Raw genomic sequence first — 54,074 nt, 5'->3', positions numbered from 1 at the left:
TCGTGGCTTTTGGATTGGGTATCCCGCCGGGGCGAGCAATCAGCTGGCTGCGCGAGTTCGATCCTTCCCTGACCCGGGTCGCTCTTCGGCAGATGGAGACCCAGGCCAAGGTCTCACCGCTCCGTCCGGTCTTCGTGCGGCGGGACCATCACGAAGCGATGTGGCCGCGGGTTCGACGCTGGCTGACCTCCGTTCGCAAACTGTCGGGCGAACTGGTGGACCGGCTTCGTGCCAGCGATCGGATCGCCGCTGACGAGCGAGGCAACTTCCTCGCCCGGATGTTCGACACGGAGGGACGGGAAGTCGGTGCCGAGGTGAAAGGAACCGATCCCCACCATCGGTTCACTGGACTGCAGCTTGGGACGTCACGGCTCGGTGCCTTCACGATCGAAACCCAGCCTGGCCGAACCTATGCGAAGGGGCTGCGCTACAAACAGATCGCAATCGTCGAGAGCGCGGCCGATGCCATCGCTTATCTTGAAACCCATCCCGAGGTTCTGGAGCAACCGTGCTTGATCGTCTCGACCGCCGGGACACGAGCATCGCTGGACGATCATCTCGTGGATGCGTTGGCCCGCCAGCGGACAAGCCTCACGCAGAAACCTTCGCTGTTCCGGATCGCGTTCGATGCCGATCCGGCGGGTGACACGGCGGCCGAGAAGCTGAAGCAATGGCTTCTGGCCCCGCCGCGCGAGGTCTGGGGGTCGGTGGTTCGGGACTGGCCCGGGGACGCGAAGGACTGGAATGACATTCTGATCGCGGGACCGCGGCCGTCCCCGGACAGATCAAACGAAACTGACGAACTGGACGACCCGGATAATGGTCCAGACAACTCGCCAAGCTTCTGACGGAAAGCAGGACCACCTTCTATGACAGACAATCGTGCCGATCGTTCTCCCGAAGCTGTCACGAAACGGCGAAAGGCCTCCGGCATGGCTCGCGCCGCAAATAGACGAGCGGGTTACGTCCACGATCCCATTCATGAGGCCTTGGTGGAGCGCTACGTTGAAGGTGAAATCACCAGCGAAGAGGCGATCGCGATGACTGTCGCTCGGTTCAAGAAGAAAGAGATCGAAAGCGGTTGAAGCATCGATCTCGCGAGAGGGAACGCTTGTCCTCTGGCGCTGAGGAGGTGCTCAAGAGGCCTGATCCGACGGATTTATCCCCGCTCCTCGTTGCGCCATAGCCTCGTTCGTGTCACTGTAACTACATGTAGTTACGAGCGGGAAAGCGTATGAAAACGGTTCAAGTCCGAGAAGCCAAGGCGGGACTGTCGGCCTTGATCGAGGCGGCCGAGCGGGGCGAGGCGACGACGATCACCCGGCACGGCAAGGCCGCTGCCGTCCTGGTGCCGATCGAGGTCGCGCGCCAGTTCTATCCAGCCGAAGACCAGTCGGAGAATTTCGCCGACTTCCTTATGTCGTTTCCAGGCGGTGTCGAGTTCGATCGGGACGAAACGCCTATGCGGTCCATTGACCTGTGAACGGCTACGTCCTTGACACGTCAGCCTTGTCGCGCTTCGCACCCGGCAAGCCGCCCATTCCGTCCGAAGTGGCCGAGAAGCTGCGCAGACAACACGCGGCCTTGTTCGTCCCCACGATCGCCATTGCGGAAGTCCGCGCCGGCATCTGTAAGGCGCAAAGGGCAGGCGCGACGACGAAGGCGGCAGAGCTTGGCAAGTGGTTCTTAGGGTTTCGGTTCCGGTTCGCCGCGCAGGTCCTGGACTTTGATCAGGATGCGGCCGATCGCGCCGGGGAGATCGGAGACGCCGCCATGGGAATTGGACGGCATCCCGGATTTGCCGACGTGGCGATCGCCGGCATCGCGCGAGCTCGCGGGATGGCGGTTCTCACCGAGAACGTGCGACATTTCCAGCCACTAGGCATTCCGGTTCACACGTTCGAAACGATGCCCTGAACCGCAGAAGTGCTGTTCGAATGAACGCCGTTGTGCGTTCATTCGTATCTCGATCATGCCGCTATCATTTCTGCTGCATAGGCATCGCCTCTACTCCCAACTTGCCCGTCGCTCCTGAATGGTGCGCTCGCCCTGGCTGAGACCTCCGCGTCGGCGCGGGTTGCCGCAGCAATTAGGAACGCTGCAAACCTGGGGCTGCTCTTTGAAGCGCGCCATTGCCTTGCCGTCCGTCCAGCACGGACAGTCGAGATCGTCGTAGTGCTGATTGCGGTCTTCTTTCAGACGCCGCCACATATGGCGGTCGATCTTGTGCCACCGGAATGCTTCCCCGCGCATTCTGGTGCCCCCCGATGCCGGTCGATTTGCGGCGCTCGGCCTTGCGGTGCGCCTTCCAAAACTGGCGTTTGACGATGCGGCGCAAGTGCTTCCACCATTCCGGCAATGGCTTCAGATGGCCCTTTTTACGTGTGCCATGCGATACACCCCCGATGCTTTCCGCCAAACATACATGAAGCGACGCGCTGGTAGATAACGACACCGTACAGCGAACCGTGAATCAGCCCTATGGAGCGTGACGATGCCCCATGACGTCGAACGAAACCCGATCCTCATTGCGGACGCGGCGGCGCTTTCGGCTATGGCGGAAGCCCTGTCCTTGGATCGTCTGCGAGGCAGGGGACTGATCCTGACGGACGTGTTGGCCATCGGGACCGACAGCAGCATGGCGCTGGCTTGGTTCCACCAAGCAGGCGGAACCATCACTTGGACGATTGAAGAAAAGATACTCGACTTATATCGGCGCGGACAAATGCCGCCGGAGCTTCAAGCTCGCCACGAGCGGTATCACACCCCACTTCCATCCCGTCGAGCCGTGCGCGAATATATGGAGTCACTCGAACCGGCAAATGTCGATGCCGTGACAATCGCCTATGCCGATCGGGCCATTCTCGTCATGCTGCGATCAGCGGACGTGCCAATACAGTCCCTTACAGTCGAGGAATTTATCAACTCAACGCTACCGGAAACTTCGGTGTGCGACCCTAGGTGGGCAAAGGCATAGAGCTTCCGAGACTTCTTCTGGATGCCGACCGATCCGCCCTTCCCCGCCTCGCAGTCTTCGCCGCGTCTTTACGGTCCTGCTCCATCTTAGCGCCGATCGCAGGAGGGAACCGGATGTCGAGCGAGGTGGTGATCGGGGTTCTTGCCTACGTCGTTGCGATCAACGTCCTCGCCTTTGCGGCAATGGTGATCGACAAGCGCAAGGCCGAGCACTGCCTGCGCCGGATCCCGGAGGCGACGCTTCTCCAGCTCGCCCTTCTAGGCGGCAGCGTCGGCACGGTGCTCGCCGGGCGAACGGTGCGCCACAAGACACGCAAGGAGCCGTTCCGCTCGCGGCTTGCGGCCATCATCGTGCTTCAGGTTGTGGCGCTGACCGCCCTCGCGGTGGCGACGGTCGTTGCCGGATCGCCCAAAGCGCTTTGGCAGCTTCTTACATCCTGAGCCGCGCGAGCGCGTCCCGATAGGCCCCGACGAGCTATCGGCCGCCGCCGTTCCATAACCGCGTCCTATGCCGCAAGGCAGCTCGCCTGTTGCAGCATCGATCTCCATAATGTCCTGAAACTGTATTATACTGTCGGTGAGGAAGCAGACTGTGGAAGAAGAAGTCGTCTCAAGCGGGTTGGGCAGTCGGATATCCTGTAGGCATCGAATAAGATCGGTCCAGCTCGCGCTGCACAATTGCGGATCGTCCGAAAGACGGTTTCCAGGCTCCGAAAAGGTGTCCCATCCTACTTGAGTTGCTGCGCCCGGTACAATGCCCAGCCTTCCTCGACGATGACGCCCTGCGTCACGCCACGCCGTGTCGCTTCGGCAGCGATCTCGTCGACGACATGCGGCAGCACCTTGGCGTGGACCTGCCCGGTGCGCTCGCTTTTGGGCCGCCCTCGCCTCGCCTTCACGCTCCTGTCAACGAAGCCTCGCTTCTCGCCGGCGGCGTCTGCCTTGGCGATGACTGCCTCGCTCGAAGGCTTTTCGCGGCGTTTTAGGGTTGAAAGATCGACCGAAAAATCGCTCATTTCATCGTCTCCGCCAACTGTTGGTAGACTGCTCGGGCAAAGCTGGACGCATTCTCGACAGCCCCCTCCATGTTGCCTTGCGACGGGATCGAGCGGAGATCACCGCCGAACTCGAAGAGCGCCGAGAAGGCAGCGCGCTCCATCAAGGGTGGCTCCACTATCCGGATACCCTGCTCGCGCAGCGACGTCTCAATACCGTTCTGCTGCTTGGATCGGATCGCGCGAGTCATCGTGAAAACGACCGCGTGCGCGATCTCACGGCCAAGCGACTCTTCTTCCTCAGCGATCAACGCGAGGGATCGCGCCCCGATCGTGGCATCGAGGATTGTGGCGCGCATCGGGATCAGCACCAAATCGGCTTGCGAGATGGCCCGCGAGACCATGCGGGATGCAACACCCTCAAGATCGACAATGACGATCCGGCCATCATCGTCATGCTGCTTGATGATCTTCACCACGCTCGACTCGGTCACGTCGGAAACGGTCTCGATGTTTTTTGGGAGCTTGTTCTTGGATGCCCAAAGGCTGAGCGAATGGTTGGGGTCGCAGTCGAGCATCGTCACCGTCGCGCCGGCATGAGCGAGTTCGGTGCCGAGCAGAACGGCGGTGGTGGATTTTCCGGCGCCTCCCTTGGAGGACGCGATCACGATCACAGGCATGATTTTCAATTACCGGATAATACTAAATACCCGGTTAACGGAATTATCTCCTCTGCACCAGTCCCTACTGAGTGCCATGTTTCCCGGATAAACACATTATCAGGTAATATTAATAACCTGATATCTTCGATAATCCGGTAATCTCGATTATCTGACAGGTTCTCGCTCTTACCCTGTAACCGATCATACCAGATAATTTATCGCACCGGATAAATCGGTCCTTTGTCGCTAGCCTGATTAACCCGGTGAATGAGATTACCGGAAAATCCAGCGTTGCTCGCGCGTTTCGATGGGAATGGCGGCCTACTTGTCGGTTTCGTTGGTCCAAGAGGGCATAAACATCTCAAACCTATTCATTCCGAAGCCATATTGCAGCGCATCAGCGCGGTCGGAGGTGGCCATGTATGAGTTCGGCCGAAACGATAAGGGAGAGTTGATCTCTGACGCTTCTGCCGTTCCTACCCCATATCGGGAATGTCGGCTGACCCTCCTCTTTTCCCCAGCCAGGGTCTCTAAAGAGTCTCTAAAGAGTCTCTTAAGTCTCTAGAGGGTCGTAACCGTCTGACGGACCAAAAGAAAATCACGCTTCGGTAGGCTGCGATTCCCAAAAGGTAGGCCGGTTTTCCCAAAAGGTAGGCCGCTTCTCCACTAAGGTAGGCCGGCTTTCCAGCTATGCGCGAGCGCCGTTTCCCCGCCCGTTTCCCCCGCTTTTCAGCGAAGGTAGGCTACCATTCCGATTTTTGTGGCGCGAAGTTCGGGTGTTGGGTAGGCTGCGATTCCCGAAGGTAGGCTACCATTCCGGAAAGGCGGTTTCCTGCGGGTTTGGTGCGGATTCTCAGGAGGCTAGCCCCCTCATATCAGGTGCTGAAGCATGCGTAAGGTAGGCCGGCTTTCCAACCGTCCTCCAGCTATAACAATGGGTTGGCTTTGAGCGGAACGAAAGATCAGCGTCCTTTGACGGAAGTCGAGCGCAAGCGGCTCGAGCGCTTCAAGAAGCGCTTCGAGAACCAGCGCGGACGCCGTCAGCCTGCGAAAATTCCGGCCCGGCTTGCCCGCACCTCGGCTTTCGCACCGAAACGCACCAGCCTGAACACCGACAGCAAGTTCGAGCGGCTCTACGTGGTGCCCGGTCATTCGATCATCCGGGTATCCGGCCGCGAGCTCGGCACCCAGCACCGCGACGCGATCTATGCCGTTTTCCGATTGCCGCATACCGTCGAGCGGCGGCCGCGTCCGGCAGGGGCGAGGGGCGGCTTGCCGTTCGAGAAAGTTTATACGACCCGCACCACGTGGCGCGGCCTGCTTCAGGCGATGCAGCGCACGCAGCACGTCAACAATCTCGGCACCCTGATCGAGACGTTCAAGGACATCCAGAAGGTCGTCTTCACGATCTTCGAGGGCGATCATTCCGAAGTGCTCAAAGCCTTGGAGAGCGGCAATCTGGGGGCTCTGGGCGCCAATGGGCGAGGGGGCATGGGCTCGCTGATCGAGTCGGTCGAATGGGATGGCCTCTTGCTCGATAGCGAGCTCGTCATTCGCTATGGCGACTGGTCGGCACTGATGATCGAGGCGGCGAAGCTTGTCAGCCTGAACGCCGATGTCCAGTTCCGCCTCAAGTCTGACCACGCCAAAACTTTTTGGCCGTATATCGACTCGATGAACAACCATAACTGGGTCGATGAGGAGGTGCTGGCGGCGCTCGCCGGTCGTAAACTATGGGACGAGACGGCGACGAAAGTGACGCGTGGCCAATTCCGGAAGGATTGCAAGCAGGCCTTCGAGGACATGATCCAGGCGGAAGGGATCATCAGCTACGATGTCGAGCTGCGCGGCGTCGGACGCCACAAATCCCGCCGCTACCACTATGTCCGCTCCCAGATGTCGGAAGGGGAAGTCGCGCTGCAGAAAGCCCGGCAGGAATGCCAGCCCGCCGTGATCGAAGCCAAGGTCGTGACTGAACGCGCTGAAGGCCAACTCCGGCTGGAACTTTGAGCGATAGAAATATGATTATCTGGTAATCATAATTATCTGGTAATCCTAATGTCGGTCGTTTGGTAGCATGGGGCAGCGAAATTGTTTCGCTCGACCAATGCTTGCGCCGTGTAGCGAACGGCCTTCGGCGGGTTCTTCGCGTTGACGCTTATTGTCCCCCTGGACCTCACTCGTGAGCGTGGCATTCATGCGCTGGTCCCGAATTATGCGAGACATCCCCTTTGCCCTTCTGCGTCGCCGCGCGTTCCGGCGACGATGACATCGACGAAGTCTGCCGTTTCCGTCGCGAGATCCTTGCCTGACAGGCCGACGAAGCGCTCTTCCAAGGAAATCGCGACGATGCCGTGGATGGCGCCGAAGAGAGTGCGGGCGCGAAGTTGCAGAAAGTCCTCACTCCAGTCGGGGCGAAGGCGGCGCAGCGGCTCGACGATGTGGACGAGAAGAACGGCCTGCTCGGCCAGATGCCAGTCGGGGATTCCGCGGTTCGCACCATAGCGATAATCGAAAAGCGCAGACCAGAGCGCGCGGTTGCCTTCGGCGAAGCCGAGATAGGCGAGCGCTAGCGCACGTAGCGCCGCGCCGGGGTCGGCCGCGCCTCCAGACGCCGCCGCCAGCGTTTCGCCGAGGCGGGCGAGCGTGCGCGAATTGACGTGGAGAACGACGTCGTCGAGATCGGCGAAGACGTTGTAAAGGCCGCCCAGCGCCGCCCCCGCATCCGCCATGATCTCGCGCGCGCGAAGGTTGGCGATGCCCCCCGCCACGATACGGGCTTCGGCCGCTTCCAGAATGCGCCCGCGCAGCGTTTCGCGCCGTTCCGCCTGCTTGTCAGTCATGGTCGCTCCTCAAGAAATGAACATTGTTCAAATTAGAGCTTGAACGATGTTCAAGACTGTGGTCCATTGCCTATGAACAATGTTCATACCGAGGATCGTCGCATGTGGAAACAGTTTGTGGCCCTGGCACGCGGGCGAAACCATGAAGCGGCGGAGGCCGTGATCGACGCCAACGCGCTCATCGTCCTGCGTCAGCAGATCCGCGACGGCGCGGCGACGTTGGAAAGGGCCCGGCTCGGCCTCGCCCTCGGCATGGCGCGCGAACGGGAGGAAACACGGCGGGGCGAGGCTCTGGCGCTTCGCATCGCCGACCTGGAAGAGCGGACCGTCGCCGCGCTCGACACCGACAGAAACGGGCTCGCGCGGGAAGCCGCCGAGACGATCGCGCGGTTGGAAGCCGATCTCGGCAGCTCGCGCCGGGCGGCCGAAAGCTTCGCGGCCGAGATCGAGCGGCTGCGCGCCTTGGTAGCGGATGCCGAAACGCGGCTTCGCGATCTGACGCGCGGCCAGCGCCTCGCCGAAACCGCCGACCGGGTTCAGCGTCTGCGCGGTGCCGAACCGGGCGAGTCCAGTCTTCGAGACGCGGAAGCGACGCTGAAGCGCCTTCGCGAGCGGCAAGGCGAAGCGGATGCCATGGCGCGGGCGCTGGACGAGATGGACCGCGCCGCCGATCCGGACGCGCTGATCGGCCGCCTCGCCGAAGCCGGCTGCGGCGCTCCGGTTCCCCATGGTGCCGAGGCCGTTCTCCAAAGGCTCCAGGCGCGCCGCCAGTCCTCCCGAACCTGATCCGACATTCCTCTTCACATTCCCTCAAGAGCCATTGGAAGAATGACCATGAACGAATCCTACGCACCCGCCCCGAAGCATACCGATGCCTGGAAGGGCTTCACCATCGCCAGTTTCCTCGTCGCGGCCGGAATGATGGCGATCGGCATCTGGTCCCTGGAAGCGAGCTTCGCGGCCAAGGGCTTCTATGCGATGGCCGCCGTGATGCTCGTCCACACCTCCGTCACCCTGACGAAGACCTTGCGCGACGCGCAGGAAGCCTCGCGCTTCCACAACCGCCTGGAAGAAGCGCGCACCGAAAAGCTCCTGATGGGCGCCGACCGCCGCGCCGACTGATCTCTCATCCCGCCGCCGGGCCGGCTCGCGAGCCCTGAAGCCCGGCGGCTTCCCGTCCCCGTTCGAACCGGAAAGATTTTCGCCATGAGCTCCCGTCTGATGCTGTCGCCGCGCTTCGCGCCGCTGTTCTTGACGCAGTTCCTCACCGCCTTCAACGACAACCTTCTAAAGAACGCGCTGGTCTTCCTGATCCTCATGCGCGTCTCAGTGGACGGCGCGGCTTCGCTGGTCGCTTTGTCCGGAGCGGTGTTCATTCTGCCCTTTCTTCTCCTGTCGGGGCTCGGCGGCGAGTTGGCGGACCGCTACGATAAGGCGCTCGTCGCGCGCCGCTTGAAACTCGCCGAGATCGCGGTGGCCGCGCTCGGGGGCCTCGGCCTCCTGTTCGGCTCGATCCCGGTGATGATGGTGGCGCTGGCCGGCTTCGGCACCGGCTCGGCGCTGTTCGGGCCGATCAAATACGGCATTCTGCCCGACCATCTGCCGGTCGCAGACCTGCCCGCTGCCAATGCCTGGGTGGAAGGGGCGACGTTCGCAGCGATCCTCGGCGGCACGCTTCTCGCGGGGCTTCTGGCCGGTGCGCCACCGATCGTGCCGGGCCTCGCGATGCTGGCGCTGGCGCTCGCCGGCTGGCTCGCGGCGCGGCGCATTCCGGCCGCCGGCCCCGCCGCGCGCGAGCTTCGCGTCGATCCGAACGTGTTCGCTTCCACCATCCGCCTCGTGTCGGCGCTGCGCGGCGAGAAGCGTATCTTCCGCGCGGGCCTGATGGTGTCCTGGTTCTGGCTGATGGGCGCGGTGATCCTGTCGCTCCTGCCGGTGATCGTCACGGGCACGCTCGGGGGAGGGCGCACCATGGTGTCGGGCGTCCTTGCCCTTTTCGCCGTCGCGGTCGCCGTCGGCTCCGCCGTTGCGGCCTGGCTTTGCCGAGGGCGGATCGTGCTTCTGCCAGCGCCCGTCGGCACGCTCGCCATGGCGATCTTCGCCTTCGACCTCGCCTTCGCCCTGTCGGGCACGCCGAACACGGCGCGCGCCTTGTTCGATCTCGGCGGCCTCGCGCTTTCCAGCGCCTTTCTCGTGGTGCCGACCTTCGCTGCAGTTCAGTCCTGGGCGCCCGCGCAAACGCGCGCCCGCACCATCGCCGGGGTCAACGCGCTCAGCGCCGGCTTCATGGCGGCGGGCGGCATCGCGCTGGCGATCGTTCAGGCGGCGGGGATCTCGCTCACCGCGATCCTCCTCGCGCTCGCGGCGCTGAATGTCGCGGCGGCGCTCCTGATGTTCGCCAAGCTCCCGACCAATCCCCTGCGCGATCTCGTGTCGATCGTCTTCCGCGTCTTTCACCGCATGGACGTCGAAGGGCTGGAGAACCTCGACAAGGCCGGGCCGAACCCGATCCTCGCCCTCAACCATGTCAGCTTTCTCGACGCGGCGCTGGCGCTGGCGATCAGCGACCGCGATCCGGTCTTCGCCATCGACCATACGATCGCGACGCGCCCCTGGGTGAAGCCGTTCCTGCGTTTCGTGCGCGTTCTGCCGCTCGATCCCTCGCGCCCGATCTCGACCCGCAGCCTCATCAAGGCGAGCGAAGCGGGAAACCCGGTGGCGATCTTTCCGGAAGGCCGCATCACCGTCACGGGCAGCCTGATGAAGGTCTATGACGGCGCGGGCATGGTCGCCGCGCGCACCGGCGCGCTCGTGGTGCCGATCCGCATCGACGGGCTGGAGCGCTCGCCGTTTTCGCGCCTCGGCGACCGGCAGGTCCGCCGCAGCCTGTTTCCGAAAGTGCGCGTGACCGTGCTGGAACCGGTCGCCATCCATGCGGCGGAGGGCGGCACGGCGCGGGAGCGGCGGGGGCAAGCCGGCGCCGCGCTCTACGGCGTGATGTCGGACCTCGTGTTCCGAACGGAGCGCACCGATACGACGCTGTTCGAGGCGATCGTCGCTAATGCCAAACTCGACGGCCTCGGGCGGCTCGCGGCCGAGGACCCGGTCACCAGCGCGATGAGCTTCAACAAGCTTCTGGCCGGCGCGCGGGTTCTGGCGGGCAAGTTCGCGGCGCGATTCTCGGGCGAGGCGCATCTAGGCCTGATGCTGCCAAACGCGAACGCGACGGTCGCGACCTTTCTCGGCCTCGTCTCCGCCGGCAAGGTGCCCGCGATGATCAACTTCACCGCCGGCGCGGCCAATATCCGCGCCGCGTGCCTGGCAGCCGACGCGCGCACCGTCCTGTCGTCGCGCGCCTTCGTGGCCAAGGCCAAGCTCCAGCCGCTGGTGGACGAACTGTCGCGCGATCTCGCCTTCGTGTGGCTGGAGGATATCCGCGAAAGCGTCGGCACGCTGGATAAGGTGAAGGGCTTCCTTTCGCGCACCCGCCCGCTCGTGGCGCGCCGGGCCGACGATCCGGCGGCGATCCTGTTCACGTCGGGCTCGGAAGGCACGCCGAAAGGCGTGGTGCTGAGCCACCGCAACATTCTCGTCAACATCGCGCAGATCGCGGCGCGCGTGGATTTCAACGGCCGCGACAAGGTCTTCAACGTCCTGCCGATGTTTCATTCCTTCGGTCTCAGCGCGGCGACGCTTCTGCCGCTCGTGTCGGGCGTGCCGGTGTATCTCTACCCTTCGCCGCTGCACTACCGCGTGGTGCCGGAGCTCGTTTACAGCTCGAACGCCACGATCCTGTTCGGCACCGACACCTTTCTCGCCGGCTATGCCCGTACGGCGCACGGCTACGACTTCCGCTCGCTGCGCTACGTCTTCGCGGGGGCCGAGCCGGTGAAGGCGACGACGCGGAAAGTATGGCAGGAGCGCTTCGGCCTGCGCTTGTTCGAGGGCTACGGCGTCACCGAAACCGCGCCGGTCTTGGCGCTGAACACGGCCATGTTCAACCGGCCCGGCACGGTCGGGCGGCTTCTGCCGGGCATCGCGCACCGCCTTGAAAAGGTCGAGGGCGTGGAAAAGGGCGGGCGCCTCCATGTGCGCGGCGGCAACGTGATGCTCGGCTATCTGAAAGGCGACCGGCCGGGCGTCGTCCAGCCCCCAGAGGGCGGCTGGCACGATACGGGCGACATCGTATCGGTGGACGCGGAAGGCTTCGTGACGATCGAAGGCCGCGCCAAGCGCTTCGCCAAGATCGGCGGCGAGATGATCTCGCTCGCCGCCGTGGAAGCACTGGCGGCGGCTTTATGGCCGAACGCCGCGTCGGCGGTGGTGGTGTCGCCCGACAAGCGCAAGGGCGAACGGCTCGTGCTTCTGACGGAGGAACGGAACGCCTCCCGCGCCACCTTTCTGCGCTTCGCGCGCGCGCGGGGCGCGAACGAACTCATGGTGCCCGCCGAGATCGCGACCGTCGCCTCCCTGCCGCTGCTCGGAACCGGCAAGCTGGACTACGCCGCTCTGCCCGCCCTCGTCGCGACCCTGCCCGATCACGCCGATGCGTGACGGGCGGATAGGGCATGGCTATGGTCGAGGCCGCCTATCCTCGCCAATCTTTGCAGTTCTATCCTACGCGCGCTTCTCGCAGTCGCTTCTGTTGCAGAGCGCCAGTGTCCTGTTCTGCCCGTCCACCTCTCCAATTTCTCAAATCGCGGGCCGCGTAAGACACGGTACTTGTGCAGCCGTTCGGCTTGTTCGGGAATTCTTTTCACTAGAGCGTCGTCCGATATCCCGGACGATGCTCTAATTCGCCTGTTGCAAAAAGGGTCGTTGTTGCGACGAAATTGGCATGGCAACTAAGGGTGGAAACCGGATTGTCCGGTTTTGGTGGCGACATCACGGAAGTGGACCCTACGCTTGGCGGTGTGGGGACTCTAACCAAGCAGTTGCTTCAGCCTCTGGCGTATGGGGGCGGGCTCGGCGTGCCAGTACGTCCGCTGCAGCAGTGGGACCCATCGAGCCAAGCGATCCGGGTGGGCTGTGACATAGTCCAGAAGCTCGTCGCTGATCAGGTCTTCGACGGGACCCGCCGCCAGACATCCGTAAGCGAAGTCTGAAAGGTCCCGCCCTGCCAGGACGGCCTCGACCATCGCGACTTTCTCGGTGAAGCTTACGGCCTCGCGGAAACTGCCGACGGCCCAGTCGTCGCTCTTGTCGCCGCCATCGTAGTAGTCCCAGTAGCCGCGACGCAGATCGTCGCCGGTGGCGGCCAGAAAGCTGGAGACGGTCGGCTGCCACGTCCCTTCGATCAGTAACGCTTCGGGGCCCGGGCGAGATGCTTGGCTCGGCCAGGGCGTGTCCCACTCGACGATGAGAGCATGGGCCTCGCGAACGACGGCCTGCTGCGTGCTTCCACCCTTCGTGAAGCGAACCTCGGTCGTCATCGGCGAATGCACGCGCTCCACCCACGCGAACACGCCGAAAAGATCACTGCGGGGCGGCCGGGCGTTGGCGAAAGTCGTGTCGTAGGGGATGTGCGGATAGAACGATACGACGTCGGGAACGAGGACACCCTCGATCGCGGTGGACAGAACGAACAGCGTCCGGTCCTCAGCCTCCACGTGATGAAACGCATCGAGCCTGTGCTGGCCGTTCCGCTCGCCGCCGATCCAGATCAGCGTCGCGTTTGGCAGGTACGATTTCGCGAAGGCGAGCGCGTCGACCGATCCGTCCGTAGCCTCCATATGTCGCCTCGTCGTCCGATAGCCCCAACCTTAGCGGATGATAGTGTCCGGTTGTAGGTAGGCTCCCGAGGACGAAGAACGGCGTTGAAGGGTCGATAGCGGAGGAACTACGTCCTCGACAGGCTTCGCGCGGAATATCGCACTTACTTCATGTTGGCATCGAAGATCCGATCGAACTCGCCCGTCGACTTGGCCAGATGGAGCCACTGATCGACATAGGCCTTGAAGGCGACGTCGCCACGCGGCAGCAGAAAGCCCATTTCGCCGTACTGGAGCGGCTGGTCGGGGTTCACCGCGCACAGGCCCGGGTGCAGTTTCTCCTGAAGCTTCACCTCGACGGACTCGGCGACCATGACGTCCGCGCGGTTCTCTGCGATCTCCTGCCAGATGACGCGGTTGTCCGGGAAGAGCTGGATCTGAGCGTTGGCCAGGTTGGTGCGGGCAAACTTCTCGTTGGTGCCGCCAGGGTTCACGACGACGCGCGTCGCAGGTTGGTTGATGGCCTCGGTCGACTGGTATTTCGCGACATCGTCGCACCGGACGATGGGAGCCTTGCCGTTCACAAGGTATCCCTCGCTGAAGAAGGCCTCGCGCTGCCGTGGCAGGGTTACGGAGATACCGCTCATGGCGACGTCACACTTTGCCTTGAAGTCGGCAAGAAGGTCGGACCATTTGGTTTGAATGAAGACGGCCTCGCTATCGAGCGACTTGGCAAGCGAGCGCCCGAGATCGATGTCGATGCCCACGAAGTCGTTTGCACCGTCGGGACGATAAGAGAACGGTCGGTAGTCGCCTGTCGTGCAAATGTTCAGCACCTTGCGTTCGAGAACCTGGTCGAGCCGGGAGGTACTTTCCTGAGCAAACGCTTGCGTTGCGAGGAGCGCCACCGCCGTGCCAATCCCCAGAAGCGATGCTCGAGACCCCATGACCATCCAACTCGCTCCGATCGACGCGCTTCCGACGGAGTCAGCTTAACTGATAGCCAGAAGATGCGTCCAGTTCAGCAGACCCGTCCACCACGCCGCCCTTCTACGCGTCATTCCATGCCGCCTTCGCTCCATCGGCTTTGTTGCAGCAAGTCGGTTGAAGGCGAGTTTTACACTTTGACGGCTCTCGCTCAGGTCATGATGTCGAAGAGGTTGGCGACAAAGCGCACCTCTCCTGCAACGCCCGGCTTGCGCAGGATGCAACGGCCGCGACGGATCACAACCTCCCGATCACGCATCCGAAACGGCCCTGGCATCCCGCCTGATTCAACGCAGCTTGCCATCTCGCCCAAACTGGAATACCAGTACGCCAATCATCGGGTTGGGAGGCTTGATTGGTTGAAGCGGCATCCGCCACGAGCCGACGTTCGGTCAGACGAACCGTTCCCGCGCCGGACGCGGTACGGGGCGACATGCGGGCCCATTCCACCTCGGCCGCCGTTTATCGTCTTCTGAAGAACGAGATCGTCACCCTCGCCCGCCGTCCGGGCGAAGCGATCCTGGAGCGCTCGCTGGCCGAGGAATACGGCGTCAGCCGCACGCCGGTCCGCGAGGTGGTGCGCCAGCTTGCCGAGGAAGGGCTGGTGGAAGTCTATCCCAATGCTGGAACCTTCGTCGCCCGCATCCCGGCGGGCGATTTGGAAGAAGCCATCGTGATCCGCAACGCCCTGGAGGAAGCGAGCGCCAAGCTCGCCGCCGAGCGCGCGGACCGGAGCGCTCTTCTTCGCATCGAGGCCGCGCTCGCCGCCACCGCCGACGCGGTGACGAGCGCCGAGCGCGAGCGCTTCCACGTCGCCGACGAAAGCTTCCACGCCGAGATTTCCGCAGCCTCCGGCTTTCCCGGCCTTTGGCGCGTCGCCCAGCAGGTCAAGGTGCAGCTCGACCGCTACCGGCGGCTGACGCTGCCGGAGGAAGGCCGGATGCCGCGCATCGTCGACGAACACGCCGCGATCCTCGACGCCATCCGCCGGCAGGACGGCGCGGGCGCGGCGGGCGCCATGGCCGCCCATCTCGGCAAGCTTCTGGCCGATCTCGACGCGGTGATCACCCGCCAGCCCGACTTCTTTCTCGTATCCGGCGAGCGCCGAGCGCCGATCACCCCCAACATGCCCGGAGTGCCCCGTTCTTGATCGACATCCGCCAGGTTCCTCATCCCGATGCCGTCCGGCGCTTCGACACGGCGGAGCTGCGCCGTCATTTCCTGATCGAGCGCTTGTTCGTCGCGAACGAGGTGCGCCTGACCTACAGCCATATCGACCGGCTCGTGGTGGGCGGGGCGTGTCCCGGCTCAGAGCCGCTGGTTCTGCCGACGCCGAAAGCTGTCGGCACCGACGCTTTTCTGAAGCGCCGCGAACTCGGCATCCTGAATGTCGGCGGGGCCGGAACGGTGAACGTCGGAGGAACCCGCTACGACCTCGATCGCCGCGAATGTCTTTATGTCGGCATGGGCTCCGGCGAGGTGTCGTTCGAAAGCGCTTCGCCCGATGCGCCGGCAAAGTTCTATCTCGTCTCGACGCCCGCCCATCGCGCCTGCCCGACGCGCAAGATCGGCCAAGCCGATGCCAACCGGCTGGAGCTCGGCTCGCCCGAAACGGCGAATGTGCGCACCATCCGCCAGTACATCATTCCGGGCATCTGCGAGTCCTGCCAGCTCGTGCTGGGCTTCACCGAGCTGAAAAGCGGCTCGATCTGGAACACGATGCCGACCCACACGCATGACCGGCGCTCGGAGGTTTATCTCTATTTCGACCTGCCGGAGGATGCGCGCGTCGTCCACCTCATGGGCGAGCCGGCGGAAACGCGCCACATCGTGATGAGCAACGAGGAAGCCGTCCTGTCGCCCGGCTGGTCGATCCATTCGGGCGTCGGGACGAAGAGCTATTCCTTTGTCTGGGCCATGGGCGGCGACAACCAGGACTATACGGACATGGACGCGGTCGCGATGGGGGACCTTCGTTGACCTCCCCCTTCGACCTTTCGGGCAAACGCGCGCTCGTCACCGGCGCTAATACGGGGCTCGGCCAGGGCATCGCCGTGGCGCTGGCGGCGGCGGGGGCGGAAGTGATCGGCGTCGGGCGCTCGGCCATGGACGAGACCCGCGACAAGATCGAGGCTGCGGGCGGGCGCTTCCGCGCCTTATCGGCCGATCTTTCGACGCTCGAACCGGTGGAGCGCATCGTTTCGCAAGCGTCGGAGGACGGGCGCGTCGATATCCTCGTGAACAATGCCGGCATCATCCGCCGCGCCGACGCCATCGACTTCACCGAAGCCGACTGGGACGCGGTGATGGACGTGAACCTCAAGACCACGTTCTTCCTGACGCAGGGCTTCGCCCGTCGCATGCTGGAGGACGGCAAGGGCGGCAAGGTCATCAACATCGCCTCGCTCCTGTCATTCCAGGGCGGGATCCGGATACCGTCCTACACCGCCTCGAAAAGCGGGCTGGCCGGTCTCACGCGGCTTCTGGCCTGCGAATGGGCAAGCCGGGGCATCAACGTCAACGCCATCGCGCCGGGCTATTTCGTCACCAACAACACGGAGGCACTGCGCGAGGACGCCGCCCGCAACGAGGCGATCCTGGCGCGCATTCCAGCCGGCCATTGGGGCGCGCCGGAGGAACTCGGCGGCGCCGCCGTGTTCCTCGCCTCCCGTGCGGCGACTTACGTCCACGGCGTCGTGCTGCCGGTCGACGGCGGCTGGCTGGCCCGGTAGCGGAGGAGGCGGGATGCGCTACGAGTTCGACTTCTCGGCCCTTGTCGATTTCTGGCCGGCGCTTTTGCAAGGCGCGCTGACCACGCTGCAGATGACGGTGATCGCGGTGGCGGGCGGCCTTGCCATCGGCGTTCTTTGCGCGATCGCGCGGCGCGGATCGAACGCCCCGCTGCGGCTTCTGGCGGGCGCCTATATCGAGCTCGTCCGCAACACGCCTTACCTCATCCAGATCTTCTTTCTGTTCTTCGGCCTGTCGAGCGCCGGGTTGACGCTGCCGATCTTCGCGGCCGCCGTTCTGACCCTCGTGATCAATGTCGGGGCCTACACGGCCGAGATCGTGCGCGCCGGCATGGACACGGTGCCCGCCGGCGAGATCGAGGCGGCCGAGGCGCTCGGCCTGTCGCGGCCGCAGATCTACTGGGACGTGATCCTGCGCCCGGCGCTGGAGCGCGTTTATCCCGCGCTCACCAGCCAGTTCGTCCTGATGATGCTGTCCTCGTCGGTCACCTCGCAGATCTCGGCCGAGGAACTGACGGCAGTGGCCAACAACATCCAGTCCTTCACCTTCCGCGCCTTCGAGACCTATATCGTGGTGGCGCTTCTGTATCTCGCGCTCGCCACCCTCCTGAAATTCGCGCTGTTTCTGTTCGGCCAGTTCCTGTTTCCCCGGCGGCGACGCCTGGGCACGGCGATCTGACGGGGGCGGGACAGATGGGCGATTTCAACCTCTTCCACCTCCGCTACCTTCTGGACGGCCTTCTTTGGACGGTGATCCTGACGGCGCTGGCCTTCGTGTTCGGCGGGGCGGCGGGCTTCGGCGTGATGCTCGCGCGCACGTCGCGCCGGCGCTGGCTCCGGCGCGTGTCACTGGTTCTCGTCCAAGCCGTGCAGGGCACGCCGCTCCTGATCCTGATCTTCCTCGTTTATTTCGGGCTCGGCATCTTCGGCGTCGACGTGTCGCCCTTGTTCGCGGCGGGGCTGGCGCTGACGGTTTATTCGGCGGCATTCCTCGGCGAGATCTGGCGCGGCTGCGTGGAAGCGATCCCGAAGACGCAAGGCGAGGCCGCCGAGTGCCTGGCGCTGTCGCGCTGGCAGGCCCTCCGGGACGTCATCCTGCCCCAGGCGCTGAGGGTCGCGACCGCGCCCACCGTCGGCTTCATGGTGCAGGTTCTCAAAAGCACCTCGCTCGCGTCCGTGGTCGGCTTCGTGGAGCTGACGCGCGCGGCGCAGGTGATCAACAACTCGCTTTTCTCGCCCTTCTTCGTCTTCGGCGTGGCGGGCCTGTTCTACTTCGCGCTCTGCTACCCGCTTTCGCGCTGGAGCCGCGCGCTGGAAAGGAGGCTGAATGTCGGCCGTCGTCAGTCTGCGTGATGTCCGCAAGCGCTTCGGCGCGCTGGAGGTCCTGAAAGGCGTTTCCTTCGAGGTCGCGCGCGGCGAGGTCGTCGCCATTATCGGGCGCTCGGGCTCGGGCAAATCCACGGCGCTGCGCTGCATCAACCGACTGGAAACCATCCAGGGCGGCGCCATCGAGGTCTGCGGCCACCGCGTCGACGATCCGGCGCTCGACCCGCGAAAGCTTCGCCAGGATGTCGGCATCGTGTTCCAGAGCTACAACCTCTTTCCGCACCTGACGGTGGCCGAGAACATCGCGCTCGCGCCCCGCCGCGTGAAGCGCATGGGCAAGGTCGAGGCGCGCGCGCTTGCCGCCGAGGTGCTGGCGCAGGTCGGCCTGACCGAGAAGATCGACAGCTATCCCGAGCAGCTTTCGGGCGGCCAGCAGCAGCGCGTGGCGATCGCCCGCTCGCTCGCCATGCGCCCGCAGGTGATGCTGTTCGACGAGGTGACCTCGGCGCTCGATCCGCACCTGACGGGCGAAGTGCTGCGGGTGATGGAGGCGCTGGCGAAGGGCGGCATGACCATGGTGGTGGTGACGCACGAGATGGCCTTCGCCCGGCGCGTCGCCAACCGCGTGATCTTCATGCACGAGGGCCTCGTCCACGAAACCGGCTCGGGCGACATGCTCGCCGCGCCGCAAACCCCCGAACTCCAGGCCTTCGTCGCGAACGGCCTTTAGCCCCGATATGGGCCGTTCGCGGGAGGCGAGCGGCTCCAGTTACCCACGATTTCAACGGGAGGAACCAGTCCATGACATCGATCCGCGGAATAGCCCTCGGCCTTGCCGCCGCCATCATCGCGCTCGCGCCCGGCCTTTCGCAGGCGCGGAGCTTGGAAGAGATCAAGCAATCCGGCACGCTGCGCGTTGCCGTCGCCATGGGCGTGCCGCTCTTCGCCTTCGCGGACAAGACCATGCAGCCCACCGGCTCGGACGTCGAAACGGCGAAGAAGATCGCCGAAGATCTCGGTGTGAAGCTGCAACTCGTGGAGATCACCAACGCCGCGCGCGTGCCCACCATCCAGACCGGCAAGGCCGACATCCTCGTCGCCAATCTCGGCATCACCGACGAGCGCAAGAAGGCGGTGGACTTCACCGTGCCCTATGCGACCCTCAACATCATCGTGGCCGGCACGGGCTCCGAGGCGATCGGTGATTACGCGGCGCTCGCGGGCAAGCGCATCGGCGTGACCCGCGCCACCGTGAACGACCAGCTCGTCACCCAGAACGCGCCGAATGCGCAGGTCGTGCGCTTCGAGGACGACGCGACGCTGATCACCGCCGTAACCTCCGGCCAGGTCAACCTCGTGTCCACCCAGTCCGCCGTTCTTTCCGCCATGAACGAGCGCAAGGGCGGCGACCCGCTCGAAGTGAAGTTCGTCCAGCGCGAGCTGAACCTCGGCATCGCCCTGCCCAAGGGCGAGGAGACTTTACGCGAATGGCTGAACACCTGGATTCGCGAGAATGCGGCGAACGGCAAGCTGAACGCCCTGTTCAAGTCGTTTCACAACCGCGACCTGCCGGCGGACCTCACCGAACGCGGCTGAGCGCGTCTCGCCCGCCAAAGGCCGGCGTTTCAGGCGGCCGCCAGCGCGCATTGGAGAAGCGTCTCCGCGCCGGCGGCCGCATGGCGCGGCTCAATGTCCTCGGTTTCGTTGTGGCTGATCCCGTGGCGGCAGGGCACGAAGATCATGGCCGCGGGCGCGACGTAAAGCGCGTCGTGGAACGCGCCGGACACCATCCGCAGTCAGGATTATGCCGTATGGCTTTGGGAGGTGCCTTGTCCGCCTTCCTCGGCCGTACGGCAACTCGGCATGATACGAGAGGCATCATGACGATTTTGGGTGGAAAGCTGCCAGTCTCCTTCGGACGTCACCGGAGCCAAAGGAGACTTTCCTCGTCCCATCGCAAACTCGAGGTCGGCTAAGTCTCTGAGCGAAGTCCCAGATAGCGGAGCGGTGGCGCTCCAAACGAGCGCCTAAACATCGTCGTAAAGGCGGCGGGGTTGTCGTAGCCGAGTTCACCTGAGACCGATGTCACCGAGGCTCCAGCGACGAGCTTCGTCATCGCAGACATGAGGCAGGCCTGCTGACGCCAGGCGACGAAGCTGAGACCCGTCTGGGACCGGAACAGGCGTGTGAACGTTCGACGGCTCATGCCGAGGCTCTCGCACCAGTCGTTGATCGTCTCGCCGATGGAAGGCGCGGCAATGAAAGCTTGGCATCGGGCCGCCAAGGCTCCGTGGGAAGGATAGGGCAGCGACAGCGGCAGTTCCTTCATGCCGGAAAGCTCATGCAGGACGAGCCGCATCAGCGCCCCGTCGCGGCCGTCGGTATCGTACTCCAGGGGGCAGTCGATCGCTTCTGTCATCAGGGTCCGCATGAACGGTGACAGCCCAACGACCTGACAGGTCGGCGACATCTTGGGCGTGGCGTCCGCCTCGATGTAGAGACTGCGCATCTCCACCGCCCCGATCATGCGGACGTTGTGGACGGTAGCGGGCGGTATCCACATTCCTCGCTCCGGCGGCATGAGCCACGCCCCGTCCATCGTCGTCAGCAGGATGACACCCCGGCTCGTCGTCATGAACTGTCCGCGGCGATGGTCGTGCGGCTCGATGTAATGCCCCGTCGGGTACTGCTTAGCGATCGCGACGACCGGACGGGCGGTCCCGTCGATGGTGTTAATGTGGATCTCTCGCATGGTGGCCCGAACGCGAAGGCGAAAGGCCCGGCTTCGGTGGCGGGCCAACGTCCAAGGATTTATTCCCCTCAGACAGAACCGCGCAAGACTGCGGACATTCCGGACCAGCGAACAGGAGGCTCGTCGCGATGAGCCAGTCGGCGACCACCAACTCCGCACCGTCCACCACCATTGTTTCGGTGCTCGGGGCGGCAAGCCTGTGCCACCTGCTGAACGACCTGATGCAGGCGCTTCTGCCAGCGACGTACCCGATCTTCCAGGAGGACTTTGGCCTGTCCTTCGCGCAGGTCGGCCTGCTGACGTTCGTCTACCAGATCACGGCGTCACTGTTTCAGCCGTTCATCGGGCTCTACACCGACAGACACCCGCTGCCGTACTCGCTTCCCGTCGGCATGACCTCGTCACTGGTCGGCCTCCTGACGCTTGCCTACGCGCCGAACTTCGCTGTTCTACTCGTCGGCGGCATCCTGCTCGGCCTCGGCTCGGCAATCTTCCATCCCGAGTCCTCGCGCATCGCCCGTCTGGCCTCGGGCGGTCGGCATGGCCTCGCACAGTCCGTCTTCCAGGTCGGCGGCAACTTCGGCTCGGCCCTCGGGCCGCTGGCCGCCGCCTTCATCGTCCTGCCACGCGGACAGACGGGCCTCGCCTGGTTCGGCCTCGCCGCCTTCGCTGGCATCATGATCCTGACCGCCCTCGGGCGGTGGTACGAGCAGAACGGGCACGCGAAGAAGCCGTCGAGCACGACTCCCGTCCGTCACCCGAACCTGTCCCGCGGGCAAGTCTCGAAGGCGATGACGATCCTGATCGCACTCCTGTTCTCGAAGTACGTCTACCTCGCGTCGTTCACAAGCTACTACATCTTCTTCATGATGGAGCGGTTCGGCCTGTCGACCCAGACGGCGCAGGTCTACCAGTTCGTGTTCTTCGCCGCGGTTGCGGCTGGAACGGTAGCGGGCGGCCCCATCGGGGACAGGCTCGGACGCAAGGTGGTCATCTGGGTCTCCATCCTTGGCGTCCTGCCGTTCACTCTCGCGCTGCCCTATGCAGAATTGACGCCGACCGCTGTCCTGTCCGTCGTCATCGGGTTCGTCATGTCGTCCGCCTTCCCGGCCATCGTGGTCTACGGGCAGGAGTTGATGCCCGGCCGGGTCGGCATGGTGTCCGGTCTGTTCTTCGGCTTCATCTTCGGGATTGGCGGAATTGGGGCCGCCGTGCTGGGGCTTCTCGCTGACCAGACTAGCATCGGCTTCGTGTTCCAGGTGTGCTCGTTCCTGCCGATCATCGGCATCCTGGCTGCCTTACTGCCCAGCACGAAGACATGAACGCTGCCGAAGGACGGATGGGCGTCGTCAAAGAAGGCGGCATGCTGGGGATGGAGTATCTGGAGACCCCCGTCGGACCGTTGCTCCTCGTGACGGACGAAGACGGTCGCCTGCACGCCGTCGAATGGGTGGACTACCAAGAGCGCATGTTCAGGCTTCTCGCGGCTCAGCAGGGTGCCGAACGTGCTACCATCAGGATGCGCCCTGGAAGATCCGCCGCAGCCGATGCGCTTGCCGCCTACTTCTCCGGCGAACTAGATGCGCTGGACACGCTGTCGGTCCACATGAGCGGCACGCCCTTCCAACGCACCGTCTGGGCAGAGCTGCGGCGGATAACGGTCGGAACGACTATCACCTACGGCGAACTTGCCCGGCGGATCGGGCGTCCGGCGGCCATCCGGGCGGTCGGGTCGGCCAACCGCGTGAACTCAGTCAACGTCGTGATTCCTTGCCACCGGGTAGTCGGCGCCAACGCGTCCCTAACGGGCTACGGCAGCGGCCTTCCACGCAAGCAATGGCTGCTCGACCACGAGGCCGGTCGCCTGACGCTGTTCGCCTGATCTGTCTGGCCGGACCGTAACGACCGCTTCCAGGCGCACCGTCAGACAGTTCGCAAGACAGAGAAGGGTCGATAGCGGTTAGATCGCTTTCAGACGTCCGCTTCCGCACAGGTCGGCTCGACCGGGTGGATTTCCGCTGGTCCGCTTCGGAGCGGCAAGCGCATTGAAGCTGACATCGTAACCGGGCCCGCCTACAACCCAACGCCGACCTTTGATTGAACCGAGGGGAACCCAGAAGCCGACGCCCCCTACTTGGCGACAGATCGTCAAGGTGAGATCCTTTATAGTTGGAGGATCTTGAAGAGGCTTGTGCCATGCCGGCTTAGCCGCACGCCGGACGCGATATTCTTGTGGCTGCTTGGGAGGAGGACGCTGTTTTCGATCTCCTTCGCAACCTGACGGCGCAGCATGGAGGAGACGATCAAGCTTGGCTGGCTGCTATCGCATGCGAAGCACAGCGCGGTACGTTGGAAGCGTATCGCCACGGGGCGCGCGAGCGCACCTTCGATCCGGTAGATGCGGCCCGGCTTGCTTCAGAGGAGATCGGCAATCGCTACGATCGGGACACAATCTACCTGTCGCGGACCGAGATGACATTGCTGGAAATCGAGATACTCCCGCCGCCACCCGCCGACAGCTCTCAGTGGGTGATCGGCCTTTGGGGGCAACGCCCCGCTCCGCAAGCTACCTGACCCTGCCGTTCCTATCGGTTCGCTACGTGTGCACCCATAACGGACCGGTCGTGACCAACAGGTTGGGGGTGAGCGGCTGGTCCGCCTAGTAGCGGTGATACATCGAAGTGGATATTGCTGCTCCACCCACGTTAGACAGCGGCTCACGGCAGCAAAAGAAACCTCATAATATCTGCGTCAGTTGCCGTGCCCAATCATGCCAGTCTGCCGCGACGCGTCATGTCTGCTTCACAACGCGGTCTGAAGCAGGTGGAGCAGTCGCAGCGGCGATCCAGAAGCGCGGAAACATAGCGGAGCACGCAGATGAACAGCGTCGTTTGAACGAAATGAAGCATGTAGGACGGGGGTATGCGACGATCTCTTCCCGGGATGTCCGCCGCAATGTCTGAACTTCGCATCTCTTCCGGACTGATCGTTGCTGGCTCCTGCGCGTTGATCGCTATACTCGGCGGTTGCAGTGGATCGGAACCTTTCGACGCCACCCAGCAGATCGGTCCCGATCCGGTGCTGCCCGAGCCCGAACAATCGCTTTTGCCTGATCTGAAGATCGCGGAGGTCGTGGGCTGAAGTGGCGATGCCAAGCCGACCGTGCCGGATGGATTGACGGTCGCGGCCTATGCGAAAGACCTCGCCAATCCGCGAACGGTCTACACCCTGCCCAACGGCGACGTTCTTGTGGTGCAGTCGCGCGGACCTGCCGGGGAGCCGGTTTCCCGGCCGAAAGACTTCATTCGCGGATGGATCGTGTCGATCGCCCACGGCGGGGGAAGTGGGCCGCAGAAGGAAAGCAATCCGGCGAGGCGCAGGACTTCGTCACTGGCATTATCGATGGCGATCAGGCGCATGGACGGCCCGTCGGTGTCGGCATCGACGGCACCGGGGCGCTGCTCGTCGCCGACGATGCAGGCAACACGGTCTGGCGCGTCGCATCTGCGGACGGGCGCGTTTTCGAACAACCTTGGCAGGTGCCAAGGTTTTCGATGGTGGAGATGCGAGCCGGCTTCCCGCTGTCAGGTTACAGATTCCGCCGAGCCGCGGAGCCGCCACGTTCCCATCAGCGACCGGAACCTTGGCACCTGCCAAGGTTCCCGCGCCCAGGTCGCCCGCCTCATCGAGCCCCGAAGCATTCCCGCAACCCTGCGGCGAAACTACGCAACGTTAACCGAAGTCGTGCAACCTAGTCTCAAGATGAATTCACAACGGATCTCCGGTGCGCGCGTTCGCCCGCAGAACACACGGCACGCCCGCCCGCGCCGATAGGCTGATGCCGGGGCTTTGCTTCGCCCTGTGCCTTCTGGTGGTGGTGGCGGCGGTCGCCGTGCCCAAGGGATCGCGCGTCGTGGTGATCGCGCCGCCCGGAACGCCGCCGGACCGGATGCTGTCGATCATCACTTCGTCCGGCGGCTCGCTTCTGGCCGCCAGCGCCCGCTCCTGGATCGCTTTTGCGGAAAATCCCGAGCCCAATTTCACTGCCCGTCTTTTCGCCAACGGCGCCGTTCTCGTGCTCGACGGCGCGGCGGCTTTTCTGTGTGCCAGCGAGGAACCCGCTCCATGAGTTCGATCGACCAGATCCGCAGCCGCGCCGCGATCGGCACGCTGGCGCTTCTTTGGATCAACGTCGCGCTTCTGGGGGCTCGCGCCTTGTTCGGGCCGGAAGCGAGCGCCCTCGTTTTCGGCCTCGGCGGGACCCTCGTCGCGGGGCTGGCGACGCTCGCCTGGCGGCGCGATCCGATCGGGGCGGGCACGCGCTGGGTGTCCGGCTTCTGCCACGCCGCGCTCGTGTCGCTCCTGGTTTATTCCTTCAGCGGATCGCCGCTGCAGATCGACATGCATATGTATTTCTTCGCGGTGCTGGCGGTTTGCGCGGCCTGGACCGATTGGCGCCCGCTTGTCGCCTTTGCCGGCTTCACCGCCGTGCAGCACCTCGTTCTTGCCCAGCTCTACCCCGCGATGGTGTTTCCGGGGCCCGCCGGTCTCGATCGCGTCGCGCTCCACGCCGCGATCCTGATTTTGGAGACGGCCTGTCTCGTGACGATCTGCCGAACGGTGGCGCGCTTTGCCGACAACGAGACCGCCGCCGCCGAAGCGCTGGCGGCCAAGGAAGACGCGGCGCGCTCGATGCGGGACGCCGAGGCCGCGCGCGAACGCGAAGCGGCCGCCAAAAGCGCGCAGCACGCGCAAGCCGGGCGCAAGACCGACGAGCTTCGCGCCTTCGTGCAGCAGATCGAGGCGGGCTTCGCGCGGCTCGCCAGCGCCGACCTCACCGTACGCATGGAAGGCACCGCCGCGCCCGAATACGAAACCGTGCGCGAGCGTTTCAACGAGAGCGTCGCGCGGCTCGACAGGGCGGTCGCGCAGGTGATCGGCTCGGTGGAGCGGGTCAACGACGGCCTTGGGCAAATCACCGCCACCGCCGGCGACCTGTCGCAGCGCACCGAAGCGCAGGCCGCGAGCCTGGAGGAAACGGTCGCCGCACTGGCGCAGGTGACGCGCGGCATCGACGCCACCGCCAAGGACGCCGCGAAGGCGCGGCAGGTGGCGGGAGCGGCGCGCGAAGACGCCGGCAGAAGCGGCGAGGTTCTCGCCCGCGCGGTCGCCGCGATGGCGGCCATCGAGCGCTCGTCGGCCGAGATCGGCAAGATCATCGCGGTGATCGACGAGATCGCCTTCCAGACCAACCTCCTGGCGCTGAATGCCGGGGTGGAGGCCGCGCGCGCCGGCGAAGCGGGCCGGGGCTTTGCGGTGGTGGCGCAGGAAGTGCGCGGGCTGGCGCAACGCTCGGCGGAAGCGGCGAAGGAGATCAAAAGCCTCATCTCGACATCGAGCAACCAAGTGGAACAGGGCGTCGAACTCGTCACCCTGTCCGGCCGCTCCATCGAGGAGATCATCGAGCAGGTCGGCGAAATGAGCCGGCTTGTCGGCGCCATCGCCCAAAGCGCCGGCGAACAGGCCATGTCGCTGCGCGAGGTTTCCGTCGCCGCCGACACGATGGACAAGGTCACGCAGGAAAACGCGGCGATGGTGGACCGCACCACCGCTGCCGTTCAAGCGCTGTCCGGCGAAACCACGCAGATGTCGGCGTTGATGGGCCAGTTCCGGACCGGTGCCTCGAGCGCCCCCGCCAGACCGCAACGCCCGGCCCTCGCCTTCGCACGCTCCGCCTGAGGGCCGGGCTTAGAACCGGGGACAGAACCCAGCGGGTCGGTCTGACGGTCCTTTCCGCCCCCGTCCTTCGGACCGTTGCCGATGCTCGCCCATGCGCTGCATGGACTGCGCTCGGCGCCTCGCCGGAAACAAAAAGTCCTCGCCAGCCCTCCTCCTCCAGGTTCTGTCCCCGGTTCTTATCGGATCACGGTCACGGCCACGCCCGCCGCATCCGCCAGCTCGGCCCAGATGCGGTCGGCGGTGATAGCCGGCATGTTCATTTTGCGGGCAAGGGCGAGGCAGCTTCGGTCGCCGAGGCTGAGGCCTTTGGCGCGCGTCTGCGCGATCAACTCGGCCGCCGCTTCGGCCGCTTCCAACGTATGCGCGTGGCATTCGAGATCGAGCGAGCGCACGGTTTCCCGCGCGTGATGCGGGCTCATGCCCTTGGTGATGAGTTTGGCGAGAAGCTCCTGCACGTTCACGGCCGACACCAGCGCACGCCCTTGGAGCATCGCCCCGACATCCTCGCCGCCCGGCTCTTGCAAAAGAAACGCCAGAAGCGCGGAAGTGTCGAGCACCACGCCGCTGCTCATCGTTTCTCCGAGGGAGTTCCGGTTTCCTCTTCCCGCTCGGCTTCCGCTCGGCGCTCGGCGATGAACTCGTCCACGGTGCCAGCACCGTTGGGGATATAGTGCCGGACGAGGTCCTGCGCGCGTTTCAAGGAGCGCCGCAGGGTCGTGACCTCCACCTCGCCGTTCTCCTTCTCGATGAACACCACCTTGCCTCCGCCCTCGAGTTCCAGGCGGGAGCGCAGGGAGGAGGGCAGGTTCATTCTCCCGTTCGCGGCAACAGGAACGACATGCCGGTGGTCCATCGGTGCCGCCTTCCTGTTCGAATGCAGTGATGGGGAGAAAATCCGATTCTCTCCTTATATTCGACTCAGGGAGAAGCGGCAACGCTCTCCCCTCAGATATGCCTCGAAGTGGCCTTTCACCCGTCCGTTTGGCTGGATGCGTGCCGCTCAGATTCCTTAGAAAACGACCGTTTTCCGTCCCTATCGCTTTCGACCGCTTTCCGCCCACGTCGTCCGCTCGAAAATCCGTTTAGATTGCTGTACGAGATAAACCCGTCTGCATTCGTGTTTTTAGCCTCATGGGAGCGTTCACATGGCCGAGCGGGGAGGGGAGGTGCTGATCGGCTATATGCGGGTGTCGAAGTCCGACGGCTCGCAGACCCTCGACCTGCAGCGCGACGCGCTCCTCGCCGCCGGCATTCCGCCGGAGCACCTCTACGAGGACCTCGCGTCCGGCCGCCACGACGCGCGGCCCGGCCTGTCCGCCTGCCTGAAGGCACTGCAACCGGGCAACGTCCTCGTTGTGTGGAAGCTCGACCGGCTCGGGCGCGACCTGAAGCACCTCATCAACACCGTGGACGATCTGCGCGGGCGCGATGTCGGCTTCCGGGTCTTGAGCGGGGCGGGGGCGCAGATCGACACGTCCACCGCCAACGGCCGCTTGTTCTTCGGCGTCTTCGCGGCCTTCGCCGAGTTCGAGCGCGATCTCATCGCGGAGCGCACGCGCGCCGGGCTCGCGGCGGCGCGGGCGAGGGGGCGCAAGGGCGGGCGACCGCGCAAGATGGACAGGACCACGCTTCTGGCCGTCCAGACCATGCTGCGCGACACCGACGAGACGAGCCAGGACATCGCCAAGCGCTTCGGCATCGCGACGCCGACCCTTTATATGTATCTCAACGGCGACGGCTCCTTGAAGGAGGCCGGCGCGAAGCTTCTCGGACTGCCGGTTTGATCCGCCGGACGGTCAGTCGCGCACGGGGGCGTGGGCGGCGCCTTGCGCGATCACCGAGCGCTCGATGCGCTCCCGGTCCAGAACGCCGGATCGGCGCAGTTCCGCCTTCAGCTTGTCGATCGGCGGGGCGTACAGGAAGCCGAAGGACACGCAGTGGTCGCGCCCTTCCACGGCGTGGTGGAGCCGGTGCGCCTGCACGAGCCGCTTGGCATAGCCGCGATGGGGAACGTAGCGGAACGGCCAGCGCTGATGCACCAGCCCGTCATGGGCGATGAAGTAAAGAAGGCCGTAGAGCGTGATGCCCCAGGCGACCGCCAGGATCACCGGCGACAGGTAATGGCCGAGAAAGAACAGCGCGGTGGCCATCACGCTGAACACCGCCGCATAAAGATCGTTCTTCTCGAAGAAGCCTTCGGTTTCCTCGTGGTGCGACTGGTGCCAGCCCCAGCCGCTGCGGCCGTGCATGACGTATTTGTGCATGCCCCAGGCAAAGCCTTCCATCGCCACCACGGTGAGAAGGGCGATCAGGATGTAAAGAAGCGTTTGGAATGTCATGGCGCTCCTGAAGGTTTGCGGATCGGCGGGAAAAGAACGACCCTGCCGCGCCCGGTCACCCGTCATATGGTGACGGCGCACCGACTGCCGAGACCTAATCGGACGCGCGCGATGCAGGCAAGTCTACAGGAACGAGCGTCCGCCCGGCACGCAAGGGCGGACAGGCGAATGGACGCATGCCGCTCCCCAAGACCGCCCAACAGGATAGGTGTCCGCGCATGAACGATCTTGGCATGTCGGCGAGCCCCACCCCGCTCGCCTTCCCCGAAACGGAGACCGTCGCGCGCCCGAAGCTACGGCCTTATCAGGCCGCGATCGGGCTGACGCTGGCATCTCTCGTTCTTCTTTCCTGGATCGCCATCCACGTCGCGGGGGTGTTCTTTTTCGAGATCTCGTGGCGCTCGCTCCTCTTCGTGCCCGTCATCGTCGCGGTGCAATGCTGGCTCACCGTCGGGCTCTTCATCGTGGCCCACGACGCCATGCACCGCTCGCTCGCCCCCGGCTGGCCGCGTGTGAACGCCGCCATCGGCGCCTTTATCCTGACGATCTATGCCGGCTTTGCCTGGCGGCGGGTGCGCGGCGCCCACATGGCCCATCACGACGCGCCCGGAACCGTCGACGACCCGGACTTCTTCGCCGACGAACCGGACCGCTTCTGGCCCTGGTTCCGCACCTTCTTCGCGCGCTATTTCGGGGCGCGCTCCATTCTCTTCGTATGCAGCGTGGTGACGCTCTACATCCTCGTTCTCGGCGCGCCCGTCCAGAATGTCGTCCTGTTCTACGGGCTGCCCTCGCTCCTGTCGTCCTTGCAGCTTTTCTATTTCGGCACCTTCCGCCCGCACCGGCACGAGGAGGAAGCCTTTATCGATCGCCACAACGCGCGGTCCAACCAGTTCGGCTATCTCGCCTCGCTCCTGACCTGCTTCCATTTCGGCTACCATCACGAGCACCATTCCCAGCCCTGGGTGCCCTGGTGGGCGCTGCCGGCCACATGGCGCGAGGAACAAGGGCGCTGAAACGAAAGCCGAGCGGCTCGGTCAACCGGGCCCCGTGCGTCGAACTCAAATCAAGCCGGCTTATAAAGACGCCCGTTTCGGGGCCATTCGTGCCGAGCGAGAAGCGCTCGGTCGCCTGGATGACGCGGAAGGCGCAAGGCCGGTTCATCCACCGTCGATCCTTCCGAGACGTTCGAGGTTTCCCGATCCCATCGCGGAAGCAGTCCTCGTTCGCTTTTCGCGGAGCCATGGCGGCCGGGTGATCGGCTCCGACCGCCATGGTGACCCTCCGGCATCGCCGGCGGTTTGCCCGCAGCCTATTTCGAAGCGTCCAGTTCCGCGACGCCGCTGTTTCGATCGGCATAGGCCGCCTGGAACGCCGGTCGCTGCTGCCAACGCCGCCAGAACGCATCGAGATGCTCGAAGCGCTCGTCCAGCGGTGTCGCGTTCACCGGGAACTTGGAAAAGGCGATGGCCGTCGCCAGCGTGATGTCCGAGAAGGTCGGCGCGTCCTTGCCCAGCATCCACTCGCGTCCGTCCGACAAGTGCGCGTTCACGAGACCCGCATGGGCAAGCGCTTCCTTGCGGCAATGCTCGCCCCAGGCCGGATTGTGCGTCAGTTCGAGCTTGGGTCCCAGGCCCTGATGCAGGACATGGAACATCGTGGTGATGCGGTAGAGCACGTGGACCCAGATGCGGTTGTCCCACATGGCGTCGAGCCCCTGCTCCATCGGCGTCTCGCCCATGATGCGGCGGCCGGGATGCGCCTGGTCCAGATACCGGACGATGGCGGCGGTTTCGGAAAGGATGCTGCCATCGGCAAGGCGAAGCGTCGGCGTTTCGCCCCACGGGTTCATCTTGAGGTGACGCCACTGCCGCTGCTCGCCGCCGGGCGCCATGTCGTAGACATGCTCCTCGAACTGATCGGCGATGCCCTTCTCATGCAGGAAAAGGCGCAGGCGCTGGGGGTTCGGAAAGGCCGACGGCGAGGTGAAGAGGCAAGGCTTGGCGGTCATCGGAGCGTCCTGTCGTTGCGTCTACCTATCGGCAGGTAGGATGCGGGGATCTATGTGCGCTTCCCACCCGGCTTGTCAAAGCCTATCTATCGTCAGGCAGACGGGGGCGGAGATGACCACCAATACCAGGGAGCGGATCATGGAGGCGGCACGGCTCACCGTGCAGGACCTCGGCTATCACGGCCTCAGCTTCCGCGAGCTGGCCAAGGAGGTCGGCATCAAGAGCGCCAGCATCCACTATTATTTCCCGACGAAAGGGGAATTGGTGGCGGCGATCATGCGCAGCTACATCGAGCGGCACGAGGCGTTTCTCGACAACCTTCAGGCGGAGGGCTCCGGGCGCGGCGTCCTGATGGACCAGTACACCGATATGTTCCGCCGCACGCTCCTGAACGGCAACCGCATGTGTCTGGCCGGGATGCTGTCGGCCGAGCGCAACGAACTTCCCGAAGATGTCCGGGCCGAGGTGGTGCGATGGGGAGAGATGAACGAGCGCTGGCTCGCCGGCGTGCTGGCGTCAGAAGACGATGCGGATGCGGGTGATGCAAGGCATCGCGCCAGGGCCGTCTTCGCGGCGGTCTCGGGTGCCCAGATGATCGCGCACGGACGCAACGAGGTCGCCGCCTACGACGACGTCATCGCGGCCTACCGAGGCAGCGGCCTTCTTCCCTGAACGCGTCGGACCGAAGCCGGCGACGCATCGCCCTGCAAATCAGGTCCGCGTCCGCCGCGCGGAAGTGGGTCTGTTCTCTCATCCCGACCGGATCGGGGGAGCCCTGTCGCAACCCCTCATCCACAACTTGCTCTCCCTCATCGCGGGTTATTTGCCCGCATGGCGGGTAGCGCCATGCATCCGCCATCTGAAGCGTGGAACTGGCTCGCCGTCGGCGCGGTGTTCGCCTTCGCGTCGGCGGATGTTTTCCCGTGTTCAATGGCAATGGATCACCCGTCATGCGTCGAGCTCTTCTTGTTTCCGCCGTTCTGCCCTTGCTTTGGTTGGGGGCGCCCGCCCATGCGCAGGATGCCGCGACGAACGACGCCGATTATCTGCAGAACCGCGCGGCGACCTTGAACGATCGCATCGACATCGCCGCGAACGAGCACAAGCTGTCCAAGAAGAAGGCCAAGAGCCTCCACCTCACCGTCGGGCGCGTGCAAACGCAGGCCGGCAATCTCCAGACCCGCAACGGCACCATCGAGCCGAAGGATGTCGACCGGATGAACCAGACGCTGACCGACGTGGAGCGGGCTTTGCCCCGGTAATCATCGCGTTTTCCCGGGCGCGGGTTCTTCGCGCCCGGACCCTAGGGCAGGCGTTCCCGCATTCAGGCATCGCCACCGCCGGGCGATCGCCCACCCGACGGCGCGCCCCGACACGCCGCCAAAAACCCGCGCGGCGCGTCGAGAGGGGTGACGCACCGTTCAAGCCCCTTTCATGTTGTTCAACCTGAAGCGGCATGTCATGCTGGGAATGGTTGCTCACCAGGGGCCCGTATTGTCCGCATCCCTTCCCGTTTCCTCCACCAGCGCCAGCGCCAAGCTCGGGCTGCGCCTGAAGCTCGCCCGCCAGACCAAGGGCATGACGCTGAAGGAGGTGGCGCTCGCCGCCGGCTGTTCCGAAAGCCTCCTGTCGAAGGTCGAGAACGGCAAGGCTTCGCCGTCCCTGCCGATGCTGCACAAACTGGTGGAGGTCTTAAGCACCAATATCGGCCGTATGTTCGAGGAGGTCGACGGCGAGGAGGGCATCATCTTCCGCGCCGGGCAAAGGCCGCTGATCGCGCTCGACCCCTTGCGCCAGGGCGACGGCGTCGCGCTGGAGCGCGTGATCCCTTATTCCGCCGGCCATCTCCTGCAATGCAACATCCACCATATCGGCGCGAACGGCACCAGCGCGGGGCCGATCAGCCATGCCGGCGAGGAAGTCGGCTACGTGATCGCGGGCGTGGTGGAACTGATCGTCGACGAGCGCAGCTTTCTGTTGAAAGCCGGCGATTCCTTCGCCTTCCGCTCGGAGCGCCCGCACCATTACCGCAATGGCGGCTCCGAGCCGGCGAGCATCTTCTGGGTGAACACGCCGCCGACCTTCTGATCCCGCCGGGAGATTTTCGGCTTAGGCGGCGTGGGTGCGCTGCACAAAAAATCGGCAAGCGCGGCCCCCATCCGAAAATTCGGCAAATGGCTTGACATGCATTCAAGTCTCTTGAATTCTCCCCTCGCACCGAACCGGTGCGGGCCCGGTGCCGGGCAGATCCACGAAGGGGAATTCCGAATGCGCCTCTCCCGCAAGCTCGGCCTCGGCGCCGTTGTTCTGGCACTCTTCGGGTCCTCGGCCATGTCCGCCGCTTCGGCCGACACCTACGCCCTGGTGACGATCAACCAGCAGGCTTTGTTCTTCAACCAGATCAACGACGGCGCGAAGGCCGCCGCCACCGCCGCCGGCGCCGATCTCGTGATCTTCGACGCCAACAACGTGCCCGCCGCCCAGAACACCGCCATCGAGAACTACGTGACCCAGAAGGTCGACGGCATCATCCTGATCGCCATCGACGTCAACGGCGTGAAGCCGGCGATCACGGAAGCCAAGAAGGCCGGCATCCCGGTGATCGCCATCGATGCGCAGATCCCGGACGGCGACAACATCTCCTTTGTCGGCGTCGATAACGCCAAAGCCGGCGAACTGATCGGCAAGCACTATGCCGATTACGTCGCCAAGGAGATGAAGGGCGAGGCCACCGTCGGCGTCGTCGGCGCGCTCAATTCCTTCATCCAGAACCAGCGGCTGGACGGCTTCAAGAAGGCCGTGACCGAAAGCGGCGCCAAAGTGCAGTTCCTCGACACGGTGGACGGCCAGAACGTCCAGGACGTGGCGCTCGGCGCGGCCGAGAACCTGATGACCGCCAATCCCACCATGACGACCCTCTACGCCACGGGCGAGCCGGCCCTGATCGGCGCGGTCTCGGCGGTGGAAAGCCAGGGTCGGCAAAGCGACGTGAAGGTCTTCGGCTGGGACCTGACGGCGCAGGCCGTGAAGGGCATCGACGAGGGCTGGGTCGCCGCCGTCGTCCAGCAGGACCCCGCCGGCGAAGGCAAGGCCGCCGTGGAAGCGCTCGCCACCCTCAAGAAGGGCGGCAAGGTCGAGCCGATCATCAACGTGCCGGTGACCGTCGTCACCAAGGAGAATGTCGACCAGTTCCGGGGCATGTTCAAGTAACGCCGCCCCGTTCCCCTTTCGCCTTTCCTGCCCGAAAGGCGATCGCGAGCGGAGGGGCCCAAGCCCATGCAAACCATGCGGCCCCTCCGCCACCTTTCTTCCCTCGCCCACCCGCAACGGGACCCGAGCGCACGCCCATGAGCATGAACCCGCCCGACCGGGTCCGGATGACCGGCATCACCAAGCGTTACGGGCCGATCCAGACGCTTCACGACGTGTCGCTGCATCTCGCCCCCGGCGAGGTGCTCGGGCTCGTCGGCGACAACGGCGCGGGCAAGTCGACCTTGTCCAAGGTCCTGTCCGGCGCGGTGGTGCCGGATAGCGGCACGATCGAGATCGACGGGCAGCCGGTCGCCTTCGCCACCCCCGCCGACGCGCGCGCCGCCCATGTCGAGATGGTCTACCAGGACCTTTCGCTTTGCGACACGGTGGATGTCGCGGGTAACATCTTCCTCGGCCGCGAGCCGGTGAAGAGCCTTGGCGGCGTCAAGCTCCTCGACAAGAAGCGGATGCATGACGAGGCGAGAGCCATGCTGGAGCGGCTCGGCATCGTCATCGCCGATACGCGGTTGAAGGTGGAGAACCTGTCGGGCGGCCAGCGCCAGTCGATCGCCATCGGCCGGGCCGCGTCCTTCGATCCGAAGGTCCTCATCATGGACGAGCCAACGGCGGCGCTGGCTGTGGCCGAGGTGGAAGCGGTGCTGGATCTCATCCGCACCGTGTCGGCGCGCGGCGTGTCGGTGATCCTGATCACCCACCGCCTCCAGGACCTCTTCCTCGTCTGCGACCGCATCCAGGTGATGTACGAGGGCCGCAACGTCGCCGAGCGGCGGGTGGCCGAGACCGACATCGAGGAAGTCGTCAATCTCATCGTCGGGCGCAAATTCGCCGCCCGCTCGGCCCGCCACGGCGGATCGCCGGCAGAGGGAGCCAGCCTGTGAGCCCGCCCACCCCTTCGCAGAGCGCGACCCTCCACGCGCCGGGCGCCGCGCCGCGCGTGCGCAAGGCGACGCTCCACGACCGCTTCATGGCCAACGGCTCGGTCGGCTCCATCGCCATCTTCTTCGTGGCGGTCTGCCTCCTTTTCACCTTCGCGACCGACGCCTTTCTCACCGCCCCGAACCTTTTGAACGTCGTTCGCCAGTCCGCCCCGTTGCTGATCGTGGCGGGGGCGATGACCCTCGTGATCACCACCGGCGGCATCGATCTGTCCGTCGGCTCGGTTCTCGCCCTTGTCTGCGCCCTGTCGGCGGCGCTTCTCCAGATGGGCGTGCCCTGGCCGCTGGTGATCCTCGCGATGCTCCTCCTCGGCGCGCTGGTCGGCGCGTTCCAGGGCTTCTTTATCGCCTATGAGGGCATCCCCGCCTTTATCGTGACGCTGGCGGGCTTGTCGGTGATCCGGGGCGTGGCGCTGCTCGTCACCGGCGGGTATTCGATCCCGATCGCCCCCGACAGCCCCTTCGTCACCATGGGGCGCGGCTGGTTTCTGGGCGTTCCCATCCCCGCCTGGATCGCGCTGGCGAGCCTCGGGCTCGCGGCCCTCGTCTTCAACGGCACGCGCTTCGGGCGCTATGTCACCGGCATCGGGGCCAACAAGGAAGCGGTGCGCCGCGCCGGCATCGACACGCGCCGGATGCTGCTTTTCGTCTACATGATCTCGTCCACGGCCGCCGCGCTCGCCGGCATCGTTCTCGCCGGTCGCCTCGGCTCCGGCTCCTCCAATTCCGGCCAGGGCTTCGAGCTCGACGTGATCGCCGCCGTGGTTCTCGGCGGCACCTCGCTCTTCGGCGGGCGCGGAACCATGGTCGGCACGGTGCTCGGCGCGCTGACGGTCTCGGTGATCGCCAACGGCCTGATCCTCTCGCATATGTCGCCGTTCCTCACCCCGATCATCACGGGCTCCATCATCCTCGTCGCGATCTGGCTGAACTTCCGCATCTTCCGCGGCGCGAAGGGCAAGACCTGAGCCATGGCCCTCGAATTTCTCAGGCCCGGCCAACATCATGCCGCCCCCGGCATCGGCGTCCGGTCCGGCCATGTGATGACCGTCACCGGCCCGCTTCCCGTCGCCGAGATGGGCGTGACCCTGATGCACGAGCACATCCTTATCGATGGCTCGAAGGCGTGGCGCTGCCCCTGCCATCCGCCGGACCCGGTTCTGAACGAGGGGCCGGTGCGAATAGAGATCATCGGCGAATTGCGGATGAACCCCTATATGAACCGGGACAACGTTTCGCTGACCGATAGCGACCTCGCCTTGTCGGAGCTGAAGCTGTTCCAGGCGCTCGGCGGCCACACGGTGGTGGATCCGACGAATTTCGGCATCGGCCGCGATCCCGAGAAGCTCGCCCGCATTTCCCGCATGGGAAACCTGAAGATCGTCATGGGCTCAGGCTTTTACCTCGAATTCAGCCATCCCGAATGGTTGAAGCGGATGGACGTGGACGAGGTCGCCGACCTCATCGTCAAGGATGTCGGCGGCGCGGCGGAGAAGCCGGCGATCATGGCCGGCATCATCGGCGAGGTCGGCGTTTCCAAGGATTTTACGCCCGAGGAGCGGAAATCCTTGCGCGCGAGTGCCAGAGCCTCGGCGCGAACCGGCGTGCCCCTCTCGATCCACCTTCCCGGCTGGGAGCGCCTCGCCCACGAGGTTCTCGATGTCGTGGAAGCGGAAGGCGCGGACCTCCGCCACACGGTTCTCTGCCACATGAACCCGAGCCACGCGGATCTGCCCTACCAGACGAGTCTCGCCCGGCGCGGGGCGTTTCTGGAATACGACATGATCGGCATGGACTATTATTATGCCGACCAGGACGCCCAGTCCCCTTCCGACGAGGAAAACGCGCGGGCGATCCGGAGCCTTGTCGATGCCGGCTTCGCCGACCGCGTGCTCCTCAGCCAGGACGTGTTCCTGAAGATGATGCTGACCCGCTTCGGCGGCTTCGGCTACGCCCATGTCCTCAAGCATTTCGTGCCGCGCCTCAAACGCCACGGCGTCGCCGACACCGTCATCGACGCGATCATGGTCGACAATCCGCGCGCCGTGTTCTCGGCCGCCTGATCCTTTTTGGTTGAAAGAAAGACGACGAACATGACCGAGAAAAAGGTCCTTCTCGCCGGCGAGTCCTGGGTCTCCACCGCCACCCATATCAAGGGCTTCGACCAGTTCCCGACCGTCACCTACCACCAGGGCGCGGACGAGCTTCTCGCAGCCCTGAAGGGCAGCCCCTTCGCGATCACCTTCATGCCCGCCCATCAGGCGCAGCGCGACTTTCCGCAGACCATCGAAGCGCTGGAAGCCTATGACGCGGTGATCCTGTCGGATATCGGCGCGAACACGCTGCTTCTCCATCCCGACACCTGGATTCACTCCAAGACGACGCCGAACCGCCTGAAGCTTTTGAGAGAATATGTGGAGCGCGGCGGGGCGCTTCTGATGTTCGGCGGTTATTACTCGTTCCAGGGCATCAATGGCGGCGCGCGCTACCGCAAGACGGCCGTGGAGGAGGTGCTGCCCGTGTCGTGCCTTCCCGTGGACGACCGCGTCGAGGTGCCGGAAGGTTTTGCGCCCGTCGTCACCGGCGACACGTCCCACCCCATCCTCCAAGGGCTCGGCACCGATTGGCCGGTGCTTCTCGGCTACAACGAGGTGGAACTGAAGCCCGGCGCGGAGGTGCTCGCCACGGTGTCCACCGAATACGGTTCGCAGCCGCTTCTCGTCACCGGCACCTATGGCAAGGGACGCACCGTGGTCTGGACCTCCGATGTCGGGCCGCACTGGCTGCCGGGCGAGTTCATCCGCTGGGACGGTTACGCCAAGCTCTTCGGGGCGATGCTGGCCTGGGCGACCGCGAAAAGCTGATCCGATGACCGTGCATGTCGTCGGCAATATCTGCCTCGACACCAGCTTCCGCCTTGCCCGCTTTCCGGCGGCCGGGGAAACGCTGAACGCCGACGCTTGCGACGTCGGGCTCGGCGGCAAGGGCGCCAACCAGGCGCTCGCCGCCTGGCGGACGGGCACGGAAACGCGTTTCTGGGCCCCGGTCGGTTGCGACGGCGAGGCGGAAACCATCCGCCGGCTTCTCGCCGAGACCGGCCTTCGCTCGGGAGATCTCGTGTCGGTGGAAGGCCCGAGCGACCGCTCCTCGGTGCTTCTGGACGCGGCGGGCGAGAACCTCATCGTCAGCGCCGTTGCGGCGGCGCGGGGCTTTCACGCCGAGCACGCCGGTTGGGTGGGGGAAGCGCGGGCCGGCGACATTCTCGTGATGCAGAACAATCTCGGCCCCGCCACCACGGCGGCCTGCCTCGCCAGGGCGCGCGAAAAGGGCCTTTTCACCGTGTTGAACGCCAGCCCGCTGGGTGACACGGCCCCGCCCCCCATTCTTCGCGACGTGGATCTCGTGGTGGTCAACCGGGGCGAAGGGGAACAACTGACGGGCGAGGCGCACGTGCCCGCGATCCTCGCCGCGCTTCTGGCGCAGGGGCCGGACTGCGCGGTGCTCACCCTCGGGGCGCAAGGCGCGGTCATGGCGAACGGCGATCATCGCCTCGCTCTTTCGAGCCCGCCCGTGGCGGTGGTGGATACGAGCGGCGCGGGCGATGTTCTGTGCGGCACGTTGGCCGGGCTTCTCGACCGCGAGTTCCTGGAAGAAACGGCGTTTCGCCTCGCTGTTCTCGCCGCCGGGCGGGCCGTGATGCGGCCGGGGGCCTTCGGCTGCGGCCCGACGCGCGCCGAGATGGACGACATCGTGAAGGAAACAAGATGACTTCGACCACCATCGGGCGTGGGAGCGCCGACACGATTTCCGCCATCTTCGGCGTGGCGAAGGCCGTGATCGGCGTCGTGCACCTGCCGCCTTTGCCGGGCGCCCCGCGCTTCGACGGCGAAGCGGTGGAGGCGATCTACGCGCAAGGGCTCGCCGACGCCCGTTCCTATCTCGAAAACGGCTGCGACGGGGTGATCGTGGAAAACCACGGCGACGTGCCGTTTTCCAAGCCCGACGACATCGGCCACGAGACCTCGGCGCATATGGCGGTGATCTCCGACCGCATCCGGCGCGAGCTCGGCCGCCCGATCGGGGTCAACGTCCTCGCCAATGCCGCGATCCCCGCGCTCGCCATCGCCAGCGCGAGCGGCGCATCCTTCATCCGCGTCAACCAATGGGCCAACGCCTATGTCGCCAACGAAGGCTTCGTGGAAGGCGAAGCGGCGCGCGCATCACGTTATCGCGCGCAGCTCCGCGCCAAGAACATCCGCATCTTTGCCGACGCCCATGTGAAGCACGGGGCGCACGCCATCGTCGCAGACCGCCCGGTGGAAGAGCAGGTGAAGGACCTCGTGTTCTTCGACGCGGACGTCGTGATCGCCACCGGCCAGCGCACCGGCCACGCGGCGGACCTGTCCTATATCCGCATGATCAAGGAAGCCGGCGGCCTGCCGACGCTGGTCGGCTCGGGCGTCACCCCGGACAATGCCGGCGACATCCTCGATATCGTCGACGGCGTCATCGTCGCGAGTTCCTTGAAGCATGACGGCGTCTGGTGGAACGCGGTGGACCCGGCGCGCGTCAAGCGCTTCATCGCCGGGCTGAAGCGATGAGTTCGCCCCCGGCGATCCGCGCGGGCCGCCTGCAGGACCGCCTCGCCGCCTTTGCCGCGATCGGCGCGACCGCGAAGAACGGGGTCAACCGGCAGGCCCTGACGGCGGGCGACCGGCAAGCGCGCCGGCTTCTCGCCGAACTCGGGAGCGCGCGGGGCTTTGCCGTGTCGCAGGACGCGGCGGCGAACCTTTTCCTTCGGCGCGAAGGCCGCGACCCTTCCCTGCCGCCGCTTCTTCTCGGTTCCCATCTCGACACGCAGCCGACGGGCGGGCGCTTCGACGGGGCGCTCGGGGTTCTGGCCGCTCTGGAAGTCCTGGAAGCCCTGGCGGATGCGGGTGTGGAAACGCCGCGCGCGGTGGAGGTCGTGGCCTGGACCAACGAGGAAGGCAGCCGCTTTTCGCCCGGCTGCTTCGGCTCGCGGGCCTTTGCCGCAGGCCGGATCGACCCGGCCTGGGAAAACGCGCTGAGCCTTGACGGCGAGCGCCTCGGCGACGAGCTGGCGGCGACGCTCGCCGCCCTGACGGAGGCCGCGATGCGTCCCCTCGGCGGAACCATCGCCGGCTATCTCGAGCTTCATATCGAACAGGGCCCCGTTCTGGAGCGCGAGGAGATCGCGGTCGGCGCGGTCACCGGCATCCAGGGAACGCGCTGGCTGGAGATCGCGATCGCGGGCGCGGCGGCCCATGCCGGCACGACGCCTTCAAGCTTTCGCCGCGACCCGATGGTGGCCGCTGCGGCCTCGCTCCACGATCTCTACGGAAACGTCATGCCGCGTGACGAAAACGCCCGGCTGACCGTCGGTCGCCTTCGCGCCGAGCCCGGCTCGATCAACGCCGTTCCCGAGCGCGTGATTTTTTCCGTGGACATCCGCCACCCCGACCCCGCGCGCCTCGACGCGATCGAGGCCCATGTGCGCCGGACCTGCGCCCATGCCGCCGCGGCTGCCGGCTGCCGGTCGGAGGCCAGCATTCTCTTCGACATGCCGCCGCTCACCTTTCCCGACGCCATGGTCGCCCTTGTCGAGGACGCGGCGACGCGCCAAGGCTTTTCCGTGCGGCGGATGGTGTCCGGGGCCTTCCACGACGCGCTTTTCGTCGCCCGCGTCGCACCCGCCGCCATGATCTTCGTGCCCTGCCGCGACGGGATCAGCCACAACGAAGCCGAGGACGTCGAGCCGCGCCATGCCGCCGCCGGCGCGGCGACGCTTCTCGAATGCGCGCTGGCCGCCGCCTGAAACCCCAGTCTGACAACCGCTGTCCATGGCGGCGGCGCGAATTTCGGCCATATGGCGAAAGCGCGGCCGGGTCGTCGGTTCGCGCTCGATCGATCGGGAGAACCAAACCATGCGGATCGTCTTCACGGGAGGCACCGGCAAGGCCGGGCGGCACGTGGTGCCTTATCTTCTCGGTCAAGGACACGAGGTCCTGAACGTCGATCTGACGCCCCTGGACCTGCCTGGCGTCAACACGTTGCAGGCCGACATCGCTGAGAGCGGGCAGGTGTTCAACGCCCTGTCGAGCCATTTCGGCTTCGAAGGATACGACACCGGCGCGGGGCCGGCGAAAGTCGACGCCGTGGTGCATTTCGCCGCCGTGCCGCGCGTTCTGATCCGCCCCGACAACGAGACCTTCCGGGTCAACACGATGGGCACCTACAACGTGATCGAGGCGGCGGTGAAGCTCGGCATCCGCAAAATCGTGATCGCCTCCAGCGAAACCACCTATGGCGTGTGCTTTGCCGAAGGCGACCGCGACTTCCACGCTTTTCCGCTGGAAGAGGACTACGATGTCGACCCGATGGACAGCTACGGCCTGTCGAAGGTGGTGAACGAGCGCACCGCGCGCGCCTTCGCCGAGCGCTCCGGGGCCGATATCTACGCGCTTCGCATCGGCAACGTAATCGAGCCGCACGAATACGACCGCTTTCCCGCCTTTATGGCCGATCCGCCGAGCCGCAAGCGCAATGCCTGGAGCTATATCGACGCGCGCGATCTCGGCCAGATCGTGGATCTCTGCTTGCGAAAGGACGGGCTCGGCTTCCAGGTCTTCAACGCCACCAACGACACGATCACCGCGCGCGAGCCGACTGCCGAGTTCCTCGCCCGCCAGTGCCCCGGCACGCCGATCACGCGCGAGCTCGACGAGTTCGAAGCCCCGCTGTCGAACCGCAAGATCCGCGACGTGCTGGGCTTCAAGGAAGAGCACAACTGGCGGCGCTACGTGCCGGATTGAAGCGATTTCCTTCCGCGCGCGCCGCGTCTACCGGGCGGCGCGCGCGGAAACACGCAACGGCCCCGCCATGCGCGCCAGAACATCGTCGCGGCGCGCAAAACGATGCGCGAGCGCCATCGCGACGTGCCCGGCGATCAGAACGCCGAGCCCCCAGGCCAGCGGCGCATGAAGAAGATCCGCCGGGAGGATCAGCCATGCGATCTCGCGGCCGGTCTGCGGCACGAGCGGGAAACCCCACAATTCGTAGCCCTTGCCGTTGCCGTAGGCGCGGAGGAGCGCCAGCGCCGGCACCGCAAGCATCAGCGCATAAAAGGCGGCGTGGACGCTCTGCGCCAGCCGGCCCGCGATCCCGGCACCCCGCGCCGGTCGCCGGCGGTTGTTGCGAAGCGCCCAAAGGGCGCGCGGCAGAACGAGCGCCACCACCAGAACCCCGACCGTGCCGTGATAAGGGCCGAACAGGGAAACGCCGCGCATCAAGGCCCCGTCGCCGATGAAGCGCCAGCCCACCAGCGTCACGAACTGCCACACGAGAAGATAGGCCGCCGCCCAGTGAAAAACGCGGGACACGATCCCGTAGCGGTCGGGCGTGTCGAGAAGAACGGCGGCGGCGCGGGGCATGGCGGGCGGTGCGTTTCTCAACCGGTCAGGTGGTCCACGAGGATCGACGCGCCGATGCCGATCAGCGCCAAACCGCCCGCGATCTCGGCTGTGCGGCCGAAGCGGCTCCCCAGAAGCCGCCCGGCCAGCATGCCGCCCGTCGACATCAGCATGGTGGCGCAGCCGATGGCGACGGCGATCACCACGATGTTCACATCCAGAAAAGCCAGCGACACGCCCACCGCCATCGCGTCGAGGCTGGTGCCGACGGCGGTCGCCAGAAGCACCCAGACCGAGCGGTTCAAGGCGGCCCCTTCCCCCTCCGGACCACGCTGAAGGGCGTGGAACACCATGCGCCCGCCGACGGCCCCGAGAAGCCCGAAGGCGATCCAGTGATCGACCTCGGCGATATAGCTCGACGCCAGAACGCCGGCGGCCCAGCCGATCAAGGGCGTTATCGCCTCGATCACGCCGAACACGAGGCCGGTGCGCATGGCCTCGCCGACGCTCGGGCGACGGAGGGCCGCGCCGCGCCCGGTGGAAGCGATAAAGGCGTCGATCGACATGCCGAGCGCGAGAATGGCGATGGCGAGGGGGCTCATGAAGGTCGTTTCCCTGGAAACGCGGCAGCTTGCAGAAGAAGCCGCGCCGCGGACTTGCCAGCGGCGACGTAGATCATGCCTGCCCCAAGCACAAGCGCCCATCTTTTGGAACATTTCCAAGTGCGCTCTGCGCAAATGGTTTGTCCTGCGGCAAAATTCGAGCAAGTCTTATGCTCTTTTGACAATATCCTCCGGTTATCCGTGTCTGATAGACTGACGATGACTCTATATGAGAGTCCTATACTGGAAGGACTCTCCCGATCCGGGCATCATCGCGCAACAGAACCTTGGAGCTAGATCGCGGTAAAGCCGTTATCGACGAAGAGATGCGCGCCGTTCACGAAGCTCGCCTCGTCGCTGAGAAGAAACAAGGCGGCGCTCGCGACTTCTTCCGGGCGGCACATGCGGCCTTGGGCCACCGCGATCGCGGCTTCCGACGCGTCGACCCCGTGGCGGGCCAGAAGCTCCACTTCGCGGTTGCCATGGGCGGTGGCGATGAAGCCGGGGCAAACGGCGTTGCAGCGGATGTTGCGGTTGCGGAACTCGACGCCAATGGCGCGCGCGAACATATGCACCGCGCCCTTGGTCAGGTCGTAGAGCACTTCGGCGGGGGTCGCGGCCACCGCCGAGATGGAGGAGGTGCAGACGATCGCCCCGCCGCCCGCCGCGATCATGCCGGGCAGAACGGCGCGCGTCATCATGAACATGGAGCGCACGTTCACGTCCATCAGCCAGTCGTATTCCTCGTCCGTGGTCTCCAGAAACGGCTTCACCACGATGGAGCCGGCATGGTTGAAGAGGGCGGTCGGGGCCCCGAAGGCCTCCGTGGCTTTGGCCACCGCCGCTTCCACCGCTGCGCGCTTCGACACGTCGGCCTGCGCAAAGATCGCCTCGCCGCCGCCATCGCGGATCTCTCGCGCCAATGCTTCGCCCTTGTCGGCCTGTCGGTCGACGATCGTGACCCGCGCCCCTTCGCGGGCGAAGGCGCGCACCGCCGCCGCGCCGCATCCGTCCGCCCCACCGGAAACGAGGGTGCTGCGTCCTTCGAGACGTTTCATGGCGCCACCCTCCTCAAATCCGCTCGCCGACGGCCGACTCTGCCGCCTGGATGGTGGCTTGGCGGCGCGCGATCTCGTCGCCGATCGGCGGCCCGGCAAAGCGCCGGCGCTCGAACAGGACCCAGACGAGGCCGGCGACGATGAGGAAGCCGAGCGTGATGTAAAGCGCGTAGCCGTTCGGCGGCTGGACGCCGAGAACGAAGATCAGCACCATGGCGAGAACCGAAAGGATGGCTGTCGCGGCAAAGGCCGTGCGCCCGATGTTCCACGGCCCCATCTTCGGCCATTTCGCGCCGCCATAGGTCAGAAGCCCCGCCGCGATCGGGATCGCGAAGGAGAAGAACAGGAAGATCACGGTGCAGGACACCACGATCGAATAGGCCGAGGACTCGCCGAAGGTGACGAGCGAGGTGCCCCACACGAACAGGACCGACAGGATCGAGCCCGTCCAGATGGCCGCAACGGGGGTGCGAAAGCGCGGGCTGACCTTGGACAGGGCGCGGGATGCGGGCAGGCCCCCGTCGCGAGAAAAGGCGAAGATCATGCGCGACACGGAAGTGACGGTGGCAAGGCCGCACAGGAACTGCGCGACGAGGATCGCCGCAAAAAGCACGTTGCGGATCACCGGCGGGATCTGCGCGTCCATTGCCCAGAAGAACACGTTCCAGCCTTGCGCGGCAGCCGCGTCCATATCCGGGATCATCAGCACGAAGGAGCACAGGACGATATAACCGGCGATGCCCGACCAAAGAACCGAGGACACCATGCCGCGCGGCACGGCATTGGCGGCGTCGCGCGTTTCCTCCGAGGTGTGGGCGGAGGCGTCGTAGCCGGTGATCGTGTAGATCGGCAGGAGGAGACCGAGGAGGAACGCCCAGGTCGTCGAGACTTCCGGCCAGACATTGCCGCCCGCCGCGCCCGAATAATTGTGGAAGGTGAAGAGCCGCGCGACGTCCCAGGAGGGAGCGAAGGCGAGGCAGGCGAGCGCCAGCGCCACGGACGTCACGAGGATCAGGGAGCCGGAAAAGTCGGTGAGCTTCGCGGTGAGGCCGATGCCGACATGGTTGATCACCGCCTGGAGAACGGTGATGGCGGCGAGGAACCCGATGCGCGTTCCGATCGTGTCGCTCATGCCGATGGCGGGGCCGAAGGCGCCGAAGAAGAAGTAATAGGTGCCGACATTGATGGCGCCGAGAACGGTGACGAGGCCGAGAAGGTTGAACCAGGCGGTGAGCCAGCCGATGAAGCGGTTCCCGAGGATCGAGCCCCAATGATACAGCCCGCCGGCGGTGGGATAAGCGGAGGCGATCTGCGCCATGGCGACCGCGAACACGCCCGACACGAGGCAGCCGAGCGGCCAGCCGATGCCGATCGCCGCGCCCCCCGCCCCGGATGTCGCCTGCGCCAGCGAATTGATGCCGCCCGACAGGATGCAGATGATCGAGAAGGAAATGGCGAAGTTGGAAAAGCGGCTCATGCGCCGTTCCAGCTCCTGCGCATAGCCCATGGAATGCAGGGCCTGCATGTCGGTGTGCTTCTGATCGTCCGTATAGGGCGCGGGCGCGGCGGCCTGGCGTTCGGCGGGCATCGGCGTCTCCGACGGGTTCGCGTGACAAGGTGGCGCGAGCGCCGGACACCCTTCCCCGAAGGCCCCGGCTCCGCACCGGCGCACAGTTTGTAACCCTGTTCAAGGAAGTGGCAATATCCTTGAAAGGCTATTCACATCGCGATGCGCGATTTGCGGTGGGAATGGGGCGGAAAAAGCGTGGCGGCTGCGATCGCGCACCCGATGCACTGCTTTCGCTCCGGCCAGCGAGGAAGCGCGTGCCCACGATCGCCGTCATCGGCAACAATGAGACCACGGTCTATGCCGACGATCATCATCCGCCGCATTTCCACGTCCCGACCGTCGAGGACGATGCTCTCGTGCGTCTTTCCACCCTGCAGGTCATGGCCGGTCGCATTCGCGCCAAGGATTTTCGCATCGCCATCGAATGGGCGGGGGCTCATGTCGAAGTCGGCACATGGGACGGACCCGGATTACGCTGGGGGATCGCCGCAATGGCGGAAGCTGACCGTCCACCAACGCGAATGATGGGTGGAAAGCTTCCGGTCCGCTTCTGGAGCAGTTTAGCGATAAACTGCCATTCGCGATCGCAGTGAGTTTCACGAAAACGATCGTGTTTCGGGGAACACGGCGAGAGCGATGCGCCGGGGCCGCAGCAGTCCACTGCCGCTCCCAACACCGTCATGGAATCAGTCAGACACGCTTACCCGTCGCAGAACCATGCCTGCATGGTGCAACACATCATGGGTCGCGAACTCCCCATCAGCTGTGAAGCCCGTATCGTCGATATAGTCGATGTGGGTTCCTGTGACCCGGTAACTGCCCTGATAGGTGTGAGTCCGCCCGTCTCGCGCCTCGTCGTACCGGCCGTTCGCCAGGAGTTCGTGGCGGATGCGGCCGTCCACGGTCACCCATAGGCCCAGATAGGGATGCGATACCGCGCTCATGCGGGGTTCCCGACCGGACGCACCACGATCTCGGTGGTGTCCACGTCCGCCGGCTGCGTGATCGCGTGCAGGATGGCGCGGCCGATCGCGTCCGGCTGGAGCGCGACCGCCCGGAAGGCCGCCATCGCCGTCCTTGCGGCCTCGTCGGAGATGCAGTCGGCCAGTTCCGATTCGACCACGCCGGGGCAGACGCTGGTCACGCGGATGCGGTCGTTCTCCTGGCGCAGCCCGTCCGAGATGGCGCGCACGGCGAATTTGGTGGCGCAATAGACCGCCGCCGTCGGTGAGACCTGGAGGCCGCCGATCGAGGCGATGTTGATGATGTGACCGGACCTTTGCGCATTCATCGTCGGCAGCACCGCTGCGATGCCCCAAAGGACGCCCTTGATGTTCACGTCCACCATCCGCTCCCATTCGTCGATCCTAAGCGAGGCCATGGGGGAAAGCGGCATTACGCCGGCGTTGTTGACGATCACGTCGATGCGCCCGAACTCGGCGAGCGCGGCGCTCGCGAAAGCGGCCACGTCGTCGCGCTTCGTGACGTCGAGGCGGCGCATCCGCGCGATGCCGCCTGCCGCCGTGATCTCGGCCGCGAGGTATTCCAGCCGGTCTGTGCGCCGGGCACCGAGAACGACGGTCATGCCTGCCTGCGCCAAGACGCGGGCGGTGGCTTCGCCGATACCGCTGCTCGCGCCGGTGATGAGGACGATCTTGTTCATGCTGGTTCCATTTCCGTGGTCGCGGGGAACCTAGTCGGGCACAACGGGCGGGACTATCGTCGCAATCCCGCATGACCTGGTTAGCTGAACTGGACAATGAAGATCGACCTCAACGCTCTCGCCACCCTCGCAGCGGTCGCGCGCGCCCGCAGCTTCCGGGCGGCGGCCGATCAGCTCGGCGTCACCCGCTCGGCGGTCAGCCAAGCTGTCCGCAAGGTGGAAGACACGCTGGGAACGGCGATGCTGCGTCGGACGACGCGCAGCGTCTCGTTGACGGAAGCGGGTGAGGCCTTACTGGATCGTATTGTGCCGGCGCTCGCCGAAATCGAAGCAGCCGCCAAGTCCGCAGCTACCCATGAAGGGAAGCCCACCGGCCTTCTGCGCCTTGCGGTCTCCTCCATTGCGGAGACCTTTCTGTCGGGTGATCTGCTGGCGTCCTTTCGAGCCACCCATCCAGACGTGCGGCTCGATATCTTCGTCACCGATGCGGAGTTCGATATCGTGGCGAGCGGGTTCGATGCCGGCGTAAGGCTTGGCGAGGTGATCGAACGCGACATGATCGCGGTGCCGGCGAGCCGGGAGCAACGCCAGATCGTCGTTGCCGCGCCGTCCTATTTGGATGCCGCTGGAACGCCCGCGCACCCGCGCGAACTGACGCAGCACCGTTGCATTGGCTGGCGATCGTCCGTCGAGGCAGCACCTTACCGTTGGGAGTTCAGCGAAGGTGGGCGTGAGTTCGCCGTTGCAGTCGAACCAGAAGTGACCACCAACGACATGGCGTTGATGGTCAAGATGGCGCGGGCCGGCAGCGGACTGACCATCGGCATGGCCGAGACCTTCGCGCCGTGGCTGAAAAGCGGGGACCTTAGCGAGGTTCTGGTACCATTCTGCCCGCCGCTTCCGGGCTTCTTCTTGTTCTATCCCAGTCGCCGTCACATGCCGCTGAAGCTGCGCGCCCTTGTGGATCATGTGCGTGAATGGCGTGCCGGGCGTATGTGACGAACGCCGAGATTAAAACGATCCGTCTTACCGCAGAACAATCCACAGTGAGAGGACGGACACCAGACCGCAGCGTGTTCGGGATGCCGACGTAAGATTCCTCAAAATCTGGTCCCGAATGCCTTCGTTCGAAATTGCAAAACGGAGATGGAGAAACGGGACATTTTCTGCACGTTCACATGACCGCTTTCGGGAAGGCGCTCAAGGCGTCGGAAGGGCAGTGAAGGGTCGCCAGGAGGCTGGAGCGCTCAGACGCTTTTGACAAGATCCCGCAGCATCTGTTTGTCATGCTCCAACCCGAGGGTGCCTTCGGCCCGCTCCAGCGCCATTCTCGAATGGTGCCGGGCCGCCTTCGCGAAGCCTGGATGGTCGAGGCGGGCGAGCGTGCGCAAGGCCTTTTGAAGACGGGCACCGACTTCGACGACGCCCGCCCCGTCGCGTCCGATCGCAAGAAACGCGTCGTCGAACAGGTCGTCAACGGCGAGCGGCGGCACGAAGACGTTGCGGATATCGCCTTCTTCGCCATCGACGTCCTTGTCCAACGGCGCAGCCCAAGCCGCCAGGACGCGAAGCAGGCGCCCGATCACATCCACCGCCGTCCCAAGATCGTTGGTAGCCGGCGAAAGTGCGCGGCTGGCCACCTCCGTCAAGACGCAGATGCCGAAGCGCGGGTCCTGATCGAAAGAGCGTCGGTCGCCGATCGTGAAGCACGCTCGAAGGGCATCGGCATCCACCTCGCCCCCAGTCACGCTGGCGATCGCTTCGGTCGGGTCCGCCAATTCGCCCGGCAAACGGCGGACATAAACCTGCGCGCCGGCGTCCTTCGCCAAGCTCGACAGAGCCTCGATATCGACGTGCTGCACGTAGCCGATGGCCAACGGTTCGACGGGCCGTGCGTGGGCTGGAATGCCGCCGTGTCGGTCGGCCAGGGGTTGGCCGCCGAGATAGGGGTTGCAACGCCGTTCGCGAACGGCACGGGTCGCCGTCTCCTCGACGCGTTGCGTCGTCTCCGTTACGCGCCCAAGGCGCGACAGATGGTCGATCCAACGAAGCAGCGTCACGACGATGAAGCCGATCACGAGGATGGTGATGCCGAACAGGACGACGCGGCCCTGGTCTCCATAGGTGCCGGTGGAAAGCGCGATGATACCGACCAGGCTGAACAGAAAAGAGCCGATGAAGGTCGACAGGACGTTCTGGGTGGTCGCGTCCTCCATGATCAGGACGTTGGCGCGCGGCGTCACGTTCGAGGTGGCGGCTGAGTAGGCCGAAACCATGGTGGAAAGCGAGAAGGTCGTCACCGTCAGCATGGACGAGGCGAGGATGGCGAGAATGTTGTCCACCGCGTCCGACCCGATCTTGGCCGACAGGTCGAGTGGAATGAACGGGCTTGCCCAGGCGCCTAGAAGCGCGGTCGCGATCGCCAGAAGCGAGAAAAGGCCGGCGCGGAACCAGATGCGCCGGGTAAGCTGGCGCAGGACCCAGTGGACGCGTCCGGTCATCGTGTCGCCCCCTCATTTTGCGTACGTCGGTGGCGCAGGACGTCGGCGACGAAGTTGCGCGACAGGCTGTGGTACAAGGGCGCGCCCGACACGAGGCGGGCGGTGCCGAAGCCGATCAGCGCCGTCAGCATGACGGGCACAACGTTGGCCTGATTGCCGGTCATCTCCAAGATGATCACGAAAGCGGTCATCGGCGCCTGAACCACGCCCGCGAAGTAGCCCGCCATGCCGAGTGTGGCGCCCAGCGCCGGGCCTGCGGCGAACAGAAGACCGAGCGAGGAGCCAAGGCCCGCCCCCACCGCCAGCGAGGGCGCGAAGATGCCGCCGGGGATACCCGACACCATGGAAGCAAGGCCAGTTGCGAACTTCTCTGCGAAGAAGAAGTTTGGCAGCGGCGTGCCCTCGATCGCCGAGCGCGCCTCCTCGTAGCCCGTTCCGTAGGTGGAGCCGCCCGACAGGAAGCCGAGAAGGGCGACGATGAGGCCACAAGCGGCCGCAACCAGAACGAGCCGCTGGGCAGATCCCCTCGTCCAGCGCCGGATGCGGCGCAGGAGGGCGAGTGCGCTTGCGCTGAACAGGGCACCCAGCGCTCCGCCCGCGACACCGCATGCGATCACAAGGCTCCAACCGGCTGCCGAAGTAACCGCCGCATCGCTCCGTCCGAAATAGGTATAGTTGCCGGTCAGGCTGAGCGAGGCGAGGCCCGCCAGGACCACCGCTGATATCACGAGGCCGTTGGTGCGCGCCTCATAGGCGCGGCCCATCTCCTCGATCGCGAACACGATGCCCGCCAGCGGCGTGTTGAAGGCTGCTGCGATGCCGGCGGCCGAGCCGGCAAGGATCAGGCCGCGCGCTTGCGCCATTCCCCCTAAGCGACCCGCAGCTAGCATGATCGCGGCGCCGACTTGGACGGTCGGACCCTCGCGCCCGATTGATGCCCCCGACAAGAGGCCGAGAAGGGTCAGCAGGATCTTGCCGATGGCAATGCGCAGCGACAGGAGGAGGCTTCGGTCCTCCTCGCTCTCTAGATGGCGGGCGGCGATCGCCTGCGGAATGCCGCTGCCGCCCGAGTTAGGGAAGAAGCGCAGGGCGAGGTAGCTCGAAAGGGCGAAGCCGAGTGGGGGCACGAGCATCGCTGCCGGGTCGGACAAGGAAGAAGCGCGCAGACCAGCGAAGGCCCGCTGCGCCGCATCTGCCAGTTCCGCAAACGCCACGCTGATGAGCCCGACCGCAAGTGCGCCCAACCAGAATACGAGGCGTGGGCGCCAGAGGCGACCCGACAGCCACACCGTGCGCGAGCGCCGCAGCATAGGGGCACGGCGTAGGCGAGCGCGGGTTCGGGCAAGGTTCGTTCGAGGCATCGGGAGAGCTCGCGGGCAACGGTTGATGCCCGTCTTGAATATGCGTGGCCGCGATGTCGAGCGTTCCACCCGGTGAAGGGCAGCTGCGTAAGTGGATAAATGCGTTGCTACTGCCAACGGCAGCTTACCGGAACGGTCTTTCGCACACCAAATGTCGTTAAAGGGTCGAAAGCTGACCGTCCGCTTCCGGGCTCTGTCAGTTGGAAGCGGACATGATCGGTGGTGCGTGGCGTATTCAGACCTGCCGCATACCGCCATCGACGCAAAGCTCGGCGCCGGTGATGAAGCTTGCCTCATCACTGAGAAGAAACAATGTTGCAGACGCCACCTCGTCGGGACGCGCCATGCGGCCCATTGGGATTGGCGCGATCAGCGCCGCACGTCCTTCTTCCGGCACGGCCGCCATCATGTTCGTATCCGTCGGGCCCGGCGCTACGACGTTGACGCGGATGCCGCGAGGCGCGAGTTCGGCCGCCCAGGTACGCGCATAGGAGCGGACAGCCGCTTTGGTAGCCGCGTAGGTGCCGTAGGGTGGGATGCCTATGGCGTCCGCGATCGATCCCATCAAAACGACCGAGGCACCGTCGCCCATGGCGGGTAGGGCCGCCTGGAGGCCGAACACCATGCCACGCACATTCACCCCGAAGTGGCGATCGAAGTGCTCGAGGGTCTGATCCGCAATCGGGGCCGGCTCGGATAGACCGGCGTTCAGAACAAGAAGGTCAAGGCGCCCCTGCGCTTCCCTCACGGCCGCCACAACCCGCAGCAGATCTTCGGGCAGGCTGGCATCGGCCACAAGACCGCGAGCCTGTCCGCCGAGTTTCCAAGCGGCCGCCTCGACCTCGTCGGCCCGCCGCCCAGTCAGAAAGACAGTCGCCCCTTCCTTGGACAGGCGTTCGGCGATCGCCAGCCCGATGCCTTTGGCGCCCCCGACCACGAGAGCGGTTTTGTTCTCAACTCTTGCCATCGCATGTGCTCCTTGTTCAGCGACGGCATCCAGATATACGATGGGTATCTAGTCGCAAGAACGCACTTTGATGAGCCTAGATATGGCGAACGATACCGAACTGGCGCTTTTGTCGGAGCAGGCATGTGGCGATATCGTCCGCATCCGGCCGGTCCTGGATCGGATCGCGGACAAGTGGACGATCCTGATCCTGACGGTGCTGTGCCCCCAACCGGCACGATTCAACGAGATCAAGCGACGGCTGGACGGCATCACGCACAAGGCCCTCGCGGACGCCTTGAAGCGGTTGGAACGCAACGGTTTCGTGACGCGGACCGTCCTGCCGACCGCCCCGATCGGCGTGGAGTACGCTATCACGCCGCTCGGTCACTCGCTGCGCCAGCCGTTCGAGGCCCTTTGTGCTTGGGCGCTTGCGCATGGTCCAGAAATCGAGCGAGCAGGGGCCTGCTACGATCAGGCAAAGGCCGACTGAAAGTTGCACCTCACATAGGCGGAAGGCCAACTCACGTCTGTTTCAAGAAAAATGCCCGACATTCACGGAAGGTCTGTGGAGGGTCGCTTTCAGGAGGTCCGCTTCCCAGCCTTCCCTTCCCAATAGCGGACGGTCGGCTGACGGCCCTTAGTCGCGCATTGGAGATACCTTCTGGCTCGCCTTCTTCCCGACCGACTTGATACCCTGACTCTTCTGTCTAAGCGCGCGCTTCATGTTCCGTTTAACTTCTGCGAGAGTGCCTTTCACAACTTCGATCGTGTTGGTGCTCAACTTGCCCGCAATGTCCTCGCCAACCATACGGTACACGGTCGAGATCATCGAGCGGGTTGCGTTGCCAGAGTCTGTCAGGGTGATCTTGCAGCCATCGATTTCGACCAAGTTCCGGACAGACAGCCTTTCATAGGCTTTTGCGGCGACGAGCCGACGGACATCGAGTTCCTCCGCCACCTCAATGAGGTCGGTGGGTTCGCGGGTGCTCAGCGCAAGCAAGTAATCGTCTTCACCCGGTGATAGGGCGATGGTTGCCAGATGCATGGCGAGCAAATCACGAGTCAGCTTCGAGACCTCGATCATCGAGGCCGCCAAGGCTTCCTTCTCATCGTCATCAGTCCGAGTGGCTTCGAGAACGCTCAAGGACATGACTTCACCTTTCCTAGAGAACTGCTCGAACACAGTTGTCGGAAGTCAAGCTGGCGTAGAGCTGGAGGGACGGCGCCCTCCATCATTTTTGAGGATTGTATTAGCCGGACTTCCGCCTGCCGCATCACCCGAAGAATGTCTCGGCCGGATCCTGAACCACAGCGGTGGGGCGTGATGCTTCTTGAGACTTATTCCGATATCGCACCGAAGACGGGTGCCTCCTGTTCCTGTAGGAAGTTGGGGCGGTATCGAACGTGGGAATGTGGAACCTCCGCAAGAGCTTCCCGGGAGCGGAAAGGCTACATATCGGTGCAGTCACGCTCTCGTGTCGCATTCGAGTTGGGTGGATGAACGAACCCGCTTCCGCGGGAAGGGCGGCGGCTTCGTCGTTTGCGGAATGATGCGAGCGCGTTGCGCTGATTGAGCGTCGCCCGGTGCGGGCGGACGATCCCGGCTCCTTTACCCGGACGGAGCCTTCCCATGACGACCT

59 protein-coding genes and 2 pseudogenes (1 of these 61 running past the window's edge) are annotated in these 54,074 nt (G+C 64.9%); 40 read left to right on the top strand and 21 right to left on the bottom strand.

Going from position 1 to position 54,074, the window contains the following annotated elements; genetic code table 11:
• The 6 genes from mobV to F9929_RS22095 form a co-directional block, all read left to right on the top strand.
• Positions 1 to 848, top strand: the end of a protein-coding gene (mobV, locus tag F9929_RS22125; protein ID WP_152048723.1) for a MobV family relaxase. Its footprint begins 1,144 nt before the window's first position; the window shows 848 of its 1,992 coding nt (coding positions 1,145-1,992); its start codon lies off the left edge, out of view; its stop codon occupies positions 846 to 848.
• A 21-nt stretch (positions 849 to 869) separates the two neighbouring features.
• On the top strand, positions 870 to 1,085 hold the full coding sequence (locus F9929_RS22120) for an antitoxin VbhA family protein (RefSeq protein WP_152048722.1): 216 nt from the start codon (positions 870 to 872) through the stop codon (positions 1,083 to 1,085).
• Between the two features lie 149 nt (positions 1,086 to 1,234).
• Positions 1,235 to 1,483, top strand: a complete 249-nt coding sequence (locus tag F9929_RS22115; RefSeq protein ID WP_152048721.1) for a type II toxin-antitoxin system Phd/YefM family antitoxin — start codon at positions 1,235 to 1,237, stop codon at positions 1,481 to 1,483.
• A complete protein-coding gene (locus tag F9929_RS22110; protein ID WP_152048720.1) occupies positions 1,480 to 1,917 on the top strand; it encodes a PIN domain-containing protein in 438 nt (145 codons plus the stop codon). Before F9929_RS22115 ends, F9929_RS22110 begins: the two co-directional genes overlap by 4 nt.
• A gap of 577 nt (positions 1,918 to 2,494) precedes the next feature.
• A complete protein-coding gene (locus F9929_RS22100) occupies positions 2,495 to 2,977 on the top strand; it encodes a hypothetical protein (protein ID WP_152048718.1) in 483 nt (160 codons plus the stop codon).
• Between the two features lie 113 nt (positions 2,978 to 3,090).
• Positions 3,091 to 3,417, top strand: a complete 327-nt coding sequence (locus F9929_RS22095) for a DUF1294 domain-containing protein (protein WP_152048717.1) — start codon at positions 3,091 to 3,093, stop codon at positions 3,415 to 3,417.
• A 287-nt stretch (positions 3,418 to 3,704) separates the two neighbouring features.
• Here F9929_RS22095 and F9929_RS22090 read toward each other — a convergent pair whose 3' ends face one another.
• A complete protein-coding gene (locus F9929_RS22090) occupies positions 3,705 to 3,992 on the bottom strand; it encodes a chromosome partitioning protein ParB (RefSeq protein ID WP_152048716.1) in 288 nt (95 codons plus the stop codon).
• Positions 3,989 to 4,651: a ParA family protein gene (locus tag F9929_RS22085; RefSeq protein WP_152048715.1), complete on the bottom strand. Its 663-nt coding sequence runs from the start codon at positions 4,649 to 4,651 to the stop codon at positions 3,989 to 3,991. The genes F9929_RS22090 and F9929_RS22085 overlap by 4 nt, the downstream gene beginning before the upstream one ends.
• 954 nt (positions 4,652 to 5,605) lie before the next feature.
• Between F9929_RS22085 and F9929_RS22080 the strand changes: the two genes are divergently transcribed.
• Positions 5,606 to 6,643, top strand: coding sequence for a hypothetical protein (locus F9929_RS22080; protein ID WP_193227870.1), 1,038 nt, complete (start codon positions 5,606 to 5,608; stop codon positions 6,641 to 6,643).
• Positions 6,644 to 6,846: 203 nt separating this feature from the next.
• Here F9929_RS22080 and F9929_RS22075 read toward each other — a convergent pair whose 3' ends face one another.
• Complete coding sequence (locus F9929_RS22075; protein ID WP_152048714.1) at positions 6,847 to 7,476, bottom strand: TetR/AcrR family transcriptional regulator; 630 nt, start codon at positions 7,474 to 7,476, stop codon at positions 6,847 to 6,849.
• A 102-nt stretch (positions 7,477 to 7,578) separates the two neighbouring features.
• Between F9929_RS22075 and F9929_RS22070 the strand changes: the two genes are divergently transcribed.
• The 3 genes from F9929_RS22070 (at position 7,579) to F9929_RS22060 (ending at position 12,030) form a co-directional block, all read left to right on the top strand.
• On the top strand, positions 7,579 to 8,262 hold the full coding sequence (locus F9929_RS22070) for a PspA/IM30 family protein (RefSeq protein ID WP_193227869.1): 684 nt from the start codon (positions 7,579 to 7,581) through the stop codon (positions 8,260 to 8,262).
• 48 nt (positions 8,263 to 8,310) lie between these two features.
• Positions 8,311 to 8,598 carry a YiaA/YiaB family inner membrane protein gene (locus F9929_RS22065; protein WP_152048712.1) on the top strand — a complete coding sequence of 96 codons (288 nt, stop codon included), beginning with the start codon at positions 8,311 to 8,313 and terminating at the stop codon, positions 8,596 to 8,598.
• 84 nt (positions 8,599 to 8,682) lie between these two features.
• Complete coding sequence (locus tag F9929_RS22060) at positions 8,683 to 12,030, top strand: acyl-[ACP]--phospholipid O-acyltransferase (RefSeq protein ID WP_152048711.1); 3,348 nt, start codon at positions 8,683 to 8,685, stop codon at positions 12,028 to 12,030.
• Between the two features lie 368 nt (positions 12,031 to 12,398).
• On the opposite strand, the gene F9929_RS22055 is transcribed toward F9929_RS22060, so the two are convergent.
• Both F9929_RS22055 and F9929_RS22050 read right to left on the bottom strand, forming a co-directional pair.
• Entirely contained in the window at positions 12,399 to 13,208 is an 810-nt protein-coding gene (locus F9929_RS22055; protein WP_152048710.1) for a hypothetical protein, read from the bottom strand.
• Positions 13,209 to 13,351: 143 nt separating this feature from the next.
• Positions 13,352 to 14,140, bottom strand: a complete 789-nt coding sequence (locus F9929_RS22050) for a transporter substrate-binding domain-containing protein (protein ID WP_235919509.1) — start codon at positions 14,138 to 14,140, stop codon at positions 13,352 to 13,354.
• A 389-nt stretch (positions 14,141 to 14,529) separates the two neighbouring features.
• Between F9929_RS22050 and F9929_RS22045 the strand changes: the two genes are divergently transcribed.
• The 7 genes from F9929_RS22045 (at position 14,530) to F9929_RS22015 (ending at position 19,846) form a co-directional block, all read left to right on the top strand.
• On the top strand, positions 14,530 to 15,324 hold the full coding sequence (locus F9929_RS22045; protein WP_235919508.1) for a GntR family transcriptional regulator: 795 nt from the start codon (positions 14,530 to 14,532) through the stop codon (positions 15,322 to 15,324).
• A complete protein-coding gene (gene kduI, locus F9929_RS22040; RefSeq protein WP_210251378.1) occupies positions 15,321 to 16,154 on the top strand; it encodes a 5-dehydro-4-deoxy-D-glucuronate isomerase in 834 nt (277 codons plus the stop codon). Before F9929_RS22045 ends, kduI begins: the two co-directional genes overlap by 4 nt.
• Positions 16,151 to 16,906 carry a 2-dehydro-3-deoxy-D-gluconate 5-dehydrogenase KduD gene (gene kduD / locus F9929_RS22035; protein WP_152048709.1) on the top strand — a complete coding sequence of 252 codons (756 nt, stop codon included), beginning with the start codon at positions 16,151 to 16,153 and terminating at the stop codon, positions 16,904 to 16,906. The genes kduI and kduD overlap by 4 nt, the downstream gene beginning before the upstream one ends.
• Before the next feature lie 13 nt (positions 16,907 to 16,919).
• Positions 16,920 to 17,603: an amino acid ABC transporter permease gene (locus F9929_RS22030; RefSeq protein ID WP_152048708.1), complete on the top strand. Its 684-nt coding sequence runs from the start codon at positions 16,920 to 16,922 to the stop codon at positions 17,601 to 17,603.
• Positions 17,604 to 17,617: 14 nt separating this feature from the next.
• Positions 17,618 to 18,277 carry an amino acid ABC transporter permease gene (locus F9929_RS22025; protein ID WP_152048707.1) on the top strand — a complete coding sequence of 220 codons (660 nt, stop codon included), beginning with the start codon at positions 17,618 to 17,620 and terminating at the stop codon, positions 18,275 to 18,277.
• Entirely contained in the window at positions 18,252 to 18,980 is a 729-nt protein-coding gene (locus F9929_RS22020) for an amino acid ABC transporter ATP-binding protein (protein ID WP_152048706.1), read from the top strand. The genes F9929_RS22025 and F9929_RS22020 overlap by 26 nt, the downstream gene beginning before the upstream one ends.
• Before the next feature lie 71 nt (positions 18,981 to 19,051).
• Positions 19,052 to 19,846: a transporter substrate-binding domain-containing protein gene (locus F9929_RS22015; protein WP_152048705.1), complete on the top strand. Its 795-nt coding sequence runs from the start codon at positions 19,052 to 19,054 to the stop codon at positions 19,844 to 19,846.
• Positions 19,847 to 19,875: 29 nt separating this feature from the next.
• Here the strand turns inward: F9929_RS22015 and F9929_RS22010 are convergent.
• Together F9929_RS22010 and F9929_RS22005 are read right to left on the bottom strand one after the other, a co-directional pair.
• Positions 19,876 to 20,043, bottom strand: a pseudogene (locus F9929_RS22010) (Zn-dependent hydrolase); the annotation flags it as partial.
• A gap of 179 nt (positions 20,044 to 20,222) precedes the next feature.
• Positions 20,223 to 21,002, bottom strand: coding sequence for an AraC family transcriptional regulator (locus tag F9929_RS22005; protein WP_193227868.1), 780 nt, complete (start codon positions 21,000 to 21,002; stop codon positions 20,223 to 20,225).
• Between the two features lie 128 nt (positions 21,003 to 21,130).
• On the opposite strand from F9929_RS22005, the gene F9929_RS22000 reads away from it, so the two are divergent.
• The 6 genes and pseudogenes from F9929_RS22000 to F9929_RS21975 all read left to right on the top strand — a co-directional run bounded on the left by F9929_RS22000 (position 21,131) and on the right by F9929_RS21975 (position 26,741).
• Positions 21,131 to 22,324 carry an MFS transporter gene (locus F9929_RS22000; RefSeq protein ID WP_152048702.1) on the top strand — a complete coding sequence of 398 codons (1,194 nt, stop codon included), beginning with the start codon at positions 21,131 to 21,133 and terminating at the stop codon, positions 22,322 to 22,324.
• Positions 22,321 to 22,884: a methylated-DNA--[protein]-cysteine S-methyltransferase gene (locus F9929_RS21995; protein WP_235919507.1), complete on the top strand. Its 564-nt coding sequence runs from the start codon at positions 22,321 to 22,323 to the stop codon at positions 22,882 to 22,884. Before F9929_RS22000 ends, F9929_RS21995 begins: the two co-directional genes overlap by 4 nt.
• Before the next feature lie 350 nt (positions 22,885 to 23,234).
• Positions 23,235 to 23,576 (top strand): hypothetical protein, encoded by a 342-nt coding sequence (locus F9929_RS21990; protein WP_152048701.1) that lies wholly within the window; start codon positions 23,235 to 23,237, stop codon positions 23,574 to 23,576.
• A 381-nt stretch (positions 23,577 to 23,957) separates the two neighbouring features.
• Positions 23,958 to 24,368: pseudogene (locus F9929_RS21985) on the top strand (PQQ-dependent sugar dehydrogenase); the annotation flags it as partial.
• A 418-nt stretch (positions 24,369 to 24,786) separates the two neighbouring features.
• The gene (locus F9929_RS21980) at positions 24,787 to 25,131 is read left to right on the top strand and encodes a hypothetical protein (protein ID WP_152048700.1); all 345 of its coding nucleotides are present in this window, start codon (positions 24,787 to 24,789) and stop codon (positions 25,129 to 25,131) included.
• The gene (locus F9929_RS21975) at positions 25,128 to 26,741 is read left to right on the top strand and encodes a methyl-accepting chemotaxis protein (RefSeq protein ID WP_152048699.1); all 1,614 of its coding nucleotides are present in this window, start codon (positions 25,128 to 25,130) and stop codon (positions 26,739 to 26,741) included. The genes F9929_RS21980 and F9929_RS21975 overlap by 4 nt, the downstream gene beginning before the upstream one ends.
• A gap of 176 nt (positions 26,742 to 26,917) precedes the next feature.
• On the opposite strand, the gene F9929_RS21970 is transcribed toward F9929_RS21975, so the two are convergent.
• Together F9929_RS21970 and F9929_RS21965 are read right to left on the bottom strand one after the other, a co-directional pair.
• Positions 26,918 to 27,313 carry a type II toxin-antitoxin system VapC family toxin gene (locus F9929_RS21970; protein WP_152048698.1) on the bottom strand — a complete coding sequence of 132 codons (396 nt, stop codon included), beginning with the start codon at positions 27,311 to 27,313 and terminating at the stop codon, positions 26,918 to 26,920.
• Positions 27,310 to 27,594, bottom strand: a complete 285-nt coding sequence (locus tag F9929_RS21965; protein ID WP_152048697.1) for an AbrB/MazE/SpoVT family DNA-binding domain-containing protein — start codon at positions 27,592 to 27,594, stop codon at positions 27,310 to 27,312. The genes F9929_RS21970 and F9929_RS21965 overlap by 4 nt, the downstream gene beginning before the upstream one ends.
• A 313-nt stretch (positions 27,595 to 27,907) precedes the next feature.
• Here F9929_RS21965 and F9929_RS21960 point away from each other — a divergent pair, with 313 nt between their 5' ends.
• Complete coding sequence (locus F9929_RS21960; RefSeq protein WP_152048728.1) at positions 27,908 to 28,525, top strand: recombinase family protein; 618 nt, start codon at positions 27,908 to 27,910, stop codon at positions 28,523 to 28,525.
• A 12-nt stretch (positions 28,526 to 28,537) separates the two neighbouring features.
• Here the strand turns inward: F9929_RS21960 and F9929_RS21955 are convergent, their stop codons facing one another.
• Entirely contained in the window at positions 28,538 to 29,080 is a 543-nt protein-coding gene (locus F9929_RS21955; RefSeq protein WP_152048696.1) for a sterol desaturase family protein, read from the bottom strand.
• Positions 29,081 to 29,298: 218 nt separating this feature from the next.
• Here F9929_RS21955 and F9929_RS21950 point away from each other — a divergent pair, with 218 nt between their 5' ends.
• Positions 29,299 to 30,096 (top strand): fatty acid desaturase, encoded by a 798-nt coding sequence (locus F9929_RS21950; protein WP_152048695.1) that lies wholly within the window; start codon positions 29,299 to 29,301, stop codon positions 30,094 to 30,096.
• Positions 30,097 to 30,392: 296 nt separating this feature from the next.
• Here the strand turns inward: F9929_RS21950 and F9929_RS21945 are convergent, their stop codons facing one another.
• Entirely contained in the window at positions 30,393 to 31,091 is a 699-nt protein-coding gene (locus F9929_RS21945; protein WP_152048694.1) for a glutathione S-transferase family protein, read from the bottom strand.
• 112 nt (positions 31,092 to 31,203) lie between these two features.
• On the opposite strand from F9929_RS21945, the gene F9929_RS21940 reads away from it, so the two are divergent.
• The 12 genes from F9929_RS21940 (at position 31,204) to F9929_RS21885 (ending at position 42,133) form a co-directional block, all read left to right on the top strand.
• Complete coding sequence (locus F9929_RS21940; RefSeq protein ID WP_152048693.1) at positions 31,204 to 31,764, top strand: TetR/AcrR family transcriptional regulator; 561 nt, start codon at positions 31,204 to 31,206, stop codon at positions 31,762 to 31,764.
• 278 nt (positions 31,765 to 32,042) lie between these two features.
• On the top strand, positions 32,043 to 32,354 hold the full coding sequence (locus tag F9929_RS21935) for a hypothetical protein (RefSeq protein ID WP_152048692.1): 312 nt from the start codon (positions 32,043 to 32,045) through the stop codon (positions 32,352 to 32,354).
• A gap of 232 nt (positions 32,355 to 32,586) precedes the next feature.
• Positions 32,587 to 33,180, top strand: coding sequence for a cupin domain-containing protein (locus F9929_RS21930; RefSeq protein ID WP_235919506.1), 594 nt, complete (start codon positions 32,587 to 32,589; stop codon positions 33,178 to 33,180).
• 243 nt (positions 33,181 to 33,423) lie between these two features.
• Complete coding sequence (locus F9929_RS21925; protein ID WP_407922268.1) at positions 33,424 to 34,302, top strand: ABC transporter substrate-binding protein; 879 nt, start codon at positions 33,424 to 33,426, stop codon at positions 34,300 to 34,302.
• A gap of 137 nt (positions 34,303 to 34,439) precedes the next feature.
• The gene (locus tag F9929_RS21920) at positions 34,440 to 35,243 is read left to right on the top strand and encodes an ATP-binding cassette domain-containing protein (protein ID WP_235919505.1); all 804 of its coding nucleotides are present in this window, start codon (positions 34,440 to 34,442) and stop codon (positions 35,241 to 35,243) included.
• A gap of 86 nt (positions 35,244 to 35,329) precedes the next feature.
• Positions 35,330 to 36,268, top strand: coding sequence for an ABC transporter permease (locus F9929_RS21915; protein WP_152048725.1), 939 nt, complete (start codon positions 35,330 to 35,332; stop codon positions 36,266 to 36,268).
• A 3-nt stretch (positions 36,269 to 36,271) separates the two neighbouring features.
• Positions 36,272 to 37,363, top strand: coding sequence for a phosphotriesterase family protein (locus tag F9929_RS21910; protein ID WP_152048690.1), 1,092 nt, complete (start codon positions 36,272 to 36,274; stop codon positions 37,361 to 37,363).
• Between the two features lie 30 nt (positions 37,364 to 37,393).
• Positions 37,394 to 38,164: a glutamine amidotransferase gene (locus tag F9929_RS21905; protein WP_152048689.1), complete on the top strand. Its 771-nt coding sequence runs from the start codon at positions 37,394 to 37,396 to the stop codon at positions 38,162 to 38,164.
• A 4-nt stretch (positions 38,165 to 38,168) separates the two neighbouring features.
• Positions 38,169 to 39,068, top strand: a complete 900-nt coding sequence (locus F9929_RS21900) for a PfkB family carbohydrate kinase (protein WP_193227867.1) — start codon at positions 38,169 to 38,171, stop codon at positions 39,066 to 39,068.
• Positions 39,065 to 39,901: a BtpA/SgcQ family protein gene (locus tag F9929_RS21895; protein ID WP_152048687.1), complete on the top strand. Its 837-nt coding sequence runs from the start codon at positions 39,065 to 39,067 to the stop codon at positions 39,899 to 39,901. The genes F9929_RS21900 and F9929_RS21895 overlap by 4 nt, the downstream gene beginning before the upstream one ends.
• A complete protein-coding gene (locus F9929_RS21890) occupies positions 39,898 to 41,136 on the top strand; it encodes a hydantoinase/carbamoylase family amidase (RefSeq protein WP_152048686.1) in 1,239 nt (412 codons plus the stop codon). The genes F9929_RS21895 and F9929_RS21890 overlap by 4 nt, the downstream gene beginning before the upstream one ends.
• Before the next feature lie 109 nt (positions 41,137 to 41,245).
• Positions 41,246 to 42,133 (top strand): NAD-dependent epimerase/dehydratase family protein, encoded by an 888-nt coding sequence (locus tag F9929_RS21885; protein WP_152048685.1) that lies wholly within the window; start codon positions 41,246 to 41,248, stop codon positions 42,131 to 42,133.
• A 27-nt stretch (positions 42,134 to 42,160) separates the two neighbouring features.
• On the opposite strand, the gene F9929_RS21880 is transcribed toward F9929_RS21885, so the two are convergent.
• The 4 genes from F9929_RS21880 to F9929_RS21865 all read right to left on the bottom strand — a co-directional run bounded on the left by F9929_RS21880 (position 42,161) and on the right by F9929_RS21865 (position 45,915).
• The gene (locus F9929_RS21880; RefSeq protein WP_152048684.1) at positions 42,161 to 42,751 is read right to left on the bottom strand and encodes a cytochrome b; all 591 of its coding nucleotides are present in this window, start codon (positions 42,749 to 42,751) and stop codon (positions 42,161 to 42,163) included.
• Positions 42,752 to 42,768: 17 nt separating this feature from the next.
• Positions 42,769 to 43,332, bottom strand: a complete 564-nt coding sequence (locus F9929_RS21875; protein WP_152048683.1) for a manganese efflux pump MntP — start codon at positions 43,330 to 43,332, stop codon at positions 42,769 to 42,771.
• 293 nt (positions 43,333 to 43,625) lie between these two features.
• Positions 43,626 to 44,390: an SDR family NAD(P)-dependent oxidoreductase gene (locus tag F9929_RS21870; RefSeq protein ID WP_152048682.1), complete on the bottom strand. Its 765-nt coding sequence runs from the start codon at positions 44,388 to 44,390 to the stop codon at positions 43,626 to 43,628.
• A 13-nt stretch (positions 44,391 to 44,403) separates the two neighbouring features.
• A complete protein-coding gene (locus F9929_RS21865; protein WP_235919515.1) occupies positions 44,404 to 45,915 on the bottom strand; it encodes an amino acid permease in 1,512 nt (503 codons plus the stop codon).
• 299 nt (positions 45,916 to 46,214) lie between these two features.
• On the opposite strand from F9929_RS21865, the gene F9929_RS21860 reads away from it, so the two are divergent.
• Entirely contained in the window at positions 46,215 to 46,553 is a 339-nt protein-coding gene (locus tag F9929_RS21860) for a DUF4160 domain-containing protein (RefSeq protein ID WP_193227866.1), read from the top strand.
• A 93-nt stretch (positions 46,554 to 46,646) separates the two neighbouring features.
• Here the strand turns inward: F9929_RS21860 and F9929_RS21855 are convergent, their stop codons facing one another.
• Both F9929_RS21855 and F9929_RS21850 read right to left on the bottom strand, forming a co-directional pair.
• The gene (locus F9929_RS21855) at positions 46,647 to 46,904 is read right to left on the bottom strand and encodes an Atu4866 domain-containing protein (protein WP_152048679.1); all 258 of its coding nucleotides are present in this window, start codon (positions 46,902 to 46,904) and stop codon (positions 46,647 to 46,649) included.
• Positions 46,901 to 47,623, bottom strand: a complete 723-nt coding sequence (locus F9929_RS21850; protein ID WP_152048678.1) for an SDR family oxidoreductase — start codon at positions 47,621 to 47,623, stop codon at positions 46,901 to 46,903. The genes F9929_RS21855 and F9929_RS21850 overlap by 4 nt, the downstream gene beginning before the upstream one ends.
• 96 nt (positions 47,624 to 47,719) lie before the next feature.
• Here F9929_RS21850 and F9929_RS21845 point away from each other — a divergent pair, with 96 nt between their 5' ends.
• Positions 47,720 to 48,622: a LysR family transcriptional regulator gene (locus F9929_RS21845; protein WP_152048677.1), complete on the top strand. Its 903-nt coding sequence runs from the start codon at positions 47,720 to 47,722 to the stop codon at positions 48,620 to 48,622.
• 248 nt (positions 48,623 to 48,870) lie between these two features.
• On the opposite strand, the gene F9929_RS21840 is transcribed toward F9929_RS21845, so the two are convergent.
• The 3 genes from F9929_RS21840 to F9929_RS21830 form a co-directional block, all read right to left on the bottom strand.
• Positions 48,871 to 50,124, bottom strand: a complete 1,254-nt coding sequence (locus tag F9929_RS21840) for a DUF2254 domain-containing protein (protein WP_152048676.1) — start codon at positions 50,122 to 50,124, stop codon at positions 48,871 to 48,873.
• On the bottom strand, positions 50,121 to 51,485 hold the full coding sequence (locus F9929_RS21835; RefSeq protein WP_152048675.1) for a chloride channel protein: 1,365 nt from the start codon (positions 51,483 to 51,485) through the stop codon (positions 50,121 to 50,123). Before F9929_RS21835 ends, F9929_RS21840 begins: the two co-directional genes overlap by 4 nt.
• A 235-nt stretch (positions 51,486 to 51,720) precedes the next feature.
• On the bottom strand, positions 51,721 to 52,452 hold the full coding sequence (locus F9929_RS21830; protein ID WP_152048674.1) for an SDR family NAD(P)-dependent oxidoreductase: 732 nt from the start codon (positions 52,450 to 52,452) through the stop codon (positions 51,721 to 51,723).
• Between the two features lie 82 nt (positions 52,453 to 52,534).
• On the opposite strand from F9929_RS21830, the gene F9929_RS21825 reads away from it, so the two are divergent.
• Complete coding sequence (locus F9929_RS21825; protein WP_152048724.1) at positions 52,535 to 52,924, top strand: winged helix-turn-helix transcriptional regulator; 390 nt, start codon at positions 52,535 to 52,537, stop codon at positions 52,922 to 52,924.
• A 147-nt stretch (positions 52,925 to 53,071) separates the two neighbouring features.
• Here F9929_RS21825 and F9929_RS21820 read toward each other — a convergent pair whose 3' ends face one another.
• Positions 53,072 to 53,578, bottom strand: coding sequence for a helix-turn-helix domain-containing protein (locus tag F9929_RS21820; RefSeq protein ID WP_152048673.1), 507 nt, complete (start codon positions 53,576 to 53,578; stop codon positions 53,072 to 53,074).
• Positions 53,579 to 54,074: the final 496 nt, after the last annotated feature.

Source organism: Aureimonas psammosilenae, assembly GCF_009176975.1.
Classification (GTDB): domain Bacteria; phylum Pseudomonadota; class Alphaproteobacteria; order Rhizobiales; family Rhizobiaceae; genus Plantimonas; species Plantimonas psammosilenae.
The sequence above is the reverse complement of the archived record's forward strand: the minus strand, read 5'-3'. Positions and strand labels throughout refer to the sequence as shown.

Excerpts from the sequence above, each read along its gene's own strand:
- F9929_RS22120 (WP_152048722.1), top strand. The coding sequence starts at position 870 with ATGACAGACAATCGTGCCGATCGTTCTCCCGAAGCTGTCACGAAACGG.
- F9929_RS22000 (WP_152048702.1), top strand. The coding sequence starts at position 21,131 with ATGAGCCAGTCGGCGACCACCAACTCCGCACCGTCCACCACCATTGTT.
- F9929_RS21920 (WP_235919505.1), top strand. The coding sequence starts at position 34,440 with ATGAGCATGAACCCGCCCGACCGGGTCCGGATGACCGGCATCACCAAG.
- F9929_RS22095 (WP_152048717.1), top strand. The coding sequence starts at position 3,091 with ATGTCGAGCGAGGTGGTGATCGGGGTTCTTGCCTACGTCGTTGCGATC.
- F9929_RS21825 (WP_152048724.1), top strand. The coding sequence starts at position 52,535 with ATGGCGAACGATACCGAACTGGCGCTTTTGTCGGAGCAGGCATGTGGC.
- F9929_RS21955 (WP_152048696.1), bottom strand. The coding sequence starts at position 29,080 with ATGACATTCCAAACGCTTCTTTACATCCTGATCGCCCTTCTCACCGTG.
- F9929_RS22115 (WP_152048721.1), top strand. The coding sequence starts at position 1,235 with ATGAAAACGGTTCAAGTCCGAGAAGCCAAGGCGGGACTGTCGGCCTTG.
- F9929_RS21965 (WP_152048697.1), bottom strand. The coding sequence starts at position 27,594 with ATGGACCACCGGCATGTCGTTCCTGTTGCCGCGAACGGGAGAATGAAC.
- F9929_RS21835 (WP_152048675.1), bottom strand. The coding sequence starts at position 51,485 with ATGCCTCGAACGAACCTTGCCCGAACCCGCGCTCGCCTACGCCGTGCC.
- F9929_RS21840 (WP_152048676.1), bottom strand. The coding sequence starts at position 50,124 with ATGACCGGACGCGTCCACTGGGTCCTGCGCCAGCTTACCCGGCGCATC.
- F9929_RS21910 (WP_152048690.1), top strand. The coding sequence starts at position 36,272 with ATGGCCCTCGAATTTCTCAGGCCCGGCCAACATCATGCCGCCCCCGGC.
- F9929_RS22070 (WP_193227869.1), top strand. The coding sequence starts at position 7,579 with ATGTGGAAACAGTTTGTGGCCCTGGCACGCGGGCGAAACCATGAAGCG.
- F9929_RS21890 (WP_152048686.1), top strand. The coding sequence starts at position 39,898 with ATGAGTTCGCCCCCGGCGATCCGCGCGGGCCGCCTGCAGGACCGCCTC.
- F9929_RS21995 (WP_235919507.1), top strand. The coding sequence starts at position 22,321 with ATGAACGCTGCCGAAGGACGGATGGGCGTCGTCAAAGAAGGCGGCATG.
- F9929_RS21895 (WP_152048687.1), top strand. The coding sequence starts at position 39,065 with ATGACTTCGACCACCATCGGGCGTGGGAGCGCCGACACGATTTCCGCC.
- F9929_RS21905 (WP_152048689.1), top strand. The coding sequence starts at position 37,394 with ATGACCGAGAAAAAGGTCCTTCTCGCCGGCGAGTCCTGGGTCTCCACC.
- F9929_RS22060 (WP_152048711.1), top strand. The coding sequence starts at position 8,683 with ATGAGCTCCCGTCTGATGCTGTCGCCGCGCTTCGCGCCGCTGTTCTTG.
- F9929_RS21880 (WP_152048684.1), bottom strand. The coding sequence starts at position 42,751 with ATGCCCCGCGCCGCCGCCGTTCTTCTCGACACGCCCGACCGCTACGGG.
- F9929_RS21865 (WP_235919515.1), bottom strand. The coding sequence starts at position 45,915 with ATGCAGGCCCTGCATTCCATGGGCTATGCGCAGGAGCTGGAACGGCGC.
- F9929_RS21915 (WP_152048725.1), top strand. The coding sequence starts at position 35,330 with ATGGCCAACGGCTCGGTCGGCTCCATCGCCATCTTCTTCGTGGCGGTC.
- F9929_RS21870 (WP_152048682.1), bottom strand. The coding sequence starts at position 44,390 with ATGAAACGTCTCGAAGGACGCAGCACCCTCGTTTCCGGTGGGGCGGAC.
- F9929_RS21935 (WP_152048692.1), top strand. The coding sequence starts at position 32,043 with ATGCGTCGAGCTCTTCTTGTTTCCGCCGTTCTGCCCTTGCTTTGGTTG.
- F9929_RS22055 (WP_152048710.1), bottom strand. The coding sequence starts at position 13,208 with ATGGAGGCTACGGACGGATCGGTCGACGCGCTCGCCTTCGCGAAATCG.
- F9929_RS21900 (WP_193227867.1), top strand. The coding sequence starts at position 38,169 with ATGACCGTGCATGTCGTCGGCAATATCTGCCTCGACACCAGCTTCCGC.
- F9929_RS22100 (WP_152048718.1), top strand. The coding sequence starts at position 2,495 with ATGCCCCATGACGTCGAACGAAACCCGATCCTCATTGCGGACGCGGCG.
- F9929_RS21950 (WP_152048695.1), top strand. The coding sequence starts at position 29,299 with ATGAACGATCTTGGCATGTCGGCGAGCCCCACCCCGCTCGCCTTCCCC.
- F9929_RS22090 (WP_152048716.1), bottom strand. The coding sequence starts at position 3,992 with ATGAGCGATTTTTCGGTCGATCTTTCAACCCTAAAACGCCGCGAAAAG.
- F9929_RS21945 (WP_152048694.1), bottom strand. The coding sequence starts at position 31,091 with ATGACCGCCAAGCCTTGCCTCTTCACCTCGCCGTCGGCCTTTCCGAAC.
- F9929_RS21855 (WP_152048679.1), bottom strand. The coding sequence starts at position 46,904 with ATGAGCGCGGTATCGCATCCCTATCTGGGCCTATGGGTGACCGTGGAC.
- F9929_RS21845 (WP_152048677.1), top strand. The coding sequence starts at position 47,720 with ATGAAGATCGACCTCAACGCTCTCGCCACCCTCGCAGCGGTCGCGCGC.
- F9929_RS22005 (WP_193227868.1), bottom strand. The coding sequence starts at position 21,002 with ATGCGAGAGATCCACATTAACACCATCGACGGGACCGCCCGTCCGGTC.
- F9929_RS21830 (WP_152048674.1), bottom strand. The coding sequence starts at position 52,452 with ATGGCAAGAGTTGAGAACAAAACCGCTCTCGTGGTCGGGGGCGCCAAA.
- F9929_RS22020 (WP_152048706.1), top strand. The coding sequence starts at position 18,252 with ATGTCGGCCGTCGTCAGTCTGCGTGATGTCCGCAAGCGCTTCGGCGCG.
- F9929_RS21970 (WP_152048698.1), bottom strand. The coding sequence starts at position 27,313 with ATGAGCAGCGGCGTGGTGCTCGACACTTCCGCGCTTCTGGCGTTTCTT.
- F9929_RS21940 (WP_152048693.1), top strand. The coding sequence starts at position 31,204 with ATGACCACCAATACCAGGGAGCGGATCATGGAGGCGGCACGGCTCACC.
- F9929_RS22030 (WP_152048708.1), top strand. The coding sequence starts at position 16,920 with ATGCGCTACGAGTTCGACTTCTCGGCCCTTGTCGATTTCTGGCCGGCG.
- F9929_RS21885 (WP_152048685.1), top strand. The coding sequence starts at position 41,246 with ATGCGGATCGTCTTCACGGGAGGCACCGGCAAGGCCGGGCGGCACGTG.
- F9929_RS21875 (WP_152048683.1), bottom strand. The coding sequence starts at position 43,332 with ATGAGCCCCCTCGCCATCGCCATTCTCGCGCTCGGCATGTCGATCGAC.
- F9929_RS22085 (WP_152048715.1), bottom strand. The coding sequence starts at position 4,651 with ATGCCTGTGATCGTGATCGCGTCCTCCAAGGGAGGCGCCGGAAAATCC.
- F9929_RS21850 (WP_152048678.1), bottom strand. The coding sequence starts at position 47,623 with ATGAACAAGATCGTCCTCATCACCGGCGCGAGCAGCGGTATCGGCGAA.
- F9929_RS22075 (WP_152048714.1), bottom strand. The coding sequence starts at position 7,476 with ATGACTGACAAGCAGGCGGAACGGCGCGAAACGCTGCGCGGGCGCATT.
- F9929_RS22050 (WP_235919509.1), bottom strand. The coding sequence starts at position 14,140 with ATGGTCATGGGGTCTCGAGCATCGCTTCTGGGGATTGGCACGGCGGTG.
- F9929_RS21975 (WP_152048699.1), top strand. The coding sequence starts at position 25,128 with ATGAGTTCGATCGACCAGATCCGCAGCCGCGCCGCGATCGGCACGCTG.
- F9929_RS22015 (WP_152048705.1), top strand. The coding sequence starts at position 19,052 with ATGACATCGATCCGCGGAATAGCCCTCGGCCTTGCCGCCGCCATCATC.
- F9929_RS21925 (WP_407922268.1), top strand. The coding sequence starts at position 33,424 with ATGTCCGCCGCTTCGGCCGACACCTACGCCCTGGTGACGATCAACCAG.
- F9929_RS22065 (WP_152048712.1), top strand. The coding sequence starts at position 8,311 with ATGAACGAATCCTACGCACCCGCCCCGAAGCATACCGATGCCTGGAAG.
- F9929_RS22025 (WP_152048707.1), top strand. The coding sequence starts at position 17,618 with ATGGGCGATTTCAACCTCTTCCACCTCCGCTACCTTCTGGACGGCCTT.